Origin of the sequence: Pseudoclavibacter sp. CFCC 13796 (assembly GCF_008831185.1) — a bacterium.
GTDB lineage: Bacteria > Actinomycetota > Actinomycetes > Actinomycetales > Microbacteriaceae > Pseudoclavibacter_A.
Map to the genome: position 1 here is coordinate 1,604,173 of NZ_WBKD01000001.1, position 56,217 is coordinate 1,660,389.

55 protein-coding genes, 1 tRNA gene and 1 other RNA gene (1 of these 57 only partly in view) are annotated in these 56,217 nt (G+C 64.8%); 25 read left to right on the plus strand and 32 right to left on the minus strand.

The features are described 5' to 3' along the window. Window positions 1-159 precede the first annotated feature (159 nt). The gene (locus tag F8O07_RS07205) at window positions 160-861 is read right to left on the minus strand and encodes a glutamine amidotransferase (RefSeq protein WP_192496690.1); all 702 of its coding nucleotides are present in this window, start codon (window positions 859-861) and stop codon (window positions 160-162) included. Window positions 862-885: 24 nt separating this feature from the next. Next, window positions 886-2,103, minus strand: coding sequence for an alpha/beta hydrolase family protein (locus F8O07_RS07210; RefSeq protein WP_158031404.1), 1,218 nt, complete (start codon window positions 2,101-2,103; stop codon window positions 886-888). Between the two features lie 121 nt (window positions 2,104-2,224). Here F8O07_RS07210 and F8O07_RS07215 point away from each other — a divergent pair, with 121 nt between their 5' ends. Further along, entirely contained in the window at window positions 2,225-2,635 is a 411-nt protein-coding gene (locus F8O07_RS07215; RefSeq protein ID WP_158031405.1) for a nuclear transport factor 2 family protein, read from the plus strand. Window positions 2,636-2,656: 21 nt separating this feature from the next. Here F8O07_RS07215 and F8O07_RS07220 read toward each other — a convergent pair whose 3' ends face one another. From F8O07_RS07220 to aceE, 7 genes are all read right to left on the minus strand, one after another. Continuing rightward, entirely contained in the window at window positions 2,657-3,205 is a 549-nt protein-coding gene (locus F8O07_RS07220) for a PadR family transcriptional regulator (RefSeq protein WP_158031406.1), read from the minus strand. Window positions 3,206-3,326: 121 nt separating this feature from the next. After that, window positions 3,327-4,568, minus strand: coding sequence for a beta-ketoacyl-[acyl-carrier-protein] synthase family protein (locus F8O07_RS07225; RefSeq protein WP_158031407.1), 1,242 nt, complete (start codon window positions 4,566-4,568; stop codon window positions 3,327-3,329). Between the two features lie 189 nt (window positions 4,569-4,757). Further along, window positions 4,758-5,006 (minus strand): acyl carrier protein, encoded by a 249-nt coding sequence (locus F8O07_RS07230; RefSeq protein WP_158031408.1) that lies wholly within the window; start codon window positions 5,004-5,006, stop codon window positions 4,758-4,760. Between the two features lie 68 nt (window positions 5,007-5,074). Continuing rightward, window positions 5,075-6,112: a beta-ketoacyl-ACP synthase III gene (locus F8O07_RS07235; protein WP_158031842.1), complete on the minus strand. Its 1,038-nt coding sequence runs from the start codon at window positions 6,110-6,112 to the stop codon at window positions 5,075-5,077. A 50-nt stretch (window positions 6,113-6,162) separates the two neighbouring features. After that, entirely contained in the window at window positions 6,163-7,101 is a 939-nt protein-coding gene (locus tag F8O07_RS07240; RefSeq protein ID WP_158031409.1) for an ACP S-malonyltransferase, read from the minus strand. Window positions 7,102-7,197: 96 nt separating this feature from the next. After that, window positions 7,198-8,460, minus strand: coding sequence for a PucR family transcriptional regulator (locus F8O07_RS07245; protein ID WP_158031410.1), 1,263 nt, complete (start codon window positions 8,458-8,460; stop codon window positions 7,198-7,200). Then, window positions 8,453-11,179, minus strand: a complete 2,727-nt coding sequence (gene aceE, locus F8O07_RS07250; protein ID WP_158031411.1) for a pyruvate dehydrogenase (acetyl-transferring), homodimeric type — start codon at window positions 11,177-11,179, stop codon at window positions 8,453-8,455. The genes F8O07_RS07245 and aceE overlap by 8 nt, the downstream gene beginning before the upstream one ends. A gap of 380 nt (window positions 11,180-11,559) precedes the next feature. Here aceE and F8O07_RS07255 point away from each other — a divergent pair, with 380 nt between their 5' ends. Beyond that, on the plus strand, window positions 11,560-13,302 hold the full coding sequence (locus F8O07_RS07255; RefSeq protein ID WP_158031412.1) for a phosphatase PAP2 family protein: 1,743 nt from the start codon (window positions 11,560-11,562) through the stop codon (window positions 13,300-13,302). A gap of 10 nt (window positions 13,303-13,312) precedes the next feature. On the opposite strand, the gene F8O07_RS07260 is transcribed toward F8O07_RS07255, so the two are convergent. Further along, window positions 13,313-14,920 (minus strand): APC family permease, encoded by a 1,608-nt coding sequence (locus F8O07_RS07260; RefSeq protein WP_225733211.1) that lies wholly within the window; start codon window positions 14,918-14,920, stop codon window positions 13,313-13,315. A 142-nt stretch (window positions 14,921-15,062) separates the two neighbouring features. Between F8O07_RS07260 and F8O07_RS07265 the strand changes: the two genes are divergently transcribed. The 5 genes from F8O07_RS07265 (at window position 15,063) to F8O07_RS07280 (ending at window position 17,172) form a co-directional block, all read left to right on the plus strand. Continuing rightward, window positions 15,063-15,911: a siderophore-interacting protein gene (locus F8O07_RS07265; protein ID WP_225733212.1), complete on the plus strand. Its 849-nt coding sequence runs from the start codon at window positions 15,063-15,065 to the stop codon at window positions 15,909-15,911. Next, window positions 15,911-16,318, plus strand: coding sequence for an ECF transporter S component (locus tag F8O07_RS07270; RefSeq protein WP_225733213.1), 408 nt, complete (start codon window positions 15,911-15,913; stop codon window positions 16,316-16,318). The genes F8O07_RS07265 and F8O07_RS07270 overlap by 1 nt, the downstream gene beginning before the upstream one ends. Continuing rightward, window positions 16,207-16,437, plus strand: coding sequence for a hypothetical protein (locus F8O07_RS10700; RefSeq protein WP_225733263.1), 231 nt, complete (start codon window positions 16,207-16,209; stop codon window positions 16,435-16,437). Before F8O07_RS07270 ends, F8O07_RS10700 begins: the two co-directional genes overlap by 112 nt. Before the next feature lie 10 nt (window positions 16,438-16,447). Then, the gene (locus F8O07_RS07275; protein WP_225733214.1) at window positions 16,448-16,921 is read left to right on the plus strand and encodes a redoxin domain-containing protein; all 474 of its coding nucleotides are present in this window, start codon (window positions 16,448-16,450) and stop codon (window positions 16,919-16,921) included. Window positions 16,922-17,098: 177 nt separating this feature from the next. Beyond that, window positions 17,099-17,172 (plus strand) — tRNA-Val (locus F8O07_RS07280). Window positions 17,173-17,473: 301 nt separating this feature from the next. Here the strand turns inward: F8O07_RS07280 and F8O07_RS10855 are convergent. Together F8O07_RS10855 and F8O07_RS10860 are read right to left on the minus strand one after the other, a co-directional pair. Continuing rightward, on the minus strand, window positions 17,474-17,773 hold the full coding sequence (locus tag F8O07_RS10855) for a zinc ribbon domain-containing protein (protein WP_412973612.1): 300 nt from the start codon (window positions 17,771-17,773) through the stop codon (window positions 17,474-17,476). Beyond that, complete coding sequence (locus F8O07_RS10860; protein WP_412973607.1) at window positions 17,698-17,967, minus strand: recombinase family protein; 270 nt, start codon at window positions 17,965-17,967, stop codon at window positions 17,698-17,700. The genes F8O07_RS10855 and F8O07_RS10860 overlap by 76 nt, the downstream gene beginning before the upstream one ends. A gap of 335 nt (window positions 17,968-18,302) precedes the next feature. Between F8O07_RS10860 and F8O07_RS07290 the strand changes: the two genes are divergently transcribed. From F8O07_RS07290 to F8O07_RS07300, 3 genes are read left to right on the plus strand one after another with little or no spacing between them, the layout of a single operon-like run. Continuing rightward, window positions 18,303-18,905: a TetR/AcrR family transcriptional regulator gene (locus tag F8O07_RS07290; protein WP_158031415.1), complete on the plus strand. Its 603-nt coding sequence runs from the start codon at window positions 18,303-18,305 to the stop codon at window positions 18,903-18,905. Then, on the plus strand, window positions 18,902-19,588 hold the full coding sequence (locus tag F8O07_RS07295; protein WP_158031416.1) for a type 1 glutamine amidotransferase domain-containing protein: 687 nt from the start codon (window positions 18,902-18,904) through the stop codon (window positions 19,586-19,588). The genes F8O07_RS07290 and F8O07_RS07295 overlap by 4 nt, the downstream gene beginning before the upstream one ends. 44 nt (window positions 19,589-19,632) lie before the next feature. Beyond that, window positions 19,633-19,863 carry an NAD(P)H-binding protein gene (locus tag F8O07_RS07300; protein ID WP_225733215.1) on the plus strand — a complete coding sequence of 77 codons (231 nt, stop codon included), beginning with the start codon at window positions 19,633-19,635 and terminating at the stop codon, window positions 19,861-19,863. A gap of 178 nt (window positions 19,864-20,041) precedes the next feature. Here the strand turns inward: F8O07_RS07300 and F8O07_RS10705 are convergent, their stop codons facing one another. After that, window positions 20,042-20,311 (minus strand): recombinase family protein, encoded by a 270-nt coding sequence (locus tag F8O07_RS10705; RefSeq protein ID WP_225733216.1) that lies wholly within the window; start codon window positions 20,309-20,311, stop codon window positions 20,042-20,044. A 369-nt stretch (window positions 20,312-20,680) separates the two neighbouring features. On the opposite strand from F8O07_RS10705, the gene F8O07_RS07310 reads away from it, so the two are divergent. Then, on the plus strand, window positions 20,681-21,796 hold the full coding sequence (locus tag F8O07_RS07310; protein WP_158031417.1) for a hypothetical protein: 1,116 nt from the start codon (window positions 20,681-20,683) through the stop codon (window positions 21,794-21,796). Between the two features lie 7 nt (window positions 21,797-21,803). Here F8O07_RS07310 and F8O07_RS07315 read toward each other — a convergent pair whose 3' ends face one another. Both F8O07_RS07315 and F8O07_RS07320 read right to left on the minus strand, forming a co-directional pair. After that, on the minus strand, window positions 21,804-22,133 hold the full coding sequence (locus F8O07_RS07315) for a helix-turn-helix domain-containing protein (RefSeq protein WP_158031418.1): 330 nt from the start codon (window positions 22,131-22,133) through the stop codon (window positions 21,804-21,806). A gap of 1 nt (window position 22,134) precedes the next feature. Then, the gene (locus tag F8O07_RS07320) at window positions 22,135-22,485 is read right to left on the minus strand and encodes a type II toxin-antitoxin system RelE/ParE family toxin (protein ID WP_158031419.1); all 351 of its coding nucleotides are present in this window, start codon (window positions 22,483-22,485) and stop codon (window positions 22,135-22,137) included. A gap of 432 nt (window positions 22,486-22,917) precedes the next feature. Between F8O07_RS07320 and F8O07_RS07325 the strand changes: the two genes are divergently transcribed. Next, window positions 22,918-23,421: a ClbS/DfsB family four-helix bundle protein gene (locus F8O07_RS07325; RefSeq protein ID WP_158031420.1), complete on the plus strand. Its 504-nt coding sequence runs from the start codon at window positions 22,918-22,920 to the stop codon at window positions 23,419-23,421. Window positions 23,422-23,456: 35 nt separating this feature from the next. On the opposite strand, the gene F8O07_RS10710 is transcribed toward F8O07_RS07325, so the two are convergent. Next, window positions 23,457-24,020: a zinc-binding dehydrogenase gene (locus F8O07_RS10710; RefSeq protein ID WP_225733217.1), complete on the minus strand. Its 564-nt coding sequence runs from the start codon at window positions 24,018-24,020 to the stop codon at window positions 23,457-23,459. Window positions 24,021-24,143: 123 nt separating this feature from the next. On the opposite strand from F8O07_RS10710, the gene F8O07_RS10715 reads away from it, so the two are divergent. After that, window positions 24,144-24,416 (plus strand): winged helix-turn-helix transcriptional regulator, encoded by a 273-nt coding sequence (locus tag F8O07_RS10715; protein WP_225733218.1) that lies wholly within the window; start codon window positions 24,144-24,146, stop codon window positions 24,414-24,416. Window positions 24,417-24,665: 249 nt separating this feature from the next. Beyond that, window positions 24,666-25,034, plus strand: a complete 369-nt coding sequence (locus F8O07_RS07335; protein ID WP_192496692.1) for a nuclear transport factor 2 family protein — start codon at window positions 24,666-24,668, stop codon at window positions 25,032-25,034. 103 nt (window positions 25,035-25,137) lie between these two features. On the opposite strand, the gene F8O07_RS07340 is transcribed toward F8O07_RS07335, so the two are convergent. The 5 genes from F8O07_RS07340 to F8O07_RS07360 form a co-directional block, all read right to left on the minus strand. Beyond that, window positions 25,138-26,877 (minus strand): PH domain-containing protein, encoded by a 1,740-nt coding sequence (locus tag F8O07_RS07340; protein WP_158031422.1) that lies wholly within the window; start codon window positions 26,875-26,877, stop codon window positions 25,138-25,140. After that, window positions 26,874-27,479, minus strand: a complete 606-nt coding sequence (locus F8O07_RS07345; RefSeq protein ID WP_158031423.1) for a PH domain-containing protein — start codon at window positions 27,477-27,479, stop codon at window positions 26,874-26,876. Before F8O07_RS07345 ends, F8O07_RS07340 begins: the two co-directional genes overlap by 4 nt. Before the next feature lie 43 nt (window positions 27,480-27,522). Further along, window positions 27,523-29,013, minus strand: coding sequence for a polysaccharide deacetylase family protein (locus F8O07_RS07350; protein ID WP_158031424.1), 1,491 nt, complete (start codon window positions 29,011-29,013; stop codon window positions 27,523-27,525). A 41-nt stretch (window positions 29,014-29,054) separates the two neighbouring features. Further along, window positions 29,055-30,116 carry a GDP-mannose 4,6-dehydratase gene (locus tag F8O07_RS07355; RefSeq protein WP_158031425.1) on the minus strand — a complete coding sequence of 354 codons (1,062 nt, stop codon included), beginning with the start codon at window positions 30,114-30,116 and terminating at the stop codon, window positions 29,055-29,057. 99 nt (window positions 30,117-30,215) lie between these two features. Next, on the minus strand, window positions 30,216-31,592 hold the full coding sequence (locus F8O07_RS07360) for a nucleotide sugar dehydrogenase (protein WP_225733219.1): 1,377 nt from the start codon (window positions 31,590-31,592) through the stop codon (window positions 30,216-30,218). A 380-nt stretch (window positions 31,593-31,972) separates the two neighbouring features. Here F8O07_RS07360 and F8O07_RS07365 point away from each other — a divergent pair, with 380 nt between their 5' ends. Further along, window positions 31,973-33,301, plus strand: a complete 1,329-nt coding sequence (locus F8O07_RS07365) for a glycosyltransferase family 2 protein (protein WP_158031427.1) — start codon at window positions 31,973-31,975, stop codon at window positions 33,299-33,301. Here the strand turns inward: F8O07_RS07365 and F8O07_RS07370 are convergent. The 7 genes from F8O07_RS07370 to F8O07_RS07400 all read right to left on the minus strand — a co-directional run bounded on the left by F8O07_RS07370 (window position 33,252) and on the right by F8O07_RS07400 (window position 41,976). Next, window positions 33,252-36,197 (minus strand): helix-turn-helix transcriptional regulator, encoded by a 2,946-nt coding sequence (locus F8O07_RS07370; protein ID WP_192496693.1) that lies wholly within the window; start codon window positions 36,195-36,197, stop codon window positions 33,252-33,254. The genes F8O07_RS07365 and F8O07_RS07370 overlap by 50 nt on opposite strands. Before the next feature lie 262 nt (window positions 36,198-36,459). Beyond that, window positions 36,460-36,915 (minus strand): acyl-CoA thioesterase, encoded by a 456-nt coding sequence (locus F8O07_RS07375; protein ID WP_158031429.1) that lies wholly within the window; start codon window positions 36,913-36,915, stop codon window positions 36,460-36,462. Continuing rightward, window positions 36,912-37,670 (minus strand): amino acid ABC transporter ATP-binding protein, encoded by a 759-nt coding sequence (locus F8O07_RS07380; protein WP_158031430.1) that lies wholly within the window; start codon window positions 37,668-37,670, stop codon window positions 36,912-36,914. Before F8O07_RS07380 ends, F8O07_RS07375 begins: the two co-directional genes overlap by 4 nt. Then, window positions 37,667-38,470: an amino acid ABC transporter permease gene (locus F8O07_RS07385; RefSeq protein WP_158031431.1), complete on the minus strand. Its 804-nt coding sequence runs from the start codon at window positions 38,468-38,470 to the stop codon at window positions 37,667-37,669. Before F8O07_RS07385 ends, F8O07_RS07380 begins: the two co-directional genes overlap by 4 nt. Before the next feature lie 104 nt (window positions 38,471-38,574). Then, window positions 38,575-39,354: an ABC transporter substrate-binding protein gene (locus F8O07_RS07390; protein WP_192496694.1), complete on the minus strand. Its 780-nt coding sequence runs from the start codon at window positions 39,352-39,354 to the stop codon at window positions 38,575-38,577. Between the two features lie 155 nt (window positions 39,355-39,509). Continuing rightward, window positions 39,510-40,253: a ParA family protein gene (locus F8O07_RS07395; RefSeq protein WP_158031433.1), complete on the minus strand. Its 744-nt coding sequence runs from the start codon at window positions 40,251-40,253 to the stop codon at window positions 39,510-39,512. Between the two features lie 40 nt (window positions 40,254-40,293). Continuing rightward, entirely contained in the window at window positions 40,294-41,976 is a 1,683-nt protein-coding gene (locus tag F8O07_RS07400) for a glycosyltransferase (RefSeq protein ID WP_192496695.1), read from the minus strand. Window positions 41,977-42,182: 206 nt separating this feature from the next. Here F8O07_RS07400 and F8O07_RS07405 point away from each other — a divergent pair, with 206 nt between their 5' ends. The 5 genes from F8O07_RS07405 to rnpB all read left to right on the plus strand — a co-directional run bounded on the left by F8O07_RS07405 (window position 42,183) and on the right by rnpB (window position 46,053). After that, the gene (locus tag F8O07_RS07405; RefSeq protein ID WP_158031434.1) at window positions 42,183-42,719 is read left to right on the plus strand and encodes an ECF transporter S component; all 537 of its coding nucleotides are present in this window, start codon (window positions 42,183-42,185) and stop codon (window positions 42,717-42,719) included. A 123-nt stretch (window positions 42,720-42,842) separates the two neighbouring features. Next, window positions 42,843-43,754, plus strand: coding sequence for an FKBP-type peptidyl-prolyl cis-trans isomerase (locus tag F8O07_RS07410; protein WP_158031435.1), 912 nt, complete (start codon window positions 42,843-42,845; stop codon window positions 43,752-43,754). Between the two features lie 53 nt (window positions 43,755-43,807). Beyond that, window positions 43,808-44,752, plus strand: coding sequence for a hypothetical protein (locus tag F8O07_RS07415; RefSeq protein WP_158031436.1), 945 nt, complete (start codon window positions 43,808-43,810; stop codon window positions 44,750-44,752). A 46-nt stretch (window positions 44,753-44,798) separates the two neighbouring features. Next, window positions 44,799-45,611: a Nif3-like dinuclear metal center hexameric protein gene (locus F8O07_RS07420; RefSeq protein ID WP_158031437.1), complete on the plus strand. Its 813-nt coding sequence runs from the start codon at window positions 44,799-44,801 to the stop codon at window positions 45,609-45,611. A gap of 58 nt (window positions 45,612-45,669) precedes the next feature. Continuing rightward, window positions 45,670-46,053: RNase P RNA component class A (gene rnpB, locus F8O07_RS07425), an RNA gene on the plus strand. A gap of 55 nt (window positions 46,054-46,108) precedes the next feature. Here the strand turns inward: rnpB and F8O07_RS07430 are convergent. Then, window positions 46,109-46,930 (minus strand): ROK family protein, encoded by an 822-nt coding sequence (locus F8O07_RS07430; RefSeq protein ID WP_158031438.1) that lies wholly within the window; start codon window positions 46,928-46,930, stop codon window positions 46,109-46,111. Between the two features lie 2 nt (window positions 46,931-46,932). Next, window positions 46,933-47,814 (minus strand): type I methionyl aminopeptidase, encoded by an 882-nt coding sequence (map, locus tag F8O07_RS07435; protein ID WP_158031439.1) that lies wholly within the window; start codon window positions 47,812-47,814, stop codon window positions 46,933-46,935. A gap of 53 nt (window positions 47,815-47,867) precedes the next feature. Here map and F8O07_RS07440 point away from each other — a divergent pair, with 53 nt between their 5' ends. From F8O07_RS07440 to F8O07_RS07450, 3 genes are all read left to right on the plus strand, one after another. Further along, entirely contained in the window at window positions 47,868-48,053 is a 186-nt protein-coding gene (locus F8O07_RS07440) for an SPOR domain-containing protein (protein ID WP_158031440.1), read from the plus strand. Window positions 48,054-48,190: 137 nt separating this feature from the next. Continuing rightward, the gene (glnA, locus tag F8O07_RS07445; protein ID WP_158031441.1) at window positions 48,191-49,528 is read left to right on the plus strand and encodes a type I glutamate--ammonia ligase; all 1,338 of its coding nucleotides are present in this window, start codon (window positions 48,191-48,193) and stop codon (window positions 49,526-49,528) included. Window positions 49,529-49,544: 16 nt separating this feature from the next. Next, a complete protein-coding gene (locus F8O07_RS07450) occupies window positions 49,545-52,514 on the plus strand; it encodes a bifunctional [glutamine synthetase] adenylyltransferase/[glutamine synthetase]-adenylyl-L-tyrosine phosphorylase (RefSeq protein WP_158031442.1) in 2,970 nt (989 codons plus the stop codon). Between the two features lie 118 nt (window positions 52,515-52,632). On the opposite strand, the gene glnA (F8O07_RS07455) is transcribed toward F8O07_RS07450, so the two are convergent. Further along, window positions 52,633-54,057, minus strand: a complete 1,425-nt coding sequence (gene glnA, locus F8O07_RS07455; protein WP_158031443.1) for a type I glutamate--ammonia ligase — start codon at window positions 54,055-54,057, stop codon at window positions 52,633-52,635. Between the two features lie 142 nt (window positions 54,058-54,199). Between glnA (F8O07_RS07455) and F8O07_RS07460 the strand changes: the two genes are divergently transcribed. Next, window positions 54,200-54,619: an RDD family protein gene (locus F8O07_RS07460; protein WP_158031444.1), complete on the plus strand. Its 420-nt coding sequence runs from the start codon at window positions 54,200-54,202 to the stop codon at window positions 54,617-54,619. Here the strand turns inward: F8O07_RS07460 and F8O07_RS07465 are convergent. After that, a complete protein-coding gene (locus F8O07_RS07465) occupies window positions 54,610-55,317 on the minus strand; it encodes a DUF4191 domain-containing protein (RefSeq protein WP_158031445.1) in 708 nt (235 codons plus the stop codon). The genes F8O07_RS07460 and F8O07_RS07465 overlap by 10 nt on opposite strands. Window positions 55,318-55,559: 242 nt before the next feature. Between F8O07_RS07465 and F8O07_RS07470 the strand changes: the two genes are divergently transcribed. Further along, window positions 55,560-56,217: the 5' portion of a hypothetical protein gene (locus tag F8O07_RS07470; protein WP_158031446.1), read on the plus strand. Its footprint extends 338 nt past the window's final position; the window shows 658 of its 996 coding nt (coding positions 1-658); its start codon is at window positions 55,560-55,562; the stop codon falls past the right edge of the window.

Sequence of the window (56,217 nt, forward strand, 5' to 3'; positions counted from 1 at the left end):
CCAGACCGACCGCAGGGATTGCCACGATACCGACGACGCCTGTGACCCAGCCCGATGCTGGAGCGCCCAATACGATCAGCAGAATTCCCGTTCCGGTGAGCAGCCCGCCCGCCAAGCACACAAACGCGAGAGTCCGACTTGTAGCGATCGGCGAGCCGTTCATCGGGCCGCACCGTCGAGCCACGTCTCCACGACCGCCCTCGCGGCCGCAGCCAATGCAGGCCCGACTGCCACGGCATCCGCTCGAATCGACCGCGGATCGAACCCCTCGGCAGCGAGCTCATGTGCGTGCCCGATCAGCCAGCGCTCTATCTGCGCGGCATCGGCTTCGAGATGAAACTGCAGAGCGAGCACGTTTCGGCCCACGCTAAAAGCCTGATTCGAGCACGCATGCGAGACAGCCAGATGCTCGGCCCCTGCCGGAATGGCGAACTCGTCGCCGTGCCAGTGCAGCACGGGGATGCCGTCCAGCGGCCGCAGCGCAGAGTCGCGACCCAGCGCCGTGAGTTCGATCGGCGCGTATCCGATCTCTTTGTGCGGCATTGGCGTCACCGACGCCCCAAGAGCGTGAGCGATCAGCTGAGCTCCGAGACAGATGCCGATCAGGGGCTTTCCCGCACGCAGCCGGGCAGATATCGCAGCCTGCTCATCACCGAGAAACGGGTAGACATCGGTGTCGGCGACCCCGATCGGCCCGCCCAGCACGACAACTAAATCCGGTGCCAGCAGGTCGTGAGACGTGATCTCGTCGATGCCCGCATCAACGTATTCGACGTTCCAACCACGTCCACGGAGAACCAGCTCGATGACTCCCAGGTTCTCAAAGGCCACATGTCGAATGGCCACCGCACGTCGCATCATGCCTGCGAGCATAGAACGGTCAGATTAGTATCGCGAATCCCTAGCCGGCATCTGCTCGTCAAGCCAGTCGAACATGCGCTGCGCGGTCAGAGTGCGGGCAAGAGGCTGACAGTGCTGATCGGCGCCCTCGTCGGCGGTGAAGTCGATCAGCGTCGAGACGGCAGGCGCGAGCTCTGCGAGCCGTGCCGACTGCCCCGGCCAGAACTGCTCGCCCTCCGGGCTCGTGATGAGCAGGGGAGTGCGAATCTGCCCGGCGACCTCGGTGAGATCGTACGTCTGAACGGCCCGAATCGTCTCGGCATAGCCAGAGGTACCGTAGGGCCTGGCCCGAAAACGCCAAGTGCGTGCGGTATCAGCCGAGAACCGCATGCCGATCGTCATCTCCTGGTCAAACTTCTCGTCGCGACCGGCCTCGAGCAGCCTCACCAGATGGGCCGGCAGGTGTTTGAGCCACGAGTCGGCCACCGAGACCACCCCGGGATCGACGATCGCCGCAGCGAACCGATGTTCGAAGGCCAACGCGCGAGGCACCCAATAGCCCGCCTGGCTGATGCCGTACACACCGATGCGCTCTGGTTGCACGCCCTGACGCGCCGAGAGCATCTCGTAGACGGGCGTGAGCACATGCTCCCAGTCAGGACGAAACGTGGTTGCGGCGTCGAACAGCATCGACTGCTGCCCGGGCCCGTCGAACATGAGCACGCGGTAGCCGCGTCTGAGAGCCGCTGCGGTGCATGACGCCCAGACGGATGCATGCGAACCGTCGCTGCCGTTCACGGCGACCAGCGTGGCGCCGTTCGAGATGCTGGGCTCCGGCTCGAAGAGCCAGCCGGGCAGCGTGGTGCTCTCGTAGGGAATCTGCAGGTGCGCGACCTGATGCCCACAGCGCGCAACGAACGACTCCCACGCCTGCAGCTGCTTCGCGAAGGTCGGGGCCAGCTGCGAGGTGTCGGCCAGTGCGCTGATCGCGTTCACGGCAACGCCGAAATAGGTTGAAGCACGCAGCCACGCCTCGGCCGCGCTCACAGAGTGCCCGTTCTGATCAGCGTGCCGTGCGATCTGCGAGGCGCGGTCGCCCAAACCATGCCAGGCGAGGAACCATGCCTCATGGTCGGAGGCCTTGACTCCGGTCACAGCCGCCAGTACCTCGCCCACGTCTGCCGCGCGTTCGACGCTTGCGCCGATCACACAGCGAATCTCGTAGTCGCGATCGGAGGCTCTGCTGAAGGCAGGGGATTTCATCGATGTCGTGTGCATGGTCGCCGTCCCAACGCGTCAGGCGTGCACGTCGATGTGCACGGCTCGGTGTCCCAAAGCTGATCTGCTGTTAGCATACGGGCATCCCGTGTCAGAGAGGCAACCGATGACAGCAGATGGTTCACTCACGTCGGTACAGCGCATTCGAGACATGTTCGCCGAAGTCGTAGTCGCGAAGAACGCCGAACTCATCGGGCACTACTACGCCGCCGATTTCGAGCTCTTCTCCAACGGCATGGTGCAGAGCTATGAGTCATTCGTCACAGAGCACCGCAAGGTGTACGCGACCGACGTGCAGTATCAGATCGAATACGACGAGTCGGCATGGTGTGACGCGGCAGACCGTGTCGCCGGGCGCCTCTTGATCACGACGTCCTGTCCTGATGAGCCTGCCACTCGTATCGAGGTGGTGTTCATCGCAGCGATGCGGGCGGGGCTCATCACCCGGCTCTGGGAGACGACCTGGCCGAACTGGTCAGATCTCACAGAGTTCGCGAACTATCGCACTGATGACTGATGACGCAACGACTGCCCGGGTTCAGGCGCGTTTGGGCGGACGACCCCGCCGCGGGCGCTCCTGGTCGATCGGGAACGCCGTCGGCGTGCGTGCCGCCTGCTGAATGACCTGGCGCAGCCAGTTCGTCTCGGCGTTGAGCATGCTGTGATACCCAAGCCAGACCATGCTGGTGATCGGTTCTGGCAAACCTTCAAGCGGGGCGGTCGAGCGCTGCAGACAGGCCTCGAGATGCCGTTCGGCGACGGCTTTGCCGTCGACCGAGGGCAGAGAGAGCGCAAGTGACACCTTGCGAATAGTGTCGAGCGCCGACGCCCCGTCGTCCACCGACTCAAGCCATCGATCGAAGACCTCACGCCCGGCGTCGGTGGGTTCGTAAAGCACCCGGCCGTTCTGGGGTGCGCCGAACTGCTGCACGAGTTTGTCGCGGCCGAGCCGTTCCAGAGTCGAGTAGATCTGGCCGGCATTGACGTCCATGAGACCTGCCGTGCGGCGCAGCAGTTCGCTGCGCAGCTGCGTGCCATAGCAGGGCGACTCAGCAAGGATGCCGAGGATGCCGAAGCGTACGACCATGTCTCCTCCTCATCCAGCAGTCAATGATACCGGGTGAGTGCGGCGTTCCTGCTCAGGCGCAGGGTGTCAGTACACAGACCGGTGACGGCGCAGGGCCGCCCGGTGCTTCTCGCACGCGCGATCAGACGCTGCGTACGCCGACGACGGCGTTGTGCCCGCCGAACCCGAATGAGTTCGAGATCGCGAAGAGCTGGCCCTCGTCAGGCAGCTGATGGGGTGCTCCGGTCGGTGCGAAGAACGGCGTCTCGGGATCCTGCTGGTCGAGGTTGATCAGCGGGGGAGTGACCCGATCCTGCACCGCCTTGACGGTGAAGACCGTCTCGAGCGCACCGGTGCCGCCGAGCAGGTGCCCCGTGTTGCCCTTGGTCGCGGCGACCGGGATGCTGTCGAGCGCATCGCCCAGCACAGCGTGCAGGGCTTTGTACTCGGCGGGGTCGCCGACCGGCGTCGAGGTCGCGTGCAGGTTGATGTGGCTGACGCTCTCGGGCGTCTCGCCCGAGTTCTCCAGAGTCGCCCGCACGGCACGAGCGGCGCCGAGACCCTCAGGGTCGGGTGAAGTGATGTGGTACGAGTCAGCTGTGACTGCACCGCCGGTGATCTCGGCATAGATGTGCGCGCCACGAGCCAGGGCGTGCTCTTCGCTCTCGAGCACGAGCACCGCGGCGCCCTCGCCCATGACGAAGCCGTTGCGTTTCACGTCGAGCGGGCGTGACGCGTGCTGCGGGTCGTCATTGCTCTTGCTCAGCGCGCGCATCGATGCGAACGCGGCGAGCGGCAGCGGGTGGATGGTCGACTCGGTGCCGCCGGCGATGACCACATCGGCGTAGCCCTGCTGAAGATGGTCGTAGGCGTTGACGATCGACTCGACCGACGATGCGCATGCGGAGAGCACGGTGCGAGCGAAGGCCTGCGCCTGGAACTCCAGTGAGATGGCCGCGGCTGAGGCGTTCGCCATCAGCATCGGCACGGTCAGCGGCATGACGCGGCGAGGGCCGCGCTCCCGCAGCGCGTCATAGGAGTCGAAGAGCGTCCACACGCCGCCGATGCCGGTGGCGAAGTCGACGCCCAAACGAGTCGGATCGACCTCGGGCGCGCCGGCATCCTGCCAGGCCTCGCGCGCCGCGACGATCGCAAGCTGTGTCGACGGGTCGTTGCGTTTGACCTCGACAGGGGTGAGCACCTCTGCCGGGCGCACCTTGGCCTGACCGGCGAAGCGCACCGGCAGGTCATACTTCTCGACCCAGGGCTGGTCGATGGTCGAGACTCCGGATTCACCGTTGAGCAGCGCCTGCCAGGTCGAGGCGACGTCTCCGCCGAGCGGATTGGTCGTGCCCATGCCTGTGACGACGATCTTCTTCTTCATGGTCTCTCCGTGTCTCAGATGTCTCTTGGGGGAACGGCGCCGATCGTGTCGGCGCCAATATCTCTGACGGGCGTTTGTGACGCTGCCGTCGGGCGGCGGGCGCGGCGACGCGTCCAGATGTGGATGCGCGTCGCCGGCGCCGCGAGTGGGTGGCCATGCACCTTTGGTGACGGCCGGGGTCAGCCGAGCCTACTTGCTGGCGTTGACGATGAAGGTGACGGCGTCGCCGACGGTCTTCAGGTTCTCGATCTCTTCGTCGGGAATCTTCACGCCGAACTTGTCCTCGGCGTTCACGACGATGGTGGTCAGCGAGATCGAGTCGATGTCGAGGTCGTCGGTGAACGACTTGCCCATCTCGACGTTCTCGGCGGGAACACCGGTCTCCTCGTTGATCAGCTCGGCCAGGCCCTTGAGAACCTCATCCTGAGTGTGTGCCATTTTCTTCTCCTTCTGTGTGTGACGAAAGCCCGGTCGGGCTGCCGCGATGCGAATATCGCCGTTTGAGACTAGGGGAGCGCCACGACCTGTGCGCCGTAGACGAGCCCAGCGCCGAAGCCGATCTCGAGCGCAAGGTCGCCGCTCTTGACCTCGCCGGCATCGATCAGCGCACGAGTCGCGATCGGAATCGAGGCCGCGGAGGTGTTGCCGCTGTGTGCGATGTCGCGCGCGATCACCACGCTCTCGGGCAGCTTCAGCTGTTTGGCGAACTCATCGATGATACGCATGTTCGCCTGGTGGGGAATGAAGACGTCGATGTCATCAGGGGTGAGACCTGCCGCCTCAATGGCCTGCCGTGCGATCTTCGCCATGTCCCAGACCGCCCAGCGGAACACCGTTCGCCCCTCTTGGCGCAGCGTCGGCCAGCGGTTGATCTGTTCGCCGTCATGCTCGCCGAAGCCGGTGGCCTCGCCGTACGCGACGCCGTCGCGGTACTCGAGCAGCGAGTTGGTCATGTGGATGGTCTTCCAATGCGAGCCGTCGGAGCCCCAGACCGTCGGCGAGATGCCTGGAGTCTCGCTGGGGCCGACCACTGCAGCGCCTGCGCCGTCGCCGAGCAGGAACGAGATGGAACGGTCGGTCGGATCGATGACGTCGCTGAGCTTCTCTGCGCCGACGACGAGCACGTTGTGCGCGAGGCCGCTGCGCACCAGCGCGTCAGCCTGGCCGATGCCGTAGCAGTAGCCGGCGCACGCGGCCGAGATGTCGTAGGCGGCGGCCGGCGTCGAGCCGATCTGATCGGCGAGCCAGGCCGCCAGCGACGGGGTCTGATACGGGTGTGTCACCGTGGCGACGATGACGGCGTCAATCTCGGTCGGGTCGATGCCTGCGTGCTCGATGGCCTGCTTCGAAGCGGCAAGCGTGAGATCGCTCAGGGTGACCTGGGCCGAGGCGCGGCGACGGTCGATGATGCCGGTGCGCTGGCGGATCCACTCGTCCGACGACTCGATGGCCTCGACGAGATCGTCGTTCGTGACGACCTGGTCGCCTCGAGCTGCTCCGATGCCGCGGATGCGAGCGTACTTGGCTCCTTCAGCGGTGCGCATGACTGTGCTCAATGCCGTGTTCCTCACTTCGTGTTCTGCGGTTGCGATGATCAGTCGTCGAGGTGGTCGGCGATCAGGTCGGCTGCTGGTGCCAGATCGTCGGGGGTCACGATCGCCTTGCTCGGCAGCCCCCGCAGTTCGCGTTTGGCCAGTCCGACGAGGGTGCCTCCGGGCAGCAGCTCGACCATGGCGGTGACGCCGTGCTCGACGAACGAGGCCTGGTCGGCGTCCCAGTGCACGGGCGAGGCGACCTGGCTGATGAGCAGATCGAGGTAGCGCTGACCGTCAGGCACGACCGTGCCATCGGCGTTGGTCCACAGTGGCCCGGTGGGGTCGCTGGTGCCGAAGGTGTCGCGCAGGCCGAGCAGGTGCTCGCGGGCCGGCTGCATGTAGGTGGTGTGAAAGGCGCCCGCCACCGAGAGCGGAATCACTCGGGTACGAGCCGGGGGCTCCTCGACCAGCTTGGCCACAGCGTCCACCGCGCCAGCGGCGACCAGCTGGGCTGCGCTGTTGAAGTTCGCGGCGGTCAGGCCGAGCGCGTCGAGACGGGCGAGCACCTCGGTGCGGTCGCCGCCGATCACGGCTGCCATGGTGGTCGGCGTCGCCGCCGCGGCCTGTGCCATCGCCTGGCTGCGTTCGCGCACGAAGCGAGCGGCGGTCTCAGCGGTGAACACACCAGCCAGAGCTGCGGCGGTGATCTCGCCGACGGAGTGCCCCGCGTAGCCGAACGGTGCCGAGTCGACTCCACGAGCGGAAAGCTCGGCCGTGAGCGCCTGAGCACTGATCAGACTGGCGGCCACGATGAGCGGCTGTGCGATCGCGGTGTCACGAATCGTGTCGGCGTCAGAGACGGTGCCAGCCTCGACCAGATCGATGCCGGTGGCCGTCGAGAGCTGCTCGGCCAGTTCGCGGAGTTCGGGACGTTCAAGCCACGGCGTCAGAAAGCCGGGCTTCTGTGAGCCCTGTCCAGGGCAGGCGAGAAGAATCATCGTCTCCATCTTTGTCGACACAGACCCCAGTATTGTGTGGAGAATCCGCACGAAATCACTTGGAACCCTTTAGCGGGAACCGATAAACGGCCGCAATCACTCATGCGTGTCGTTAATGGCACCGAGAATCAGTGCCGTCTGCAGAATGAGCGCGTCGCGTGGCTCGGTCGGATCCCAACCGACCACCTCTGCGATGCGACGCAGCCGATAGCGCACCGTGTTGGGGTGCACATAGAGAGCCCGAGCCGTACCCTCGAGCGAACGACCGCTCTCGAGATAGGCGCGCAGCGTGCCGAGCAGGTCGGTGGTCTGCTGCACCAGAGGCAGATAGGCGCGCTGAATCAGCGTGACGCGTGCCAAGGGGTCGCCGGCAAGCGCACGCTCGGGCAGCACGTCGTCGGCGAGCGTGGGCCGCGGTGCCGACTGCCAGCCGGCGACCGCGGTGAAGCCGGCCTGGGCTGCCTGGGCCGAGGTGCTCGCCTCGAGCACCGTTGGAACAGGCGGGCCGATGACGATCGGGCCATCGCTGAAGTGCGACATCAGACCGCTGACGACCCGCTGCACTGAGAAGGCCGCCGAACGTTCCACACCCTCTTCGTGCTCTGATTCAGCGAGCACCAGAACGAGCCGATCTGCCTGCACGCCCACAAGCAGCTCTGCACCGAGCTGACGGGCCTGACGGCGCAGCTGGTCGAGATCGGGAACGCCGTGCACCGAGGCGATCACGGCGTTGACCTCTCCGACGGCCTGCCAGCCGAGTGCGGCCACGCGGCTGGGCAGCTCATCGGCCGACTCACCGTTCAGCACCGAGTCGACCACCAGTGCCTCCAGGCGGTCGTCCCACTGCCCACGCGCCTCGGCCGCCTTCGCATACACATCTGCGGCTGCGAAGGCCACATCGCGCGAGTAGGTGAGAAAGGCGAGTCGCAGCTCGGGGTCGTCCGAGGTGAACTGCTCCTGCACGACCGAGATCACGACCTGCACCAGTTGCAGCGTCTGCTGCAGCGAGACCGACCGAATCAGCTCTCTCGGAGCGTTGCCGAAGATGTCGGCCGCGACCCACGCATCCGTATGAGGATGCGATGCCTCGGCCGACGTCGGCTCGCTCTCGGCGGTGCCGGAGTCGCTCGGGAGGCCGCGATTGGCGAACCAGTTAATGAACGACTGGATGCCAGACTGGGCGACCAGACCGATCGCCGAGCGCCGGGCGGGCGGCAGCGCAGCGTACCAGGGCAGGGTCTCGTCGAGACGCTGCAGCGTGGCCGTCGCCATCTCTCCGCTCACTGAGCGCAGTCGGGTCAGCGTCTGTGAACGATCGCTGGCCCGACTGCCACCGCCCGCGGCGGTGTGATCACTCATGCGCTGATTCAGCCTCGATCTCGGGTGACGGGATGTTCAGCAGGTCGTAGCGAGTGATGGCCTCGGTCGCGGCCTGTCGGCTGACGACGCCCTGTTCGGCGAGCTGCTGCAGCATGCGCACCACGATCGACTCAGCGTCGATCTTGAAGTAGCGGCGGGCTGCGGCGCGGGTGTCGCTGAAGCCGAAGTCGTCGGCGCCCAGCGTGGCGAAGGGCTGGTCGACGAACTGGCGGATCTGATCGGGCACGGCCTTCGTGAAGTCGGTGACCGCGACGATCGGGCCCTTCGCGCCGCGCAGCCTCTCGCTGACGAAGGCGGTCTTCGGCGTCTCTTCGGGGTGCAGGAAGTTATGCTCCTCGGCGGCGACGCCGTCGCGACGCAGCTCGTTCCAGCTGGTCACCGACCAGACGTCGACGTTCACGTTCCAGTCATCGGCCAGGATCTGCTGCGCCTGCAGCGCCCACGGCACGGCGACGCCCGAGGCGAGAATCTGCCCCTGCGCCTCGCCGCGAGGAGCAAGCGCCACGCGGTGGATGCCTTTGACGATGCCCTCGACGTCGACGTCTTCCGGTTCGGCAGGCTGCTGAATCGGCTCGTTGTAGACGGTCAGGTAGTAGATCACGTCGGGGTTCGGATGCGTGCCGCCGTACATGCGGTCGAGGCCGCTCTCGACGATGTGCGCGATCTCGTATGAGTATGCGGGATCGTACGTGATGACTGCGGGGTTGGTCGACGCCAGAATCGGGGAGTGACCGTCAGCATGCTGCAGGCCCTCGCCGGTCAGCGTCGTACGACCGGCTGTCGCCCCCAGCAGGAATCCGCGGGCTCGTGCGTCGGTCGCCGCCCAGAGCACGTCGCCGGTGCGCTGGAAGCCGAACATCGAGTAGAAGAGGTAGACCGGCACCATGATCTCGCCCTGCGTCGAGTACGACGTGCCGAGCGCCGTGAACGCAGAGGCCGCGCCGTCCTCGTTGATCCCGACGTGGTAGATCAGACCCTGCGGGCTCTCTTTGTATGCCAGCAGCAGCTCGCGGTCGACCGAGGTGTAGTGCTGGCCGTGCGGGTTGTAGATCTTCTTCGAGGGGAAGAATGAGTCGAGGCCGAAGGTGCGTGCCTCGTCGGGCACGATCGGCACGAATCGCTTCTCCCAGCCCTTCTGCGCCAGCAGATCTTTGAGCAGACGCACGAAGGCCATCGTGGTGGCGACCTTCTGCTTGCCCGAGCCCTTCTTGACCGAGCCGTAGGCCTTCTTGGGCGGCAGGTCGATGTGGGTCGGGTGGTTCTGGCGATCGGGGATGTAGCCGCCGAGCTCTGCACGACGCTCGCGCATGTACCGAATCTCGGGAGCGTCGTTGCCGGGGTGGTAGTACGGGGGCGCCCAGTGATCTTCGGCCTCGATCTGTGCATCGCTGATCGGAATGCGCATGTGATCGCGGAAGGTCTTCAGGTCGTCGACCGTCAGCTTCTTCATCTGGTGCGTGGCGTTGCGGCCTTCGAACGAGGGGCCGAGGCCGTAGCCCTTGATGGTGTGAGCGAGGATCACTGTGGGCGACCCGGTGTGCTCCATGGCTGACTTGTAGGCCGCATACACCTTGCGGTAGTCGTGACCGCCGCGCTGCAGCGCCCAGACCTGATCGTCGGAGTAGTCCTTGACGAGTTCGAGGGTGCGCGGGTCGCGCCCGAAGAAGTTCTCGCGCACATATGCGCCGTCTTCGGTCTTGTACGTCTGGAAGTCGCCGTCTGGGGTGTCGTTCATGAGCTTGACGAGTGCGCCATCGGTGTCACGCGCAAGCAGTTCGTCCCACTCACGGCTCCAGACGACCTTGATGACGTTCCAGCCCGCACCGCGGAAGAACGACTCGAGCTCCTGGATGATCTTCGTGTTGCCGCGCACCGGCCCGTCGAGTCGCTGCAGGTTGCAGTTGATCACGAAGGTCAGGTTGTCGAGCTGGTCGTTCGCTGCGACCTGGAGCAGACCGCGTGACTGGGGCTCGTCCATCTCACCATCGCCCAGGAACGCCCAGACGTGCTGCTGCGAGGTGTCTTTGATGCCGTGGTTGTGCAGGTATCGATTGGCCTGCGCCTGGTAGATCGCGTTCATCGGGCCGATGCCCATTGAGACGGTCGGGAACTGCCAGTAGTTGTCCATGTGCCGCGGGTGCGGATACGAGGGAAGTCCGCCCGGCACTGAATGCTCCTGACGGAAGCCATCGAGCTCTTCGCTGCTGAGACGCCCCTCGAGGAACGAACGAGCGTAGATGCCAGGAGAGGCGTGACCCTGCATGAAGATCTGGTCACCACCGCCTGGATGATTCGGCCCGCGGAAGAAGTGGTTGAAACCGACCTCGTAGAGCGCTGCCGACGACGCATACGTCGAGATGTGCCCACCGACTTCGATGCCCGGGCGCTGTGCGCGATGCACCAGCACGGCGGCGTTCCAGCGGATCCAGCGACGGTACTTGCGTTCGAGCTCTTCATCACCGGGGAAGGCCGGCTCGTTCTCGGTCGCGATCGTATTGATGTAGTCGGTCGTGGGGATCATCGGCACGTTCAGCTGCAGATCTTTGGACCGCTTGATGAGACTCATCATGATCTCACGCGCGCGACCGCGACCGTGGGCCGATACGAGCTCGTCGAGCGACTGCTGCCATTCGCGCGTCTCGTCCACATCACTGTCGACGTAGTCGGGCTCGTACGGATCCTGGCTGTTTACCGCCATCAGTTCCTCACCTTCGTTTGGTTGTTGACCACAGATCAGTGTAAGGGAAGCGACAAGCATCCCAGTGGCTTCGCCGAGCAACCGAATACGATCTGATCGCTTCGGGGATGCGCGGCTCGCGCCGGCGGGAACGCCACAGCAGGTGCCGGAACGCGTCGAACAGCGCGTCACCACTCCACTGTGGAAAGACCCTCTCAGTGTACGGGGTGAACGTGGCCTCCCTGACACGGTGCCCGACGCCGTGTGAATTCACCTGCTCGCTACCTCCCGGTTGCCGAAGCAGCACCCACGCGACGTAACTTGCTTCGTGTCGCGAGCCCACCTGAATCTCACCTGGACCCGCGCTCAGACACACTCCCGATGAAAGGTTCAATCTGAGCATGCGTTCCTCAACTCGACGCCAACATCCGAAGACCGCCGCGGGCGGCGTCACCCGTGCACTGCTCGCCTTCGGCGCAGCCAGCGCTCTCGTGGTCGGCGGTCTCCCGCAGATCGCCTCGGCCGCCACTGCACACCCGAGCGATGACACGAAGCCCGACCTCGTCGAGAACCTGGCCGGGTTCAGCGAACTCTGGAAGTCATCCGGCGTCAACGATCTGCACGGCGAGGTGCTCAACGCCGATGCACTCAAGCACAACGACGAGATGACCAGCTGGATCAACCAGAACGCTTCTGCCGATCAGCAGTTCCGCGCCCTGCAGAACGCCCAATACGACAACGACGGCAAGAGCTACGACCAGTCGGTGTCAATCGCCGACGGCCTGGGCAAGAGGCTCGGCGCCATCTATGTGCAGGGCCGGCAGCACGGCGAGCTGCCGCTGACCAGCGCGCTGATCAACAGCGAGAACGGCACGACCGGTGCGTACGTCGGAACCGGAGCCGCGAAGACGCACTTCAGCTACCCGCGCCCGTTCCTGTCCGTCGACCCCGCAGCTCAATCCGTGGCCGGAGACGACGCTGAGTGCAGCCCGGCGCTGGTCAACGGGTCGTCGCTCACCGGCATCCGCACCAAGGGCATCGGCCCAATCGACGAGAACGGCAACCTCAAGATCACGCGCGTGCCGGTCGCCACTGACACGACACATCAGTTCTCAGACAACGATGTGGTGCTGAACCCCGGGTACGGTCAGAAAGGCATCTGCACCGGCGGGGCGTTCCCCAGCGGTCACACCACCACCGCATACCAGGCCGGGCTCACGCTCGCGACCCTGTTGCCGGAGCTCGCACCCGAGATGCTCGCTCGCACCTCTGAAGCCGGCAACAACCGCATCGTGCTCGGCGTGCACTACCCGCTCGACATCATGGGCGGCCGCATGAACGGCGAGGCCGCGCTGGCCTCGCGCTGGGCCGACGACGACTTTCGCACCAAGGTGCTCGAGCCCGCTCGTGCCGAACTCGTCGCCTACCTCGAGAAAGGCTGCGGCGCCGCGCTCGACACCTGTATCGAGAACGACACCGCATACAGCAACACGCCGTATGCAGGAAAGCAGATTCCCGGCGGCACCGCTCAGCAGGTCACCGATCGCACCTCGGCCGTGGCCGTCTACAAAGAGCGCATGACCTATGGCTTTGCCAAGGTCGGCAAGAGCGGCCAGGCCGCATCGGTGCCGGCGAAGGCCGAGTCGCTGCTGCGCACGACTTTTCCCGACCTCACCGACGACCAGCGTCGCGCCGTACTGGCTCAGACCGAGATCGAATCGGGCTATCCGCTTGACACGACCGCGACCACGAAAGACGGCGACGCCGACGCATCATGGCAGCGTCTGAACCTCGCGGCGGCCATGTCAGCCAAGGTGCAGGTGAATCTCGACCAGACCGTCAGTGTGCTGAGCACGGGCACCACGGCTGAGGTCGTCAAAGAGGCACCGGTCGTGACACCTCCCGATGACAACGGGAACACCGGCGACACCGGCGACGAGAACCCCGCTCCTGCCAACGACTCGAAGGATCAGCAGCCTGCCGAGCAGGAGCAGAACACCGCGACGAACCAGGCCGCAGGTGAGTCAGGCAGGCTCGCTCGCACCGGCGAGGAGTTCGCTCCGCTCTGGATCGGCGCCGCTCTGCTCGCTTTGGGAGCCACCACCCTGGTACTGCGTCGTCGCGTCAGCGGACACCAGCGCTGACCCAATCAGTTCAGCGACGCGGTGCGCCTTCCGGAGCAGACGCTCTGGCAAGGCGCACCGTTCGTGTGACCTCAGAGAATCCGTTCTCCAACAGCTGCTCTGCAGTGAGACCGTCATGGTTCACACACCGGTGGTGTCGTGCGAAGAGGTACCCAATGGTGTGGGCAGCCAGCAGGACGCCCAGAGTTCCGAGCGTGAGTGATTCCACAGCGAGACGTGAGACGCCCCACTGCTCGCCGAAGTCGTACGGCAGCCCCATCATTTGTTCGAGCACCCCGGGAGCCAACGCCACGAACGAGCCGATGATGATCCAGAAGAGCGTGATGACGGTTGCCACCACAGCACCCCAGCGTCCGCCGGGTACGACGTAGGGGCGCTCGACGTCTGGGAAACGACGACGCAGCCTCAACACCGATGGCAGGATGAGCAGGTAGCTCAGCAGCAGTGTGGTGGTCGCGACTGAGAGCACGACGGAGAACGCAGAGCTCGACGAGCTGGTCGCCACCCACGTCGCCACCAGGGTGAATGCCGTCGAGATGACGCCTGAGAGCATGTTGACCCTCAGCGGTGTGCCCAGCGCCGTGTTAAAACGCCCGAAATACTGCGGAAAGGCACCATCTGCACCAGAGACGGCCTGCACACGGTCTGAGGCGATCATCCACGCGCTGCCCTGCGTGAGCACGATGTACAGCAGTGCGACGGCCGAGAGCCAGAGCAGCACCGGCTGAGCTGGTCCGTACACGCTGAATGCCTCGCCCAGTGCGTCGAGAATGCCCGAATCGCCGCTGAGCGTATCAGCCGGCAGCACAGCCAGAAGCGCCAGAATCGGCAGCAGGTGGCACACGGCCGAGGTCAGCCCAGCCGCACCGATGGCCCTCGGCACATCGCGTTTCGGGTTGCGCATCTCTTCGGCCGCGCCGTTGGCGGCCTCGAAACCCAGCAGAGCGAACAACAGCACCGGGGCGATGGTCAAGAAACCGCCGGCTGTCGGTCGCAGAAGTGACGCATCCATCGGCTGCACACCGTGCTGCAGCGCATAGAGCGCAGCAGTGAGAACCAGCACAGCCAGCAGACCGACCTTCACGATGGCCCCGATGTTGATCAGGATCTTGCCGAATCGAATGCTGATGATCGCGATGCCGATCGCCAGCCAGACGAACGAGAGTTTGAACAGGATGTCGGAGAGGCTGCCGGCGGGCAGCGGCGCGATGTGTGCGTTCCACGTGGCAGCAGCGATGAATGCGAGCGAGCCGCCGAGCCAGATCGGGTTGGTGACCCAGTAGAGCAGTGAGGCGAGCCCGCCGGCATAGCGTCCGAAGGCCAGGCGCACCCAGACATAGGGGCCGCCCTCCTGACGGAATGTGCTGCCAGCCTCGCTGATGAGGAGTCCATAGGGAAACAGAAATGTGACCGCGAGAATGACCACCCATGTGAGTGATTCAAGCCCGCCACCTGTGGCGATCTCGGCAATGGTGTCGATGCCCAGGGTTGCGGCGATCGTGAGCAGCACCATGTCGAGGCGCCCCAGGTGACGACGCAGCCCGTGTGACGGGCCGGTACCGAGCTTCGAATCGACAGTCGTGCGCCGGTCGGTATCGAGTTGAGGCGACGAAGTCACGCAGGGCCTTTCGACAGGAGAGTGGGGATTGCCCTGCGACGACGCCGAGCCGCTACATTGTATCGCCGGGCGCGGACGACCTCCGGGGTTCCGCTTTGCTCAGCAATGTCAGATGATTGCTGCCATGGCCAGATACAGCACGATGAGAAAACCCACTCGGCAGCAGCTGCTGCGTCTCGAAGTCGTTCGCACCGAGCAGATCTCGTCACACTGGATGCGTGTGACGCTCGGCGGCGGGCAGAGCGCGCTCTTCGAGTCGATGGGATTCGACCAATGGTTCCGCCTGTTCATACCGGCCGCTGCGACCGACGATGCGCGTGAGGCGCTCGACCGAGTGCCGGCCAACGCCAACAAGACCATGGGGTACTTCAAGTTCCTCGCGACGATTCCGCAGAGTGTTCGCCCCATCATGCGCAATTACTCGGTGCGGGCGTTTCGCCCCGCAGATTCGACGGCCGGCCGCACCGCCGAGATCGACGTCGACTTCGTGCTGCACGGCTCAGCCGAAGACGGCACCGCAGGCCCCGCCAGCACGTGGGCGCAGAACTGCCAGCCCGGCGACCCCGTCGCACTGATCGACGAGGGCATCGTCTTCAACCCCGAGCAGGGCACCGACCGTGTGCTGCTCGTCAGTGACGAGACCGGGCTGCCAGCGGTCTCAAGCATCTGCGAGTCGCTGCCGGCCGATGCAGTCGGCACCGTCATCGCCGAAGTTCCCGCAGCAGGTGATGCTCTCGACTTCGCGCACCCGGCCGGCGTCGACGTGCGCTGGGTCGTGCGTGAGACATCCGACGACCCACACGTCAAACCGGGCACGCTGGCACTCGCCGCTCTGCGCGAGATCGAGGTGCCAGCGCCGCCCGTGCACGCGTTCATCGTGGGGGAGCAGGCGCTGCCCACCTCGGCGCGCCGCCACCTCGTCGAAGCGGGAGTTCCTAAAGAGCACATCAGCTTCGTCGGCTACTGGCGCATGCCTGCGAAGCAGAAGTGATGAAACGCGTCTCGACGACATACCTGCTCATCTGTGCGGCGATCGGCGTGGCAGGGGCGTTGACCCTGCTTCCGGCGAACTGGGTCTCGACGCTGCTGTTCGCCGCGGCCCCGGTAGCCGGTATGGCGCTGGCCGGCGTCTGGCTGCTGCCTGCGGTCATCGCGCTGCGTCTGGTGCGACGACCCGGTGCCGGAGTGCTCACGGGACTTGTCTCCGGCCCGCCTCTGGCTACGGGTTCGCCAGTGTCGCGACCAACGTCTGGTGGGCCTTCTTTGCCGAGATCGGCTTTCTCGTCTTGGCCTACCGACGTTGGCACACCTGGCAGCACTATCTCGGCGCGGCTCTCGTCGGCGTGCTCTATCCGGTACTCGCGGCCGAGGTCTATCAGCTGTGGGCCCTGCCGCTGAGTCTGCAGATCGCGTTCTTCGCGCTCTGTCTGGCGAGCTGCGTGGCCGGCACCTGGCTCGGCATCAGCGTCGCAGACCGGCTGGCCCGAGCCGGTGTCGCACGAGCGGTGCGGCGCTAGGCTTGGGCGCGTGACTGACGACTGCGCCCCTGAGACACCCGAAGCCCCGCACCTCGCGGCGCTGCCGGATTTCGACCTGCTGAATCAGCACGGGGAGTCGGTGCGGCGGTCTGATCTGCTCGGTGCGCCTGCGTTCGTGGTGTTCTATCCGCATGCGTTCACGCCGGTGTGCGCGGGAGAGCTCGATCAGCTCGCCGATGCGGCGCCGGCCTTGGGCATCCGCATTCTGGCCGTCAGCACCGACCCGCAGCCGACCCTCGCGGCGTGGCATGTGCAGCAGCCGCGGCCGTTCGATCTTTTGGCCGACTACTGGCCGCATGGGGGCTTCGCGCAGGCGTGTGATGCCTTCGACGACGTGACGGGTGCGGCTCGGCGCGTGTCGCTGGCGGTGGATGCTTCAGGCGCTGTTCGCGCGCGCATCGAGACCGCTTCGGGGCAGGCGCGGCCGCTCGGCTGGTATGAGGAATGGGCGCGGCGGTTGTGAGACGAGGTCGAGGGCGGGTTTTGCTCGGGGCACCTGCGCGGATCGCCCGGCACCTGCGCAGATTGCTCGAGATTCGCCGATTTGGAGCGATCCACGGCCACATGGAGCGATCGGCGACGGTGTCTTGAGCGAGTCCGAACCTGATGCACTTCGACTTCGGCTACAGTTGGGTGTCGCGGGCCTATAGCTCAGTTGGTTAGAGCACCTCGTTTACACCGAGGGGGTCGGGGGTTCGAGTCCCTCTGGGCCCACAGTTTCAGGCGTGCTAGAACTCGCGACATGCGTAGGTGTGAGTTCCGCTATGGTGAACGGTTCGGCTAGGCGGATTCTGGTTTCCTCGTCTTGGCTGATCTCGATGCCGTTCGTGAACGCTTGGTTGGAGAGGCGTCGACACTGGTCGTCGGTGCGTGTGAGTGTGTCGAGGTCGATGGCGTCAGCGAAGGGCGCCGCCAGGAACTTGTCGGTCTCGTCCTGTAATCGCTTCCGCGTCGCGACCAGTTTCGCCAGTTCCGTGTTTCGCGCAGCGAGGCGTTCGTCGACCGCGGCCTCGACTCATGCCGCGAGCCCTGCGTGCTGCGCTTCGGTGATCGTGATGCTCCGGTAGCAGTCGGTAATGAGGTGCTCCACAAGCCCAACGGGTATGGCGCGGCGGGTGCAGGTGCTGCGTTTCGAGGCGCGCCCGGAGCAGACGGAGTAGGCGTAGTGGTGGCCTTGCTTGTTGGTGAGGAATTCGAGTTGGAGGTGTGATCCGCATGCGCCGCAGAAGAGGCTGCCTTTCAGGTAGTGGTCGTGGGCGCGCTTGCGCTCCCGCGCAGTCTTGCTGGAGCCCAGCAGGGGTGGACTCGTTGCCAGGTCTCGATGTCGATGAGGGGCTCGTGGTTGCCGGGGTGTTCTGCGCCCCGGCAACGAACGGTGCCGATGTAGTACGGGTTGCGGAGGATCTTGAAGAACGTCGAACGTCCGACCTGGTGCGGGGCCGGTTCCTCTTCGGCACGGTAGTGAGCCCTCTCGCGGTGATCTCCGAGTGCAGGTCGAGGACGACACAATCACCGTTCGCGTACTCCTCGAACACCCACCTGATCAGCGGCGCGCGGAGCGGGTCGAGTTCGACGGTGCGGTGCTCGCGCCCTTGGGCATCGCGTTTGCGAACGTTGAAGTCCCCGATGGGTGCGCGCATCGTTGTGCCGCCGGTGGCGACCTTCTGCCGGAGCCCCTTGCTGACTTCGGTGGCGAGGTCTTTCGACCAGCAGATCGCTTAGCCATGGATATAGCACTTTAGCCTGGTGCCATCGCTGCAACCAGCCGACAGCGGATGCGTCGCGTGGTGTGCGGCTGGCAACCCCGTGCTAATGTAAGCAGTGCTTACTTAGGGAGGGTGTCGATGGAATCGGAGTCGGCCAAGCCGGGCTACCACCACGGTGACCTGCGGGCAGCACTCGTGCTCTCCGCCCTGGAGATACTTGAAAGTGGTGAGGCGTTCTCGTTGCGCGCAGTGGCCCGCCGCGCAGGGGTATCGACAGCCGCCCCGTATCGCCACTTCCCGGATCGGAAAGCGCTAGAGTCCGCGATGGCCGTGCACGGGCTACACGAGTTGATGGGCGACCTCGCCAAGGGTGCACCGCTTCCACGCTCGACCGCCGAGGTGGCTGAACTCGCGGTCGGTTATGTCCGTTTCGCGCTGCGTAGACCGGCCTTGTTCCGGCTCATGTTCGGGCAACCCTGCGATGACCAGGACGACGAGCGGGTGCAAGCTGCGGGTACACTGCACGACTATCTCGAAGCAGTGATGGCTACGGTCTTTCCACAGTCAGACCCGGTTACTCTCGCTGCTGCCGGGTGGTCGCTGGCCCACGGGCTCGCGTTCCTGCACCTTGACGGCAAGCTCAATGCCGTCGACCAAGGCGTGGTCGATGAGCGTGTGCGCTCGATTTTCACCACTGTGTTCCCGCCCATCACCTCATCCAGAATTGAGAACCCTTCATGAGTACACGCATCCTGCTCGTGGTCACCAACGTCGACCACTACGACGCCGACCCCTCGCACCCGACCGGGCTGTGGCTGTCGGAGTTGACCCACGCCTACGACATCTTTGCTGAGCGTGGCTTTGAACAGACGATTGTGAGTCCCGCAGGCGGGAAGTCCCCGTTGGAACCGCGGTCGCTGAAGTTCCCCAATTGCGATAAGTCCGCCAAAGCCTGGCATGACGACCCGGCACGGATGGCGCTTCTGGAGGAGACGGCCAGCCCCGAGCAGATCGACTCGGCCGACTACGACGCGATCTACTTCACCGGCGGACACGCAGTGATGTTCGATTTTCCCGACAGCGAGGGCCTGCAACGGATCACCCGCGAGATCTTCGAACGCGGTGGAGTCGTCGGGGCGGTCTGCCACGGCTACTGCGGACTGCTCGACACCACACTCTCCGATGGCAGTTACCTCGTCGCCGGCCGCAACATCACCGGGTTCTCCTGGCGCGAAGAGGTCCTTGCCCGTGTCGACAAGCTCGTGCCCTACAACGTCGAAGAGTACATGAAGGAGCGCGGGGCGAACTATTCGAAGGCGCTGCTGCCGTTCGCCTCCAACGCCGTCGTTGACGGCAGGCTCGTCACCGGGCAGAACCCTGGCTCGGCCAAGGAGACCGCCACCAAGGTCGCCGCACTCCTCTGAGCTACCCGCGGGACCGCTCACCAGAATCGAACCGGAAGGACATCATGCAGACCGTACTGGGCGCAGGCGGCCAGATCGCCGAAGAACTCACCCGCGAACTCCATCGTAACCACACCCACGACATCCGTCTGGTCAGCCGGAACCCGCGCGAGGTGAATGACAGCGATCAGCTCGTCTCCGCCGATCTCATGGACGCCAAGGCCACCAAAGCGGCGGTGGCGGGAAGCGACACCGTCTACCTCACGGTGGGCCTGCCGATGGACTCTGGGCTGTGAGAGTAGAACTCGGCGATCGACGACATGATCCTGTGCAACAACATGCCCGACGGGGTCTCGTCTATGCTCTTCGTCTCGGACACCAACGTGACGCCTGCTTCGATGAGGGCTCGTTAGATCTCGACATCATTGAAGCAGTTGCGGGCGAGCCGGTCGACCTTGTGGACGTTGCAGTAGTTCACCCGATGGGCTTTGCGTAGTCGAGCATCCGTTTCAAGTCGGGTCGGTCGGCCGAGCGGGCGGATTCCCTAGCGTCAACAAACTCCGCCACGATGCTTCCGCCGAGCATGTCGGCTTTGCACTGATTGACCTCCCGCTGCGCCGGGATCGAGAAGCCTTCATCCCGACCGCTCTTCGACGCTTGCTCTTTGATCGAGACGCGTTGGTAGGTCATGACTGTCAATGCGGATGGTATCTCAGCCTCGGGTGCTGGCACTAGAAGAATCATCGTCATTCCTTTCTTCGACCTGAACGCTGCGAGTGCGGGTCGGCTGGCTGTGATCGTCTCGCGCGGTCCTCGTGCGCTGCTGGGCTAGTTCGTCCGCATGAAGCTCATCGGCCAGATGCAAGACGAGCGCGACGAGACTCTTCATGTCAGGTTCTTCCCGCGGACGTGGCGTCGCGGTGACAAAGCCAGACGCCGCCCTGTGCGGTAGCTCTCGCCGATCGGCAAGAGGCGTGACCGCTCAAAAATAGGTGTGCGCGGCGGTGCTCAAGCAGCCGGGAGTACCTCACACAAGAGCGGCTAGGGAGCGACAGAGGCAGGGGCGTGGCCGTCGTCTGAAAGATGTGTGGTGTTCTCGGTAGTTTCGAGGATATGGAACTTCACGAGAAGCTGTCACTGGCGATTGCTGCGAGCGACCTCCGCTATGTGGCGGGGAGCATCCTCGGTGCAGAGAACCATCCTCGTACCTGGCCATTCGCCCAATGGGGCGCGATGGTCGCGTATGAGACGGCAAAGACTCTCAGCGATGTGCATGCGTGTCGACTGGAACTGGGCTGGGAGCTCGAGATTGCGACTGCAGCACGACATGGGGGCAAGTTCTTCGACGTGCGGCGTGCAAGTCAACTAGATGACGTGGTCGCTGACTTCCACGCGCTGGGTATTGCTACACATGCTGCGTTCTATCCCGATGACAGGCGAGGTCGGCTGTTCGACTTTCTTCGTGACGACTTTGCGGTGCTGGCCGATGGGCCCGAATTGGTTCTTACGAACGTCACTGGACACTTCATGGTCGGGCTGCCGCCGGACCGTGTCGTACAGGTGGATTCTTGGGGCCCTCATGTTCACGATCTCGCGATGGGTATCGGCCAACTGACAACCGCGCTTGTCGGTGAGGGTCGCTACGAGCTTCGGACTCACGGAAACAAGGATTCTGAATCGCTGACCTGGTGGGACGGGAAGATCGCGAAGGTTGTCCCTGCCATCTTCGGAGGACAACTGGAGCCGGATCTTGCGATGGCCGTCGTCAGCATCCTGTCGACTGTTCAGGCCTCTCGTCTCTGGGCGCACGCAGAGTGTTGTGGGTCGTGTGATGCGGCCTCGCTGAAACATCGTTTTGTCGTACTTCACCATGCGGCCCGGTCACTCCAGCAGCTGGCTGCTCGCCCCGAGATTCTCCAACCTCTTGCTTCAAAGCATGTTCATGCGCTCACGGACTCTGCGGACTTGCGGACCATCGTTGACGCGCCATTCCGTCGGCTGCGAAACGGTTGGCTTCACCTTGGGCTCGGTGACATCGCCGCGACCCTACCAACGGAGGTCAACATTCTGACGCCCGTGCAGGCATACACGCAGATGGACCTACTCCCTTTCACTGAACTGGTCGATCGAGGTCTGGATCAGATCGCGACGGGGATCGGGGCATGGCTCGCAGAGCCTGGAGACAAAGGCTTGCGGCTATTTGATTGCTTACATCGGCCGCCAGGCTGAGCAGGAGTTATGTGCGAGGCGACAGAAGGAGCTTCCGGCTGCCGAATGTAGCCGTGACTTCGACGGTGCCGCCGAGGGCTTCGACGTATGACTTGAGGGTCGCAAGCCCGGAACGATCGAGATCGCCGGACTCCAGGGCCGAGATCGTGGGCTGGGTCAGTTCCATGCGTTCGGCGAGTTCCTTCTGCGTCATTCCCTGCTCTTCGCGGATCTCACGCAGCCGGTAGGCGCGCTCCTCGGCCTCCATGCGTGCGACGTGGTCGGCAACGGCCTGCTCGTCGACGGGACGCTTGGCACGCACGTCACTCCACGCTGCGGTCTTCGTCTTGGTGCTCATCTCACTCCTCCTCTGTCAGCCACTCATCGAATCTGTCGTCGGCTATCGGGATGTTCTGGTCGTACCACTGCTTCCACCTGCCCGCTTTGTCTCCGGCGATGAGCAGGATGGCCCTGCGTTTCGGATCGAAGGCGAACAGAATCCTGATCTCACTGCGCCCTGCCGATCCAGGTCGCAGTTCTTTCATGTTGTGATGCCGGGAACCCTTGATCCGATCTGCCGTGGGCCTCCCGAGCGTCGGTCCTTCGGACTCCAGACGGGTGATCGCGGCGGCGACCAGGTTGTAGGTCTCGTCATCCAGCCCCAGGACCCACGACTCCACGTCGTTCCAGAGCCGCACCTCCCAAGACATGCCCTCAGTATAGATCGGACTCGATATCGACTCAAGCAAATGTTGGTGAGCTCAGTTGCGGCGGTTCACGAGCCATCCTCGACGGTCGCCGTCCGCGTCTTCTCCCACACTGTCATCCGGCTCACCTCGAACCGCCTCACGATCGACAAGACGCTCTCGCCGCTATCGCGAGCCGTGTGAATGGCGTCTATCTGGTGAAGCGTAGGGGGGAGTTCACCTCCGTCGCGTTGGTTCTGTGACTTCATTGAGAAGCGCCGAAGTGCCCACGTTCTCGGCCCCACCAGCACACAATCTCGTTTGATACCATGAGGCTTCCGCAGGACTCGACCTGTTTCAGCGCATGGGATTCGAGTCCCTCTGGGCCCACAGATGCAGCGGCGCAAACAGCACCAGAGTCAGCCTGAGATCCAGCGTCGAAGCGATAGGAGTGGAATGCCTGTTCCCGCGACCAAAGCCGAACTCCTTGCCGCGATCGACAAGACGTTCGCTCAGCTCGAGCGAGATCTCGATCGGGTGCCACTCGACGCGGTGCGAGAACCAGTACTCGACGGACACGTCAAGAACACACGCATGAGCCCGGCCGATCTGGTCGCCTATCTCATTGGGTGGAATCAGCAGGTGCTCACATGGCACCGGCGCAGAGCCGCGGGTCTTCCTGACGAATTCCCAGCGCCTGGCATCAAGTGGAACGAGCTGGGACTGCTGGCTCAGCGCTACTACGCAGCTCACGCAGATGACTCATGGGAACAGCTGCGCACGCAACTGCGCTTCGCGAAAAGTGCCATCACCGAGCTGATCGACGGCTACTCTGACGCCGATCTCTACTGCCGCCCCTGGTATGGCAAGTGGACCATGGGGCGAATGATCTCATTCAACACGTCATCACCGTATGCCAACGCGCGCGGCCGCATCCGTGCCTGGCTCCGCACGCTCTGAGCTTTCCGGCCATCGGCGCGCCCGGTCAGTACCCCTCAGCCATTGGCCTCGTCGCCCCACCCGCTGACGACCACCTTGCCCATCACATGGCCGGTCTCGACGATCTCGTGCGCCTCGCACAGCGTGGATGCCGAAATGGGGGAGAGCCTGACCGCTGCTGTCGTCGTGATGAGGCCGCTATCGACCAAGTCGGCGACCTGCTCGAGGATGCGATGCTGCTGAATCATGTCGGGGGTGCGGTGCATGGCACGGGTGAACATGAATTCCCAATGCCAGGCGATGCTCCTGCTCTTGAGCGGGGAAACGTCACGAGGGCCATCGTCGACCGCCACGACGTGGCCGAAGGGTCGCACGATCTGCGCATAGGTATCGATCTGGCCGTGTGAATGCGCAGTGAACAGCCAGTCGGCGCCCTCGGGCACAATTGCGGTGACCTGCTCGATCAGGTTCTGATGATGGTTCACGACGTGCTCGGCACCGAGTTCGCGCACCCACATCGCACGGTCGGCGTCTGAAGCCGTTGCGATCACTTCGACATGGGGCAGCAGCGCCTCGGCCAGCTGCACCATGATCGAGCCGACACCGCCTGTCGCACCCACGATCAGCAGCGACCCCTGTGAATCCGCGGTCAGTCCGAAGTGGTCGAAAAGCGTCTCCCATGCGGTGAGGGCAGTGAGTGCGAACGCAACGACGTCTATGCGGCTATGTGCCCCTGCCGAGACATGCTCGATCTGCTCGCGAACAAGTGGAGCGCGTTGGCGATCGGCGCACTCGAAGACGGCGCGCTGCGCAACGGCGAGCTCAGACGTCGTCTCGAGGGCATCAGCCCGAAGGTGCTCTCGCAGACGCTCAAGCGGCTCGAAGCGCACGGCCTCGTCACGCGCACGGTCTATGCCGAGGTTCCCGCCCGCGTCGAGTATGCGCTGACCGAGCTCGGGCAGAGCGCGTCGGCGCCGTTGAGACACCTGCGCGACTGGGTCGAGGGCAACGCCTGATCGGCCCGGTCGTCGCCGGGCTCGGCGCAGCCCGTTTCGTCCGGCCAGCCTTGTCGGCGGAGATGAGCAGACTGGCCCTGCGCTTCGGGGCGGAGGCGAACAGAATTCAGATCTCGCTGCGTCCCGAGGCACCAAAAGGCAGCCACGAACAGACCCTTGACCGCGTCTGAGCGCGAAACTACGATGAGCGCCGGTAGTTGCGGTGCCCGGAATTGCAGGTCGCCCGCATGTGCCAGAGAGAGGCCTATTATGAGCGGCAACTCGCCGACGGATGTCTTGGATCGGTATTTCTCTCTGTCGAACACCGCTGGCCAGCACCCGCAGGACTTCGAGGAGCTCGTCGGCCTTTTCGCATCTGATGCGACCCTCGTCTCAGGGCGCGGGGAGTCGGCAACCGGGGCCGAGGCGATCCGCAGTTTCTTTCACACGTTCTTCGCGCGGAACACCGAGCTTCACCACGTCTGGAACTCGCGGTCGACGGATGCGACGAGAGTGGTCGTCGAGTGGGCTGTCGCTCGACGTCACGCCGACGGCCAGGTGTTCGCCATCACCGGCACGGATACCGCGACCGTCGACGCGAACGGCAGGATCACCTCGTTGCAGGTTGCTGCCAAGTAGCCGCCATGGCGGCTGCGGTGTCCACACAGTGGGGAAGTCGCCCTGTCGGAAGATCCCCTGTGCGGTCACGGCTCCCTGCGAAGAGGCGCAGGAAGCGCGACTGTCAGCGGCTCAGCGCTTCGTCGCCGGCTGCTGCACGCAGGATCTCGGCAGCCTGACGTTCGCTGCAGTCACGCACACGGTACGTGTGCTCTCCAGCCGCGGTGCTCAGAATCACCGTCGCAACTCCGGCACGTCGCTGCAGCCAGGACTGATCGACGGCGACGCCGCAGACACCTCGCAGCTGCAGCAGGTGCACCTTGCGCAGCACAAACCCCTGGCGCACACAGATCGTCGGTCTCACGACGGTTCCCACAGATGCTCCGCGATCGTCAACGCCGATCAGCCGGTGTCCGAGCTGGCGGTAGTCTCCGAACGCAACGCCGACGTGCAGCACCGCGAGAGTAGCAGGCGCCCAGAGCAGACTTGCCGACCACCCCAGACCGAAGACGAACGCTGCACAGACCGCCGCGAGAACGAGGTCCCAAAGCCAGAGCCGGATCAGCCGCCGCCGCAGCGCAACGAGGGGGTGCTGATTCAGCCATCCTCTGCGAAACAGCTGGGCATCGGTCGGCATGCTGCCACCCGGCAGCTCCGCGACGAGGTCGCCGTTGCGTCCGCCGTCGCAGTCACCCAGCAGAATCTCGGCGAGGGTGTGCGCCTCGGTACGACCGACCGTCGGCAGCAGCCGCGCGTCGTTCGAGGCTGGCCCGCCGCCTGTGCCGCTCGACGTGCCGAGCCCGCCGAGACCGGTCGTGATGGGCACCAGCTGTACGCCCCGCACCAGCCGCATCACGATCGAATCGCTCATTGTGATGCCGCGGATACGTCGCGCGTCGACGGCCGAGGTCTTCGTCGTCAGCAGACCGCGACGCGAGACGAACCGGTGACCGCTGCGCACCAGGGTGAAGCCCCACCAGTTCACGAAGAAGAGTGTGATCGCGCCAAGACTCATCAGCACGAGCACGGCGACCACGAGCGGTGCCGCGAGCGCGAGCCCGACGAACGCACGCTGCGCAGACGTGTACAGGCCCTCGATCTGCTCACCGCTCAGCAGGTTGAAATTCTCGACGAGCTGCCAGAAGGCACCGAACAGAATCAGCGGGATCGTCAGCGTGCGCACCGTGAAGATCTCGTAGAACGCCCAGCGCCCGCGCAGCGCGACGATCGGGGTCTCGATGTCGTCGCGCGCCGTGTTCGAGTCACCGCGCTCGTCGACGCTCCGCTGCAGTGTCGAAGGATGCCCCGGCTCTGAGCCAGACGTCTCCGGCCTGCCGGTGGCATCCGGCCACCCGCCGGCGGGCACGATCTGCGCATCCTGCGGAGCACGCTGGCGCAGCAGCAGGCCTCGGAGCCTCTCGGCATGATGCTGGTCGACGGCGTCGAGTTTGATCCGCTGATCGGCCTTGGCCTCACCCGTCGCGATGTTCACCACCGAGACCCGCAGCAGCCGGTGCAGCAGCCGCGACTCGATCTCGACCGTGCGGATGCGCTCGAGCGGCACCCGATGTCGCGTTCGCGAGAGCAGCCCCGACGTGACCTCGAATTCACGCTCGGTGAAGCGATACCGGAACGTCGCATACCGAACGAGATAGCTCACCGGCTGCAGCAGCAGGCCGACCATCAGCGCCACGAATGCGAAGGGAAAGCCATCACCTGCGTTCTTCAGCACGATCGCCGCGACCGCGACCGGTACGCCGCGCAGCAGCAGATTGACGACCCCGACCAGAGCCGTGCGGGGGTTCAGCCGATGCCACTCCGGTTCGGCGCGTCCTGTCGTCGGATGCTCACTCTCGCCGCTCATGTCGCGTCGCCGAGCGTCGACTGGGTCGCTTCGGTCAGCGACTGCACCAGGCTGTCGGCATCCTGCTCATCGAGCCCGACGATGGTCACGTCGGCACTCGCACTGGCCGTCGTCACCTTGACCGATGCCAGACGGAACATGCGCTGCACCGGTCCGCGTTTGGCCTCGACCGTCTGAATCCGGGAGAACGGAGCGACCTGCCAGTGCTGTGTGACCCAGCCGGATCGGGCATAGACCGCTTGGTCGGTCAGATCCCAGCGGTGCACCCGATAGCGGATGCTCGGTGCGAGAAAGATCTCGACGAGTGCTGAGACGATCGTGACGGCGGCCAGGATCAGCGACCAGATGCGCACGGGCTCCCAGAGCAGCGCCGCCACGACGAGCACAGCGAGGATGACGCTGTTCGTGATGAGTGCGTTGAGCCGCCACATGGACTTGGCTCGCGGACACACCGGATGACTCAGCGCGCGAGGGTGCAGCCCGAGCACCGGTGACGCCGAGTCAGAGACGGTCAACCGGGCAGCTGCGTCGCCAGGCCCCGAAGAGTGCCGGTCGCCTCCGTCTGACGGGGGATCGGGCCGGGGCGCTTCGGGGGAGGTCATGCGACAACAGTCTCAGCCGAGCCGGCCTTCTGGCAAATCACCGTCATTGCACGGTGATCTGACGCACCTCGTTCCAGCCGGTCTGCTGCAGGGCGATGCCCACCGCGAGCGCTGTCGTGCCTGCGGGCAGGTCGGGGGTCTTCCAGGTGTGTTCGGACCATTCCTCGCCCAGCGGGGTGAAGCGGCCAGCGCTGAAGTACGTCCATCTGCCGGTCTCGTCCCGGACGAATGCCACCGGCTGACTCTGCGCCCCACCACCTCGCGCAGTGTAGGTGATCTCTCTGCTCTGCCCGCCTTCGGCTGCGAGCGAGCATTCGCCGAGGTCCATGATGGGCAGCCACTTCGCCTCGCCGGGCCCTTTCGCCGTCAGCTCGAGGCGCAGCGCCTCCTGTCCTTCGTGGCCTGTCTTCGAGGTGATGGTGAAGTTCGCGGTGTTGTCGCCGTAGGCGAAACCGTTCCAGCAGATGGGCGCTCCCTGGGCATTCTGATGTGTGAAATCACTGACTCTGTGCCCGGGGTCGGAGCTCCGTCTCGGAGTGAACGCCGCATGTTGCGCGTTCGGATCGCCTGCCGAGCCGGTTGAGAGGTAGGCGCTCGGCACCGGAGCCGTTGGGTCGCCGTTGATCACTTCGCCAACCGTCCTGATTGCGACGCGCCCTGCGACGACCTGTTCGACGAGCCAGTCGGCCAGCCGTTCCAGCTCCTGCTCAGTGACCATGATCTCCGGGCAGGTGGTCGCCTCTCGCTCGCAGATGCCGTGAAACGTGAGCTGTGTCCAACCTGCCCCCACGCCGACAGCGGTTTCGACATCCTTCTGATAGGCCTCGATGCCTGATCGTCTATCGAACATGTTGGGTGCGAGCGTCACCATCGGGTTCTCAGGCCGCAGCGACTCGACGATCTTGGCCTCCGGCGAAATCGTCTCTCCGGCCAGGCGCATCGACTCGCCCGAACCGACCGCACCGCCGAGACCGCGCCCCGAGGCATAGCCGCAGTCGCGCACTGCGCGCTGAACCTCATCGTTGTGCGCCGCATACGGGTAGGCGAAGCTCTGCGCCGGCAGCCCCCACTGACGCAGATTCTCGCGATCCTGGCAGATCTGACGGCGTGCCTCGTTCTGCGTCACTGTCGGCAGATTGAGGTGGTGCACGGTGTGCCCGCCGATCTCGCTGCCGAGATCGGCGAGACCGTGCAGCTGGTCGCGGGTGAGAAAGCCGGGGGCACCGGTCTGCCCGGTCGTGACGTAGTACGTCGCGACCAGACCGCGCTTGGCCAGGATGTTCGCAGCCAGCACCTGATCCTGTGTGCCATCGTCGAAGGTCAGGCTCACGATCGCAGGAGCATCGTTCGTCAGCCGCTGCACTCCTGCCTCCTGAAGCGTGAGCAGAGGAACGTCGGTCGCGTGCGGGCTCAGACCGTCTTCGGCGATCGCCGCGACCGCATCGCTCGATGCGCTGACGCCGTCGGTGGGAGGCATCGCCACGACGCCCACGCCCAAAGCCACGCTGCCGAAGAGCGTGGCGGCTGCCGTCACCGCCAATCGACGGCGCGGCCCGGCTCGCACCCCTGCGCGGTTCACGACGCCGAGCCCTCGGCGGCCAGCGTGCGGTGCGTCACTTCGGCGGTCGCCCCGGCCCCTTCGGGCGTGCTGCCCAGACCGCCGGCCCGGTCGGTCTGATCACGCAGCATCGCCTGGGCGACCAGCTCGATGATGCGACGCACCGAAGTCTTCGGAACGAAGCCGACCAGTTCGTTGGCAGCTGTGTTGTCGGGCACCCGGCGCCGCATGTCTTCATAGCCCTCGCCGTAGGCCTGATCGTAGGGGATGTGCTCGATGATGCTGCGGCTGCCGGTCACGTCGATGATCTGTTCGGCGAGCGCCTTGATCGAGATCTCCTGCGCACCGCCGAGATTGAAGGCTCTGCCTGCTGAGTCAGGATGCTCCTCGACCGCCACGAGCGCAGGCACCACGTCGCCGACGTATGAGAAGCATCGTGTCTGCTCGCCGTCGCCGTAGACGGTGAGCGGCTCGTCGTTGAGAGCCTGACGCACAAGTCTGGGCACGACCATTCCATAGCGGCCGGTCTGTCGCGGCCCAACTGTGTTGAACAGCCGCACAATCGACACCTGCAGGTCGTGCTTGCGCCAATACGCGTGTGCGAAGGCCTCGTCGATGCCCTTCGCTGCGGCATACGTCCAGCGGCTCAACAGAGGAGACCCCAGAATGCGATCCGAGTTCTCATGCAGCCTGTCTGCGGTGTTCTTGCCGTAGATCTCGCTGGTCGAGGCCAGCAGCACACGGGTCTCGTGCCGGTTTGCCGACGCGAGCACGTTCTCTGTGCCGTGCAAGTTGGTGCGCAGGCTGCCCAGGGGGTCGTCCAGAATTACGTGCACGCCGACGGCGGCCGCCAGATGAAAGACACGGTCGGCCTGTGCGATGAGACTCTCCACGAGCTCGGTGTCGCGTACGTCGCCTTCGACGAAGCCGAGCCTGGGGTCGCGGCTGAGCTGACGGAGGTTGGCGAGTCGTCCCGTACTGAGGTTGTCCAGCACGGTGACGTCGTCTCCCTGACTGATCAGGTACTCGGCCAAGTGACTGCCGATGAAGCCGGCGCCGCCGGTGATGAGAGTGTGCATGTGTGTTCCTTCGTCTTCGTGCGGCGGCGTCGGTGCCGCTGATGGTGAATCGTGGCCATCGGGGGGTGCCGGGTCAGGCTGCGTGAGGGCGGCCCGCGTTCAGAGCACGCTGCGGTGCGCGATGTCGGTCGCACCGTAGGTCGTATCGAGCACCGGGGTCTTCGGCGTGATCCACGAGAGGTCGATGTCGCGATGCAGCGTGTGCAGCACGACGATGTCTGGCTCGTTGGCACCGGGGTTCGGCACAGAGGTGAGGGTGTGGCCATCGGGCAGCGTCACTGATGGGAAGAGCGGATCGTAGTAGCGCGAGAGCGCGCCCGCACTCCAGAACCGCTGCAGAATCTCGATGGCGGGCGATTCCCGAGCATCCGCGACATTCGGCTTGTAGGCGACTCCGACGACCAACACACGCGCTCCGCTCAGCGGAATGCCGTTCTCGGCGAGCAGGTCTTTCGCCCGATCGACGACGCGACCCGGGCGGTGGCTGATCTCGTGCATCGCCTGGGTGATCATCGGAGCGGCGACGCGCTGACGCCGCAGCTGCCAGAGCAGGTAGTGCGGGTCGCAGGGGATGCAGTGCCCACCGACCCCGGGGCCGGGCGTGAACTTCATGAAGCCGTAGGGCTTGGTGGCCGCCGCATCGATCACCGCGCTGACGTCGAGGTCGAGCTCGCGGCAGATGTCGGCGAACTCATTGGCCAGCGCGATGTTCACCGCGCGAAAGGTGTTCTCGAGCAGCTTCGTCATCTCGGCATGGCCTGGCGACGACACGACGTGCGTCTGCTCGACCGCCGAGCCGAGCAGGTCGACCGCGCGTGCTGCGCAGGCGGGGCTGACGCCGCCGATGACGCGAGGAACGGCCTCGTGGCCGAACTGCACGTTGCCTGGGTCGATGCGCTCCGGGCTGAACACCACGTGGACGTCTTCGCCCGGATTCATGCCTCGGTCTCGCAGCGGCTGGACGACCAGTTCCTCGGTGCACCCGACATAGGTCGTCGAAGTCAGCACGATGAGCTGCCCCGTGACAGCGTTGGTCACGGCTGTCATGCACGCGCTGTGCAGAATGCTGAGCTGGGGGCTCAGATCATCGCTGACCGGGGTCGGCACGCAGATGATCACCGCAGCCGCACGCCGCAGCGCCGACAGGTCGGTGGTCAGCAGCAGCCCGTCGCTGTCGCGGTGTGATTCCAGCAGCACTCGATCGCTCGGAATCAGATCGACGTCGCCACGTCGAATCGCCGCAACGCGCTGCTCCGATACGTCGATGCCTGCGATGCGATGACCGGCCGCACGGTAGGCGAGAGCCGTCGGCAGACCGACGTAGCCGAGACCCAGAATCGCGACGTCGTAGTCGAAATCGGTGAAGGTCGTTGCTGTGGTCGCGCCTGAGCGGTCTTCGGTGACGGTTCCGAGCGCGCTGAGCGCCAGCCGCGCACGCTGTTCGCTGAGCTGTTGTCTGGTCGATGTGAGTTCCACGGTGTCCACTCTCCGGTTGGGGGCGCTCCGCCGGAGATATGATCCCCGCCCTTCACGCACCATTGCGTCACTGTTGCTCTCTGAGCGTGCCTTTCGGCGTTGCAGCCGGGCAACCGATGCGGCAGCCTTCTTCGGTCGCTCTGCGGAGACGTCTGCCGGCGCCTGCGGAAGGCCTGTACCGCGCCTGCGGATCGGGCCGCGGGATCTGCGGATGCAATGCGCGCATGCGCCTCTGCCGGATGCGGGACCGCATAACCGCTGCGGCGACAGTGCGGAGACGAAGGACCCATCGGCGAGCCGATGTCCGTAGCGTGAGAGGCATCGCGCCGAAGACGACGGAGTCTGTACCGAGGGCACAGTGCGCAGGAGGGGAGTCGATCATGGCTTGGGGTCTGATCGTGTTCATGCTGGCGATCGTGGGAGTCACCACGATGATTTGGGGGGTCATCGGTGTCATTCGCTGGCTGACGGAGCACGGCGAACGACGACGACAGCGTCTGGGGTCGACCCTTCCTCGGTGGTCGAACAGCGACATCGCCGTTCTGATGGCCGCACATAACGAGGAGTCGGTGCTCGAGGCGTCACTGCGACGCGCTCTGACCCAGTTCTCACCCGAGCAGATCCATGTGGTCTCAGACGGATCGACCGACCGAACTGCAGACATCGCGCGTCGGCTCGGTGTGCAGGTGCTCGAGCTGAACCCGAATCGTGGCAAGGCCGGTGCGCTGAGCGCCGCCATCGCGCACTTTCACCTCACCGACCGGTATGAGTTCGTCCTGCTGCTCGACGCTGACACACATTTGGCCGACGACTACGCGATCACTGCCCTTCGCCTCACCGAGGACAACGACGTGGCCGCAGTCGCCGGACGAGCGCGCACCCTGCATCCAGAAGCCGCCGGATCGCTGTTGGGACGTCTGCTGGTCTGGTACCGCGAACGGGTTTACACCGTCGTGCAGTATCTGCATAAGTACGGCCAGGCTGCTCCGTGGATCAACGCGGTCTACATCGTGCCGGGATTCGCCAGTCTCTATCGCTCACGGGCTCTTCGTCAGATCGACATCGATGCGCCCGGGCTGGTGATCGAGGACTACAACATGACCTTCGAGGTGCACGCTCGCAGTCTCGGCCGCGTGGCCTTCCACCCGCATGCCGCAATCGCCTACACACAGGATCCTGACACGCTGGTCGACTACACGAGACAGCTCAGTCGGTGGACTCTCGGATTTTGGCAGACGCTGCTGCGGCATCGGCCGCGGCCCAGTCTGTTCTGGGCGACTGTGCTGGTGCACGCACTCGAGCTGGTGCTCAGTTCGCTGATCATGCTGCTCTGGCTGCCCATGTTCGTCGTCTCGGTCACGTGCGCCGCAGCCGTCTGGCTCGGTCTCGACGGAAACGGCTGGGGTGCCTCAGTCGTCGGCCAGTTTCCGCCGCTGCTGCTGCTCGCCGGGCTCTGGCTTCCCGATCTGCTGGTCACGCTGGTGAGCAGTGTGCTCGGCCGCCGCTGGGGCATGTTGCTGTTCGCTCCGTTCTATCCGTTCATGCGCATCTACGACGCGAGCCGCTGTCTGCGATCGCTGCTTCGCGCGCTCAGTCGCAGGCGGTCCAGCGGCAGCTGGATCAGCCCGGATCGTCGGCCCGAGGTCGCCGGCCCTTCAGTCACACCGAGGAGCCGTCGTGACCCGACGGCTGTTCGCTCAGAAGTGTGAGCAGCTCGCGGCGCGAACGCACGCCCAGCGTGCGGTAGATCGCCGTGAGTCGAAGCTCGACGCTGCGCACCGACAGAAAGAGGCGTTGAGCGATGTCCTTCGTGCGCAGCCCGGCTCGCACGTACTCCACGATCCGGCGTTGTTCGTCATCCAGCCTCGAGAGCCCGACAGAGGACGTCTCGCGCTGTCTGATCAGGAACCCCTCGGTCTCGGGCTCTGCCTCACGGATCAGCCGAGCGCTGGCGAGCACGTCCCGTGCCACCGTTTTCTCGTCGGTGACGACCCCTGCCTGTTCGAACGCGGTGACCGCGTATTCGATCGCCTGATGTCCGGCGTTCGCGTCGCCGATCATGAAGAGCCAGCGCGCGTAGCCCACAGCTGTCGTCGCACACTCCAGCTGTCCGACGGCCTTGTGCCGTGGGGCCAAGGCGATCTGCCACTGCTCTCCCACAGTGGGGGCGACCGGGCAGATGCCGCTGACGTCGACGCCGAGCGCTTCGAGATCTGCGACGGCATGGTCAATCGTCAGCGACGTCCATCGCTGCGGTGAGCGCGCTTCTGCGATGACGAGCTCCGACAGGGCATCCTGCGCGGCCGCGGTTCTGCCACATTGAAGAGCCGCTTCGATCACGTCGCCGTGCAGGCGCATCACGCTCGGCAGCGCGATCTCAGACGTCGATGCGCGTGCGCTCTGCAGCAGACGAAGGGCCCGCCGAGGATCATGAGCAAGCAGCAGCTTGCCCAACAGCGCCTGAATCCGCGCGAGCTGCACCGAGCTGCCGGGCGCTGGTGCCGGGTCGATCGTCTCGTTGAGCAGACGTCTGGCACGAGCCGAGTCTCCCAGCGACAATGCCACCCACGCTGCGGCCCATGTGTGCTGCAGGCTGCGCAGTCGAGAGGTCGCATGTCTCTCGAGCCGTTGGAACGTCGATCGCATGGCCGAGAGGCAGCCTGCCGCGACTTCGATCTCGACCAGCAGGTAGAGCGTCGATTCGACGTGCAGACGCAGGCCGTCTGCGGTCTCGAGAGCCAGAGCGCAGGTCTCCCGCGCCTGCTGCCAGCGTTCCGCCAGGCGATGCCCCTGAGCCTGCAGCAGCAGCTCCAGGACGCTGAGCGTACGTCGTCGGCTGAGGCGTGGCCGCGCACGGTCGGCAGCAGTCTGTGTGGTCGTCTGCTTCCCGACCTGGTTCGTCTGGCGTGCAGACGTCGTCGAAGAGACGGATGCGGCAGACAAAGTCCTCCCAGTCGTCCGGTGCAACGACGCCGGTGCTTCGGGGGATGCTGCGGGCACTCCTGACGTCGTTGCCGGCTCGCCCGCTGCCGCAGCTTCTTGCAGCGTCAGCTGCGCAATGAGCGACCGAGCGCGCTGCAGAATACGTGCTGCGACGGTGTCGGTCTGGGGGAGCTGATCGGCAAGCTGCACCAGCTGCCGCGCGTCGCGTACGTGACAGAGCAGAAGTGACCGTGCAGTGAGCTCGGCGAGCATGTTCAGTGTCGCAGCTGGCGCGAGTTCGCCGTAGAGATGCACAGTCGCATAGACGTTCGAGAGATCGATGCGTCCGTCTTCCAACAGTTCGAGCTTGAGATCGAGATGGGCTCTCGTGACCGAAGTCTGCGGATCGGCCAGCGTCGTCGGGACCATGCGCAGATATCGGCGCGCGAGCGCGGCGAAGCCTCGTGCGCCCAAGAGCCGCAGTGCCTTCAGCCAGTCGTCCACGAGCGAATCGTCAGTGTGCACGAGATCGGCCACATGCTCCATGACCTCGAGCACTTGGACGACCTGCACCTCGGCTGCAGGCCCGTCGACCACCGCTGCCAGAGCTCCGGGAAGGCTGGCGATCAGGCGATGTGACACAGAAATGGAGTCAGCGGCCTCTTCCGAGCTGCGCAGCAGGAACCAGAGATGCAGCAACTCCGGACCGTCAGCCGTCGCCGCTGCCAGACGCTGCAGCATTTCCTGACGCTCATCCGCGGTCAGACCCCAGTACGTCTCGGCGCGCAGCCGCTGACTCACGAGCGACACGACGTCGCCGGCGATCGAGACCACCCGCTTCGAGATGAGCTCCTGAACCGCAGGCCATCCTCCTGGCTGCAGAGCGCTGATCAGTGCGACCGGCAGATAGCGCGAGCAGCTCAGCAGGCGAACGACGTCGCAAGGCGCAATGCCGGTCTCGGAGACAGGGGAGGAAAGCGCGCTGTCTGAGGAAACATCACAGGGCGGCTGCCGTTCGGGGCTCTCAGCGAAGAAGCGCTCGATCCTCGCCAGCGACCTGGTGCCCTGCAGCTGTGCACTGTCGACCTGTTCGAAGAGTCGAAGCATGGAGTCGGCATCGCCGTCGCTGAGATGCCCGACGATCTGCACGACGGCCGGATCCGCTCGAACCCCGTGTCTGCGCGCCAGGAGCAGCTGCTCCCGCGATGTCAGCGGTTCCAGTCGCAGCCGATGCACTCCTGCCAACGCAGGCGGAACATCCCCATTCGTCGAGACTGCCACCAGACGAACCGAGCCGTCGCAGGCGCGAGCCGCCTCGGCCATCAGATCGAGCACATCGGCATTCAGCGATCTGAGATCGTCGACGGCCAGAATGGTGGTACGCCCGTCGGCCGCCCGCCGCAGCGCATCGGCCATGCTCCGGCCGAGCTCGGCAGCGGTCAGGCCGCTCACTGGCGTATCGGCCGCGATTCGAGCAGCGACGCTTGCCGCAGACTCCGCAGCACCGATCGAACGAACGTGCACGAGACGCTGATCGTCGGGCAGAGCATCGAGTACCAGCGAGAGAATCAGCTGTCCTCGTGCAGTGTCTCCGTCTGCGTCGAGCACCACACCATGCGCGCCGACGGCGTTCGTCCCCGATGCAGACCGCGGAATCGACGTCGCCTGCAGTGATGCCAGCACGGAATCGACGTCGCATGGTGTGAAGAGTGTGTTCGGCGTTCTCACGCAGCCCCCAGTCGCTGTCAGGACGTACAGCGCGAGCCTGCGGCTCTGCAGGTATTGCGGTACGTCTGGATACAGCCCCTTGATGACTATCTTGCGCGATGACCGCAGGTATGTCCATTCGCGCATCCGACGGCTGCACCACGTCACGTGTGCGACAGGTGAGCTCACCGTTGCTCGTGCGGGCTCCGGTGCGCACAGACACCGTCGGCGAGGCACGTCAGCGGCGCAGCCGAACCTGCTCTCCGAGCAGACTTGCGAGCACCTGTCGCTCGCCTCCAGTGAGACGACGAGGGTGACCCGTCTCTGGGTTCATGAACACCAGCCCGTTCAGCCCGACGGCTGCGATGGGGGATTCTGCCTGCTGCCTGATCTGATAGCTCAGCTCGCAGTCGGCTGCGCCGATGTGGCTTACCCACATATCGATGCGCACCGGTTCGAGCTCAAGGCGCAGCGGCAGCCGATACTCGATGCGCTGACCGGTCAGAAAGATGGGGCTGCGGCCGAGATTCTCGCCGTCGAGACGAGGCAGCGTCTCGTCGTCGCACTCCGCCTGGGCGAAGAACAGCACACGCGCCTGCTCGACCAGAGCGAGCACGGCGACGTTGTTGATGTGCCCATAGGCATCGGCATCGCTCCAGCGCAGCGGCACACTCAGGTGCAGGCGACGACTCATGACTGGTCGAGACTCACCTCGGTCGGGTGCAGCACTCGTTCAAGGAACTGGCGTGTGCGGGGGTGCTGTGGCGCGGTGATGACCTGCTCGGCAGGTCCGTGCTCGACGATCACGCCGTCGTCCATGAACGCGACGACGTCGGCGACGTCACGCGCGAAGGCCATCTCGTGGGTTACGACGAGCATGGTCATGCCGGCACCTGCGAGCTCCCGCATGACGGCGAGCACGTCGCCGACAAGCTCGGGGTCGAGTGCACTGGTCGGCTCGTCGAAGAGCATCAGCTTCGGGTTCATGCTCAGTGCGCGGGCGATTGCCACGCGCTGCTGCTGCCCTCCGGAGAGCTGAGCGGGCAGAGCGTCGCCTCGATCGGCCAGGCCGACCTTCGCGAGGTTCTCGAGAGCGATACGCTCCGCCTCGGCCTTCGACCGCCCGAGTACCTTCACCTGAGAGATCATGCAGTTCCTCAGCACCGTGAGGTGAGGAAACAGATTGAACTGCTGAAACACCAGACCGATTCCCTGGCGCACCCGATCGATGTCGACGTCAGGATCGGTGATCGTGTCTCCGTCCACCTCGATCACACCCTCGTCGGGTGTCTCGAGCATGTTGACGCAGCGCAGCACGGTCGACTTGCCCGAGCCCGAGGGGCCGATCAGGCAGACGACCTGACCCGGCTCGACCGTCAGATCGATGCCTTTGAGCACCTGGTTGTCACCGAACGACTTCGTGATGCCGTGAATGCTGATCGCGCTCATTTCGCCGCCTTCGTCTTGAAGCTCTTTCTCGTCGTCTGCAGCTCGAATCGGCGGGCCAGCCAGCTGAGCGGCAGCGTGATGATGAGATAGCAGGCGCCGGCGATGACCAGCGGAGTCAGGCCAGCGTCCGGGGCCGTCAGCGCTTGTCGGCCGAACTTGCTGAGTTCGTACTGTCCCAGAGAGAGGCCAAGCAGGTAGACGAGCGAGGTGTCTTTCGTGAGCAGGATCAGCTCATTGGTCAGCGGGGGCAGCACCATGCGGAACGCCTGCGGAAACACGATCGAGATCATCGCACGCGACTGTGACATGCCCAGCGACCTGGCGGCCTCGAGCTGGCCCGGAGGAACGGCCTGCAGGCCGGCGCGGAACGTCTCGGCGATGTACGCCGCCGAGACCATGCCCAGCGAGAGCATGACGGTCACATAGATGTTCAGATTGATCGAGAATGCACTCGGAATGCCGTAGCCGAAGGCGATGAAGACCAGCAGGGCCGGCAGACCGCGGAACAGCTCGATGTAGACCGACGCGAACCAGCGATACGGCGCGACCGATGACATCCTCATGAGGGCGAGCACCGCACCACCCAGCACGCCGAACCAGAACGAGATGAGCGTATAGATCAGCGTGTTCAGCAGCGCGACGCTGATGACTTGGGGAAACTGCGCCGCAGCCACCGCGGGGTTGAAGAACGTGCTGAGGAACTTCGGCCAGTCAGTGACGACCGCCAGCACGACGACCACCACCACCAGCACAGCGTACTGAATGCCGCGCGAGATCCGCGCTCGTTTTGCGGGAGACATACCTTGCCTGTCGCTCTCTTTCAGCGTCTGATCACGCTGATATCGTTACGTGGCCGAGATGGGTGTGCGACACATCATCGTGTCGCACACCCATCGGGCACAGATCAGGCAGTCGCCTTCACACCGTACTTGTCGAAGATCGACTGCAGCGTTCCGTCGCTCTGAATGCGCTTGAGCGTCTTGTTCACCGAGTCGAGCAGCTCGCTGTTGCCCTTGCGCACGGCGATGCCATACGACTCACCGGTCGGAATGGTGGCGACCATCTGCAGGTTGTCGAAGTTCTTCAAGTGCTCGCTGGCCGGCGCCACCTGATCGATGAGCACATCGAGCGACCCGTTGCTGACCTGTGTCGCCGCCAGCGTGGCGTCTTCGAACCCCTGCGGCTGCAGACCCTTGCCGGTCACATACTCCTGACCCGTTGTGGCATCCTGCACGGCAATGGTGTGCGTGCCGTCGAGCGCCTGATCTGCCGAGGTCACCGAGCTTCCCTTCGGCACGACGACGGCAAGGTCGTCGTGGAAGTAGGGCTCAGAGAAGTCCATCTTGGTCTTGCGCTCGTCGTTGATCGTGATGGCACTGATCGCGATGTCACACTTCTTGTTGTCGAGATCCTGCCCGGACTGCAGACCTTCGAAGGCGGTGTTCACCTGTTTGAGGTCGACGCCGAGGTCTTTCGCGATCTCCGACGAGATGTCGGCGTCGATGCCGACGATCTTGTCGCCCTCCGGGCGCTCGAAAGGCGGGTACTGCGCCTCGGAGCAGGCAGTGAGCGACGCGCTGTCGATGAGTTTGGAGTCGCCTGCAGTGCTGGTGCATCCGCTCAGGGCGAGACCGCCGACTGCGGCCAGTGCGACTGCGGCGACGAACTTCGAACGTGTTCTCATGGGCTTATGCCTCATCTCTTCGGCTGCGCACACCTTCGTGCGCGCAGAGTGACGGGCAGAGTCGTGCACGAGTACGCGCAGACTCCGCAAAACTGACTCTTCATCGTAACCAACAGGATGTTTCGATCTCGTATCATCCGCGGAGTGCCACGGGTTCAGTGCTGAGAAACGATGCCTTCGACCGCCGCCCAGAGGTCGCTGTAGGCCTTTGCTGCGGGGGAGTGCGGCGCGAACGTCGCGACAGGTGCACGGCGCAGTCCCATCTGTTCAACGATCGACGTCGACGGCACCACCACCGGCACGATGCGCGGGTCGAGACCGGGGAGCTCTTCGATGGCGGTGGCCTGTGCTTTGCGCCGGCGATCGGCCATCGAGAAGAATCCGAGGATCGGCGTCCGTGCGTCCTGCATCTGCACCAGGTCGGCGACCTGATCGAACGCACGCAACGACAGCGCCGCAGGAACTAGGGGAACAACGATCGCATCCGCCGCATCGATCACGTTACGGGCGACCAGCGAGGCCCCTGGCGGAGAGTCGAGAATGACGGTGTCGTAGCTCTCGCTCAGGCGTTTGAGCACTCGATGCACCCTGCTGGTCGACTTCTTCGCGTCTTCCAGATGCAGGTCGAGGTCGCGATACGATTCGTCTGCGGGCAGCACGTCCAACTGTGGATAGTCGGTCTGCCGGATGCTCTTGGCGACGTCTCCGTCTCCGCGGATGAGCCGGTCGACGCCGCCTTTGACCTTCGGTTTGACCGAGAGCAGATACGTCGTGGCGCCCTGGGGGTCGAGATCCCAGAGCAGCACGCGTCCCTGCTGGCTGGCGAGCCATGCGAGGTTGACCGCAGTGGTCGTCTTGCCCACGCCGCCTTTGGTGCTGTACACCGCAATCGTCTTCATGCGGCACATCTTAGTGTCGTGAAGTGAACGAGAACCTCTGTCAGGCGGCGCGCGCGGTGATCTTCGAGATGTCGATCGACTGCGTCTGCGGCGCGGCATGCGTCGCCATGGATGCGTGGGTCGCCTTCTCGGTCACATCGAACGATTCGCGGTAATGCCCCAACAGCAGCTGTGTCTGCGAAGTGAGCGCCGACAGCGAGTTGAAGACGATGCCGGTCACCGGCATCAGCACCCACTGCAGAATCATCCCGAACGAACGCATGCGGCCGTACCGAGCAGGCCGCTTCGGCAGCATGTTGAAGCCCAGCCACATCATCAGCAGAATGCCCAGCAGGGCGACCTGCTGCACGGTTCCGACGATGAACGGGAGCTTGAGCACCAAGGTGTCCATGAATTCGGCACGCATGCTCATGACGAAGGGAATCCACGCGCCGAACGCGATCAGGGGAGCGATGCAGGCGAGGCTGACATGGCTGTCGAGCAGCTGAACGAACCGAACCATGTCTTTGAGCAGCGGAGTGCCGGCGGTGCGCCCGAAGACGCGCACGCCAACATAGGGAACGTCAGAGGCACCGTACGACCAACGCTTCAGCTGCTTGAACTGCGCCTTGATGGTGCGGCCATACGTCTCTGTCAGCACGGCGTCCTGATAGATCGGCACGTGAATGCTGATGACCTTGTAGTCGCCGTTGAAGTGGAAGTAGCTGCGCCAGTACTGGTGGCCGTCCTCGACGATCGTTCGCGTGCTCCAAAAGTCCATCTCGACGAGAGCGTCGAGGGGCTGTGAGTGCGAGGCGAAGTTGCGCAGAGAGAGCGGACGCATCGAGCTGATCAGGTTCCAGAACGTGTTGCCGTTGGCGATGACGCGACTCGGCGCAGGAGCATCCCAGATGTTGCCCAAGAACAGCGAGATCGGCTGGAACGACATCCGTTTGCGCTCGGGATGCACGATGTACTCGTAGCTTACGTAGTCGAAGTACGAGGGGAACGGCACGTTGTCGCAGTCCAGAGTGGTCACGACGACGTCGGAGTACTCGAGCCCGCTCTCATCGACGATCTGCTGCAGGCGGCGACCCGCGAACGTGATGTTCGCGCCTTTGCCAGCCATTTCACCAGGCAGCAGCTCGGCGGGGTGGCGCACCAGTTCGAAGTGACCGAACCGATCGCCGAATTCGCGCTGCACGCGCTTCGCGGTGAGCTCCATGCCTTGGCCGCCTCGCTCTTCGTACGCGAAGAGCACGATGAGACGGTCGTTGTCATACGTGGTGTCTGCCAGCGCCTGGAACGTGGGTGCGATGACCTCATAAGGCTCGTTGTAGGCCGCCACGATGACGGCGTTGCGCAGCTGCGAGGGCTTGGGGAAGAGCCCGGGATTGGCAGCCGCTGCAGCGAGGTTGCGCTGGTGACGACGCAGCTGGAAGGCACCGCGCGGCTCGTCGATGACTGCGGCCTCGGGCCGCTCGAGCAGTGCGAGGCGCTGCGCCCAGTCCACGTCTTCGGCCGATTCCATGCGGGCGTTGCCGATCATCATCTCGGTACCCGAACGCACGGCTTTGAACAGCATCATGAGCACGATGACGAGCAGGCCACACGCTGCGACGACGGGGCTGAAGAACGAGATGACCACCAAACCGAGCAGGGTGCCATAGCTCAACAGTGCAGGAAGCATCTCGAGAAAGCGGTACCCGCGGGTCCGCTCTCCGGCTGGAAGCTCGTTGTCCATGACGTGTCATCCTCTCGACGCGCCTCTGAATTGAGGCACTAACCATACTGGTGTGACTCTTGACGCCGCTCAACGCGGTTTGGTAACGAAACCGCATCGATCGTGTCCGCGGTTCTGACCGCGTTGTCGAACTGCACGTCAGCGGCTCCGGACAGCAGGCAGGATTCCCCGGTCAAATCGGCGCTGCAGAGACTAGAATCACCCCTATGCCACGCCTCAACACCAGAATCCTGCTCAGCTGCGCGGCCATCGGCGTCGTCACCGGGCTGCTCTTCATGGTGACAGGGGGGCTCCACATCATCGTCATCACGATTGCCCCTTGGGCATACGGCGCTCTCATCGGGATGTACTTTCTGCCCGGGGCGATCGCACAGGGCACATACCGGCTACCGCTGGTCGGGCTCATCACGATCGTGCTGGCCGGCCTCCTCACCGCGATCTCGCCCATTCAGTCTCTGGGATGGGCGGTCTTTGCCTACCTCGTCATGATCGGCGTGCTGCAGGAGCTGCCCTGGGCGGTGACCGGGTACAGACGACGCACCCGCACCGGAGCCGTCATCGGCTCGCTTGTCTCCGGAGCTCTGCTGGGACTGCTCTTCGCACTGGTGTTCCAGGGCAAGACCGGGTCGGTCTGGCTCGATGTCGCCCAGGCTGCCCTGACAGTCGTCTCGGTGCTGCTGTTCACCCTGTTGGGATGGGTGATCGCGAAGGCGCTGCACCGCGCCGGCGTCGGTCGGGCCTGAGATCGGCGGAGTACAGGCGTGTACCGTCTCGCGAGTCTTCGACGCCACACCCGACTCTGCACACCAGAGCCCTGTCATACTGTTGGGGTGCGGCCGAATCCGGCTGCGGGAAAGGATCACTCTGTGAAGAAGCTGTTCGCCACCGCCGCTGCGGTCGCTCTCATGATCGGGCTCGCGGGCTGCTCCGTCCAGAACGACAGCGTGGCACATGCCGTCACGGTCAGCGGCGACTTCGGCTCAGTGCCTGAGGTCACGTTCGACACTCCGCTGAAGGCCGACGACGTGCAGAAGAACGTCGTGATCACCGGTGACGGAGACAAGATCTCCAAAGACGACTTCGTGTCTGTGCGCTTTGCGCTCTACAACGGCTCTGACGGCAAGCAGTACACGAACGATTCCAGCTGGCAGCAGACTATGTCGCTCGACTTCTCACAGTATGATCCCGCACTCGGTGCTGCGCTCGATGGCGTGCCGCTGAAATCGCGCGTTGTGATCACGGCGAATGCGGCGAAGCTCTTCGGCAGCGATGCGCTCAACGGCAGCAGCATGGATCCGGCTCAGCCGCTGGTCGCCGTGTTCGATCTGGTCGAGAAGACCGTCACCGATGACCAACCGACTCGTGACGACTTCGGTGACGCCGACTTCCCCGCGGTGACCTTCGACGACAAAGGCGTTCCCACCGTTGCCGCCGCACAGGGCGACCCGCCGTCAGAGACGAAGATCAAGGTGCTGACGCCGGGGTCAGGCGCAACGGTCTCAGCGAATGATGCGGTGACGGTGCATTACGAAGGCGTGAAGTGGCGCGACGGCCAGCACTTCGACGGCAACTTCGGCTCAGACCCGGCACAGTTCAACGTGAGCGGTGTGGTCAAAGGCTTTCAGAAGGCACTCGTCGGGCAGCAGGTCGGATCAACCGTTCTGGCCGTTGTGCCTCCTGCGGAGGCATACGGAAATGCCGCGGGCAACGCTCTGCAGCATGAGGCGCTGATCTTCGTCGTCAAGATCGAGTCGACGGCTCCCGCCACCGCACAGTGACTCGCACACAGAGGTCCTCCCAGCCGATCACCGCGGGAGCAGCGGCGCCGCCCATGACGACGAACCCCTCGCGTCGCGGCATCGACGTCCGTCTCATCGCGGCTCTGTGCGTCATGCTCTGCACGGCGCTGATCGTCTCAGGCTGCTCGAGCGCCGTCTCCGAAGGCTCGGCGTCCCAGTCGGTGCAGGTCGCCGCAGACTTCGGCTCGGAGCCCGAGGTGCACTTCGACGCTCCGCTGACCGTCGACGGCCTGCAGCGCTCCGTGGTCAGCGCCGGTGACGGGCCCAAGATCACTGATGACACCACCATCTCGGTGAAGGCGAAGATCACCGACGCCGGTGACGGCACAGCGATCAGCGCCGCCGGCTCCTGGCCCCGTGCGTTCACGACGACCGTCAGAGATGCCGAGCCCGGGGTGGCGGAGTCAGTCGTCGGGCTGCACAGCGGCAGTCGCATCGTGGTGACGGGAAAGGCCCGCAGCTTCTATGGCGACGAGCGTCTCGCCGCCACAGGCCTCGATGCCGACCGCGGGCTTGTCGCCGTGCTCGATGTCGACGCTCCGCCGACCGAAGATCGCCGGACACAGCAGAGTCTCGCCGACGACGACTTTCCTCAGGCGACGTTTCAGTCCGGCCGCCCCATCGAGGTGTCCCCAGGCAGCGGCCGTCCGCCACAGACGACGCAGGTCAAGGTGCTCACGCCCGGCACCGGGGCACCGGTCGCCGACAACGACCAGCTGGTCTTTCGCGCGTACACCACCACTTGGGGCCTCGGAGACGTCGTCGGTGACGACTTCGCTTCCGGTGCCTCCTCACGTGCGCTCTCGGCTCTGCCGAAGGGGCTTCATGAGGCGCTGACAGACCAGCCGGTCGGCACGACCCTGATGGCGGTCGTGCCTCCCACTGAGGGCATCCCTGATCAGCTGCCCGAGGCGCTCAGACATGAGACGCTGGTCTTCGTCGTCACGATCGACGGCACCTCCCTCGCCACCAGTTAGCCCGTCCAGCCCTGAAACACCCATCTCGCGCCGTCAGGAGACGCCCATGACCACATCGCTGCAGCAGATCGTCGATGTCGCCGAGAGGCTCTGGCCGCCCTCGTTGGCCGAGGCGTGGGACAACCCCGGACTCGCTGTGGGCGATCGCACGGCGACGGTCACACACGTGCACCTCGCGCTCGACGCCACAGCTGAGACGCTCGCCGAGGCCCGACGATCTGGCGCGCAGATGCTCTTCACACATCACCCCTCGCTCTTTCGCCCGGTGCGCACGCTCGATGCCGCATCCGCCGCCGGCGGTCTGCTCTTCGCAGCCGCTCGCGACGGCATCGCCCTCTTCAGCGCGCACACGAACGCCGACAGCGCGTCTGGCGGTGTGAACGCAGTGCTCGCCGATCTCATCGGTCTGCGAGAGCAACGCCCGCTCGTGCCAGCCGACGACGCGAATGGGGATGCTGGGCTAGGGCGCTTGGGGCGGCTGCCGGCGGGTACAACTTTGGGAGAATTCGCCTCTGACATCGCTCGCGTGCTGCCGTCGACGGCCTCGCAGGTGCGAGTCTCGGGTGACTTCGAACGTGAGGTCAGCACCGTGTCGCTGTGCAGCGGGGCAGGCGACTCGCTGCTGCTGCTGCCGCAGGTGCAGGCCACCGATGTCTATGTGACTGCCGATCTGCGTCACCACGTGACCCTCGACGCGCGTGCCGCAGGCCTGCCCGCTGTCGTGAATCTCTCACACTGGGCCAGCGAATGGGTGTGGCTACCGGTCGCAGCCAGACAGCTTGCGGAGCGCCTGCCGCAGGTGCGTTTCACCGTCAGCGACCTGCGCACCGATCCCTGGGACTTCACGATCGCCCAGTGACCCGTTTCGATGCGGATGCAGAGTTCGGGGCGTCAGGGGAGTAGACTCTTTCGCTGGACGGGATGCTCATGCGATCGCGTGCCAGAGAGATCTGGTCCGAGGAACGTCCGGGCTCCACAGGGCACGATGGTGGGTAACGCCCACCCGGGGCAACCCGAGAGCAAGTGCAGCAGAGAGCAGACCGCCAGCGGCGACCTCGGTCGCAGCTGGTAAGGGTGAAACGGTGGTGTAAGAGACCACCAGTGGGCATGGTGACATGCCCAGCTGGGTAAACCTCATCGGGAGCAAGACCAAGCATGGAGGTGGGCGGCCCGCCTGTACCTCCGGGTAGGTTGCTGGAGCGTGTCAGCAATGGCACGCCGAGAGAGATGATCGCACCCGGTCACGGCACCTCGTGTGTTGCGGCCGGCGACAGAACCCGGCGTATCGAGCATCCCGTCCACACCTCGAATGCACCGGCACAGCATGAGGCCGCCGCATCGCCGGCAGCCCTGCCGTCAGCCAGTGGCGACCACGGCGAACTCCGCAGCCCCGATGATGCCTGCGTTCTGGTTGTACCGGGCGATGTGCACCGGCGTCTGGACGTCGAGATGCGGCAGAAAGAGCTCCGGCGCGCTCGAGATGCCGCCGCCGATGACGAACAGCCTCGGGGAGAACAGCCGTTCCAACGCCTGGTAGTACCGGCTCAGTCGCGCGCCCCATTCGGCGAAGCTGATTCCGTCACGCTCGCGGGCCACCGGCGAGGCCACCCGTTCATAGTCGGGTTCTCCGTCGATCTCGAGATGCCCCAGCTCGGTGTTCGGAATCAGCAGACCGTCTTGGATCAGTGCCGACCCGATGCCTGTGCCGAGCGTGGTCACGATCGTGAGACCGCGTTGGCCGCGGGCGGCGCCGCTGTGGGCCTCAGCCCATCCGGCGGCGTCAGCGTCGTTGACGATCGCGACCGGCACGCCGAACGCGCGGCTGAAGTGGGCCGCTGCGTCGTGACCGATCCACTGCGTCGAGACGTTGGCCGCCGACAGTGTGATGCCGTCGACGACGACAGAGGGCAGCGCGACGCCGATGGGCATCTCGATGTTCCATCCGCCAGCCGCCGCATCACGAGCGGCGACTCCCTCGAGGCCGAAAGTGCCGAGCACCGCCGGCTGCTCCAGCAGAGCGGCGACCAACTGCTGGGCGGCGCTCACCACCTGTTCCGGCGTGGCCTGCTCCGGCGTCTCGACGGTCAGCCGGTCGCTGAGCAGTTCTCCTGTGGTCGTGTCGACGATGGCGGCCTTGATTCCGGTGCCGCCGACGTCGATTCCGATCGCCTGCGCCACGATCAGCTGTTCTCGACCAGCGAGCCGGTCAGGATCTCGGCGCCGTCGGCGTGGATGACGATGGTGTGCTCGAACTGCGCGGTCAGCGACTTGTCGGCGGTGACGACCGTCCAGCCGTCTTTCCACGTCGTCCAGCGCGGGCTGCCGATGGTGAGCATGGGCTCGACGGTGAAGACCATGTTCTCTTCTATGACGTCGGTGAAACGCTCTGGATCGTCGTAGTGGGGGATGATCAGTCCCGAATGAAACTGCCGCCCCACCCCATGGCCGGTGTACTCGCGGACACTGCTGTAGCCGAAGCGCTTGGCGTACTTCTCAATGGTGCGGCCGATCACGGAGACCTGCCGGCCGGGCTTCGCCGCCCGAATGCCGCGAAGCGTGGCCTCAAGCGTGCGGTCGACCAGGTCACGGGCCTCCTGGCTCACCTCACCAACGAAGAAAGTGCGGTTCGTGTCGCCGTGCATGCCGTTCTTGAAAGCGGTCACGTCGACGTTCACGATGTCGCCCTCTTCGAGCACGGTGTCGTCGGGGATGCCATGGCAGATCACCTCGTTGACCGAGGTGCACAGGCTCTTCTGAAACCCGCTGTACCCGAGCGTCGAGGGGTAGGCCCCGTGCGACACCATGTACTCATGCCCGACCCGGTCGATGTGATCGGTGGTGATTCCCGGACGGATCTCGGCGGCGATCGCGTCGAGGGCGCCAGCGGCGATTCGGCTCGACTCGCGGATGCGCTCGATCTCTTCGTCGTTGTAGGTGTCGCCGAAGCCAGTCTCATCGAAGTCTTTGACGTCGACGTAGAACGGGCGTTCGATGTCGGCCGGAACGGTGAGACGAGGAGTATGGAGGCCAGGGATCATATGGCCTTGTGCATCTTTAGGCATGAGGCGATTGTACGCTGAGCAGTGACAGCACCGCAGAAATCACGGAGGAACCCATGAGCGAACAGAAGAACTTCTGGTACAACACGCGCACCGGCCAGGTCGAAGAGGGCCCGCAGTCGCTGGGCACCGACCGCATCGGGCCGTTCGCCACGCGGGACGAAGCCGCCCGCGCGCTCGAGATCGTGGCGGCACGCGCCAAGCAGTGGAACGACGAGGACGCAGCCGACGCCCAAGACTGACCCGGCATCCGTCGGCGGATGCCGTCGCCCTGTTCGCTTGTCGCGTCGCGGCCGATCTCATGCGGCTCGATGGCCTAGAGTTGTCGTGTCACTGCCGCCGCTGCGCGCACCCGGTGTCATCGTGTGAAAGGGTCCCCATGAACAAGCAGATCGACTTCGTGCTCCGCACCATCGAAGATCGCGGAGTCCGTTTCGTCCGGCTCTGGTTCACCGATGTCGTGGGCTCGCTCAAATCGGTCGCGGTCTCGCCGGCCGAGATCGAGGGAGCTTTCGAAGAGGGCATCGGATTCGACGGGTCGGCCATTCAGGGCTTCTCGCGTGTCTCAGAGTCCGACATGCTGGCGTTCCCAGATCCGACCACGTTCCAGCTGCTGCCATGGCGCGGCCAGATCGATCCCACGGCGCGTATGTTCTGCGACATCACGACGCCAGACGGGCAGCCCGCCGCCTCCGACTCTCGCAATGTGCTGCGTCGCACCCTCGCACACGCGGCAGAGAAGGGGTTCTCGTTCTACGTGCACCCTGAGATCGAGTTCTACCTGCTCGAACGCGATTCGGTCGACAACTGGCCGCTGCGTCCCGCCGACCACGCCGGGTACTTCGACAACGAGCCGGGCGGCACCGCGAACGACTTCCGACGCCAGGCAGTCAGCGTGCTGGAAGAACTCGGCATCTCGGTCGAGTACTCGCACCACGAGGTCGGTCCGGGCCAGAACGAGATCGACCTGCGCTACGCTGATGCGCTCACCATGGCCGACAACATCCAGACCTTCCGCACCGTAGTCAAAGAGGTCGGCATCGAGCAGGGTGTGCATGCCACGTTCATGCCCAAGCCCTTCCCGAATCAGCCCGGATCTGGCATGCACACGCACTTCTCGCTCTTCGAGAGCGACAACAACGCCTTCTACGACCCCAGCGGGCAGTACGAGCTCTCGCACACCGCCCACCAGTTCATGGCCGGCATTCTGCGGCACGCGGCCGAGATCACCGCGGTCACGAACCAGTTCGTCAACTCGTACAAGCGACTCTGGGGCGAAGACGAGGCGCCGAGCTCCATCGCCTGGGGCCACAACAACCGGTCGGCGCTGCTGCGCGTTCCGCTCTACAAGCCCGGCAAAGGTCAGAGCACCCGCATCGAGTACCGTGCGATCGATTCGGCGGCGAACCCATACCTGGCCTACTCGTTGCTGCTCGCCGCCGGCCTCAAAGGCATCGAAGAAGACTATGAGCTGCCCGCCGAGGCCGAAGACAACGTGTGGGAGCTCACCCGCACCGAACGTCGTGCCCTGGGCATCAAGGATCTGCCCGGCAGCCTCGAGCAGGCGCTGCAGCTCATGGAAGAGAGCGAGCTCGTCGCTGAGACGCTGGGGGAGCAGGTGTTCAACTACGTGCTGCTCAACAAGCGCAAGGAGTGGCGCGACTACCGTGCGCAGGTCACCGACTACGAGCTGTCGCACAATCTGAACAGACTCTGATCTCGAACGGCCGCTGATGAGTCACGCCCCGACGCTGACACGTCTCGAACTCGCCCGCGTCGGGTTCGCCGAGCCGAGCAGGGCGTTCGATCTGCTGCATGAGCAGCAGACGGCGCTGTCAGACGTCGTCTGCCGACGTCTGACAGCGTTCTCGACGGCCGCAGACCCAGATACGGCCCTCACCGAGTTCATCGGCATCGCCGAGCGTCACCCGGCGGTGCTCGACGTCGACGAAGCGGCGTTCACCCGACTGCTGCGTCTGATCGGCGGATCTCTCGGGCTCAGCGAGTTTCTGCTGCGTGACCCTGCCGAGCTGCACTGGTTCCTGACCCATGACGAGTCGCCGCTGACCCGTGACGAGTACCGTGAGAGCCTTGCCGAAGCCGTCGCTGCCGCTCGATACGAGACGGCGACCGGGGCATGTGCGACCCCGGCATCCGCTGCACACAGCGTCTCGGCTGCCGCACTCGCCCTGCGCACCCGGTACCGACGACACATCGCGCAGCTGGCGCACTGGGATTTCGCCACACCAGACCCCCGCGACGTCGTCGCACGAGTGAGCGTCGCCCTGGCCGATCTCGCCGATGCTGCGATGGATGCCGCCCTGCAGCTCGCCCGTGAGGAGTGCCGTTCGCAGCTGGGAGACCGCGTCGACCACGTGCGCATCGCGGTGATCGCGATGGGCAAGACCGGCGCACGCGAGCTGAACTATCTCAGCGACGTCGACGTCATCTACGTCGCCGAGCCGGTGGACGACGCCGACCCGACCCGAGCTCTGGTGAGCGCCACGCGCATCGTGCAGTCGATGATGCGAATCATCTCGGCGGGCGGCGTCGAACCCGGCCTGTGGGAGGTCGATGCGAATCTTCGTCCCGAGGGCAAAGACGGTGCGCTCGTGCGCACAGTGGCGTCGCATCTGGCCTACTACGAACGGTGGGCGAAGGGCTGGGAGTTCCAGGCGCTGCTCAAGGCACGCGCCATGGCGGGAGACGTCGAGCTCGGTCGCGAGTACATCGACTCGATTCGCCCGATGGTGTGGCGATCGGCTCGGCAGGAGAACTTCGTCGAGTCGGTGCAGGCGATGCGCGAACGGGTGAGCGACCACATCCCGCCCGAGCAGGTGGCCAGACAGATCAAGCTCGGCCCAGGCGGGCTGCGTGACGTCGAGTTCACCGTACAGCTGCTGCAGCTGGTGCACGGACAGCACGACGAACGAGTACGGGCTCGCGGCACGCTGGAGGCGCTGCGCCAGCTCGCCGACAACGGCTACATCGGACGACGCGAGGCCGAGGACTTCGCCCAGGACTACCGCACCCTTCGGGTGTTCGAGCATCGCCTGCAGGTGCGACGCATGCGGCGTACCCATCTCATGCCGACCGATCCCGAAGAGCTCCGCATTCTGGCCCGCTCCAGCAGGCTCGCCGCAGATGCCGACGAACTGCTGACCGTGTGGACCGAGGTGAAGCGCTCGGTGCGCGATCTGCACACCCGCATCTTCTACAGCCCGCTGCTCGCGGCGGTCGCCCGCATCCCCGGTGCCGACTTCCAGCTCACCGAACAGCATGCTCGCGAGCGTCTCAGCGCGATCGGCTATCGCGATCCCGCAGGCGCGCTCGATCGCATCACCGCGCTGACGACAGGAGTGAGTCGGCGCGCCGAGATCCAGCGCCATCTGCTGCCGCTCATGCTCGAGCTGTTCGCCGAGGGCACTGATCCGGATTTCGGGCTGTTGGCCTTCACCCGGGTCAGCGAGTCGATCGGAGAGGCCTATTGGTATCTGCGGATGCTGCGGGACTCTCCGGTGGCCGCCCGCCGGTTCGCTGTAGCCCTGTCTCGTTCGCGCTTCATCGGCGACGCGCTCGCCAGTCAGCCCGAGGCTGCCAAGTGGTTCGACGACGACGACGGAGTGCAGCCGCGCACCTTCGAAGTGATGCGACACGAGATGCTCGCGATCGTCGCTCGGCACCCGAAGGCCGACGACCGAGTGGTCGCGCTGCTGCAGCAGGTGCGTCGCCGCGAAGTGCTGCGGCTGGCCATCTGGAGCGTCGTTCACGAGGTGCCGGCCGAGACCATATCACCGGCCCTCTCCGACATCTACCGGGCGCTGCTGACGGCACTGCTCGAGTGGCTCGATGCCGAAGAGCGGTTCGGCGTGCGCCTGGCGGTCATCGGGCTCGGGCGCTTCGGCGGGGCCGAGATCGGGTTCTCGTCCGATCTCGACGTCATGTATGTGTATGAGGCCGTGCACGAGCGCCCCAACATCCGTGCTGCGGCGCAGGCGCTCGGCAAGGCCGTGCAGGATTTTCGCATGCCGGTCGAACTCGACCTGGATCTTCGGCCGGAGGGGCGCAAAGGCGCCATCGCCCGCACGCCAGAAGGGCTCGCAGCCTACTATGAGCGCTGGGCAGAGCCGTGGGAGCGTCACGCACTGCTGCGGGCGGCCCCGGTCGCCGGCGACCCCGAGCTGCTCGACCGAAGCTTCGCCTCGATCAACGCCGTACGGTGGGAGAGACCCCTCACTCGCGATGACGAGCGCCAGATCAAACGGCTCAAAGCGCGCATGGAATCCGAACGGCTGCCGCGAGGCGTCGACTCGTCACGCCATGTGAAACTGGGTCGAGGTTCTCTCACCGACGTGGAATGGATCGTGCAGCTGTATCAGCTGCGCCTTGCCGCACACGACACGACCGTGCGCACGACGCACACCCTCGCTGCGCTCTCGGCGCTCGAGACCGCCGAGGCGATCTCTCAAAGCGATGCCGAGACCCTGCGCCACGCGTGGCTGCTCGCCTCGCGGGTACGCGACGCCAACATCCTCGCGACGGGCACGGCCAGCGATGTGCTCGCCGAACCGGGCAGCGCCCTAGAGCCCACCGCTCGCGTGCTCGGCTACGCGAGTGGGCAGAGCGCTCGCCTCGACAACGACTATCTGCGTGCGACCCGGCGCTCCCGACGCGTGTTCGAACGGCTGTTCTACGGCGAGTGACCGCTGCAGGTCGCGAGGCACGAAGACGCCGCCGAGAAATGCGGAACGCCGCTGCCTGATCGGCGCCCGGTCGGGCGACACGATCAGGCAGCGGCGTAGCCGTCTGCGAGTTCAGCGATCAGCAGCCGTAGTACAGCTCGAACTCGTAGGGGTGCGGGCGCTGAGCGAGCGGCTTGAGCTCGGTCTCGCGCTTCATCTCGATCCAGGAGCTCAACACCTCGTCGGTGAACACGTCGCCAGCACGCAGGAAGTCACTGTCGGCTTCGAGTGCGTCGAGCACACGGTCGAGCGATCCGGGCACCTGCGGGATGCCCTTGGCCTCCTCGGGAGGCAGCTCGTAGAGATCCTTGTCGACCGGCTCGTGCGGCTCGATCTTGTTCTTGATGCCGTCGAGGCCGGCCATGAGCTGAGCGGCGAAGGCGAAGTACGGGTTGCCCGAGGCATCAGGCGCACGGAACTCGAGGCGCTTCGCCTTCGGGTTGGTGCCGGTGATCGGGATTCGCACGGCCGCCGAACGGTTGCCGGCACTGTACACCAGGTTGACCGGAGCCTCGAAGCCCGGAACGAGGCGGTGGTACGAGTTCACCGTGGGGTTCGTGAATGCCAGCAGCGCCGGAGCGTGCTTCAGGATGCCGCCGATGTACCAGCGTGCGACATCGGAGAGTCCGGCGTAGCCGGTCTCGTCGTAGAACAGCGGTTTGCCGGCGTTCCACAGCGACTGGTGGGTGTGCATGCCCGAGCCGTTGTCGTTGAAGAGCGGCTTCGGCATGAAGGTCGCCGTCTTGCCGTTGCGGTGGGCCACGTTCTTGACGATGTACTTGAACTTGAGCAGGTCGTCGGCTGCGTTGGTGAGCGTGCTGAAGCGGTAGTTGATCTCACACTGGCCGGCGGTGCCCACCTCGTGATGGCTGCGCTCGACCTGCAGGCCGGCGGCGATCAGTTCGGTCACGATCTCGTCGCGAACATCGACCAGTTTGTCGACGGGAGTGACGGGGAAGTAGCCGCCCTTGTACGGGGTCTTGTTGCCGAGGTTGCCGCCCTCTTCTTCGCGGCCGCTGTTCCACGCAGCCTCGTTGGAGTCGACTTCGTAGAAGCTGCGCCCTGACGAGATCTCGTAGCGCACCGAGTCGAAGATGAAGAACTCGGCCTCGCTGGCGAAGATCGCGGTGTCGGCGATGCCGGTCGAAGCGAGGTATTCCTCGGCCTTCTTCGCCGTCTGGCGGGGATCCTTCGAATAGATCTCGCCGTTGCGCGGGTTGAAGATGTCATGGTTGAAGATCAGCGTCTTCTCTTTGCGGAAGGGATCCAGGTATGCCGTGGTGACATCGGGGATCAGCTGCATGTCGGATTCGTCGATGCTCGCGAAGCCACGGATCGAGCTGCCGTCGAAGAGCTGACCGTCGACGAAGTAGTCTTCGTCGACGAACTCGGCAGGCAGATTGAAATGCTGCTGCACTCCGGGCAGATCAGTGAAACGAACGTCGATGAACTTGACGCCTTCGTCTCTGATGTACTTGAGAGCTTCTGAAGAATCTTTGAACATACCTGCGACTCCATGTGCTTTAAGGAAACCCCGGGTGTTCTCCGGAGTGATGAGTTTCAGCGTATGAAACGCTGATTACTCAACGGTATCCCGAATATTTCGCGCATGTTACGAGGCGCGCTCGGTTGGCTAGAATCGTGGGATGCAGAAGAACTCCCCGAATCCGTCGTCAGAATCGATCGATCCCTCATCGGCGGTGCCCAGCGACGCGTTGGCCGGTCTGCCAAGACGACTGCTCGGCCTCGGGCTCGACTGGGGGATCGCCACTCTGATCTCTTGGGCCTTCGCTCATGGCAACGGAATGGTCACAATGGCAGTCTGGGTCGTCATGCAGCTGACCCTCGTGTCGACCTTGGGTATGGGATTCGGGCATCTCGTCTTCGGCATGCGCGTGGTCAACGTCGCCAACGCCGGTCGCCCCGGAGCCCTCCAGGTGCTCATTCGCACCGTGCTGCTCGCCCTCTTCGTGCCAGGGCTGGTGTGGGGCAAAGACGGCCGCCCGGCGCACGATCGTGCAGCCGGAACGGCCGTCGTCTTAGCTGGCAGAACGGCTCAGCGCTGACCCTTGTGGCTCGGGCGCACCTTGTTCGGGTCCATGCCCTTCGGCACGCCGTATCCGTGCTCGAGCGAAGTGAGTCGGTTCGCGACGGCAGCCACCTCGGCACGGGTGAGCCTCGGCTTGAACTTCGCCAGCCGACGATTGATCTGGCGCAGTCGGACAGTGCCGTCTGAGCCGTCTCCGACGACGATGCGGTTGACGTCGATGTTCGGGACGACTCGACGAATCTTGACCTGCTCGTCATTCAGCAGGCGCTGCACGCGAGTGGCGTCTCCCTCGCCGATGAGCACGATGCCCGGGCGACCGATCGCACGATACACGGCATCCTGCGTGCGCGGGTTCACCGCGACGGGCAGCTCGGAGCCCTGCCAGGAGCGCTTCAGCGTCGAGCGCAGCACGGCGCCGACCGCACCGGGCTTGCCCTCGATCTGGGTGTAGGCGACGGCTTCAGCCCGACGCCCGAGCACGATCAGCGCGACCAGGATGCCGGTGAGCAGGCCCAGCAGAATCCAGGCGATCAGTCCGAAGATGTTGTCCCGGCTGATCAGCACGGCGATGACGATGCCCACGGCCAGTGGGCCGAGGAACGCCAGCAGCAGCCAGCCGATCGTGCTTTTGTCGGCTTTCACCGTCATGGTGAGCACCTGCCAGAGCTGCTTCAGGCGCCCTGGTGATTTCGTGGAGGACTTGGTCTTGGACATGCTTTCTAGAATACCGAGAATCGGGGGATGCCGTGGGCACTCCGCAGATTGCCATCACGCAATACCGCGAATCCGGTCTCTGCACAGCCCGACGTCGTCGTCATCTGGATGCACATGCCCACGCGGAAGGTGCCGCGGGAACTGCGATCGGTGTGAAGTGGGGGCATGCCATTCGTCACAGTTCCTGCGCACCGCTCGTCCTCTGCCTGGTGGCGCTCCGAGTCTGCCTTGGGCAGGTCACGATGAACGTGGCGCACGCCCCGGAGATCATGGTTGCCCCCGGTTCGGCGCAGCATCAGGTCTATGGGTTTCTGCGTCATCCTCATCTGCGCAGCGCTGAGGCGGTGAGCACGCACGGCACACCTGTGGCGAGAGACCGGCACCCACTGATAAAGCCTGATCGCGCCGAAGGAGTCCTGCTCCTGCTCTCATCGACTGTTGGGACGCTGAACGAAGTCCTGACGAGACGGCCGCTGCAGTCCGCACATCTGTTCCACATCGCTCTCGCAGTGCTCAGCGCCCTGCACTATCTGGCTCAGAACGGCTGGAGGTGTGCATCACTCGACGCCGACGATCTCGCAATCGACTCGGTCGGGCGCATTCGGCTGGACGCTCGCGACGCGCTGAGACCTGCAGGCTTCCGGCAGTTCGATTCGTCTGATCTCGCCCTGGTCAGAGCGCTCCTGACGCATCTTGCCGCGAGCTGTTCCGAGCGGCCCGACGCTCACGAGGCGGATGGCGAGCTGCAGCAGCTCTTCGACATGATCGAACTCGGCGTCCCGCTGCGTGAGGCCTTTCTGCGCAGCCGATGCCTCTCTCAGGCTCGACTGCTGCCGGTCGGTCGCACCGTCGAGGCTGCCGAGCTTCGCGTTCGACAGTCTCATCGCTCGAAGCCCGGAA

Coding starts and splice junctions, on each gene's coding strand:
- F8O07_RS07205 (WP_192496690.1), bottom strand. CDS start 861: ATGATGCGACGTGCGGTGGCCATTCGACATGTGGCCTTTGAGAACCTG.
- F8O07_RS07210 (WP_158031404.1), bottom strand. CDS start 2,103: ATGAAATCCCCTGCCTTCAGCAGAGCCTCCGATCGCGACTACGAGATT.
- F8O07_RS07215 (WP_158031405.1), top strand. CDS start 2,225: ATGACAGCAGATGGTTCACTCACGTCGGTACAGCGCATTCGAGACATG.
- F8O07_RS07220 (WP_158031406.1), bottom strand. CDS start 3,205: ATGGTCGTACGCTTCGGCATCCTCGGCATCCTTGCTGAGTCGCCCTGC.
- F8O07_RS07225 (WP_158031407.1), bottom strand. CDS start 4,568: ATGAAGAAGAAGATCGTCGTCACAGGCATGGGCACGACCAATCCGCTC.
- F8O07_RS07230 (WP_158031408.1), bottom strand. CDS start 5,006: ATGGCACACACTCAGGATGAGGTTCTCAAGGGCCTGGCCGAGCTGATC.
- F8O07_RS07235 (WP_158031842.1), bottom strand. CDS start 6,112: ATGCGCACCGCTGAAGGAGCCAAGTACGCTCGCATCCGCGGCATCGGA.
- F8O07_RS07240 (WP_158031409.1), bottom strand. CDS start 7,101: ATGATTCTTCTCGCCTGCCCTGGACAGGGCTCACAGAAGCCCGGCTTT.
- F8O07_RS07245 (WP_158031410.1), bottom strand. CDS start 8,460: ATGAGTGATCACACCGCCGCGGGCGGTGGCAGTCGGGCCAGCGATCGT.
- aceE (WP_158031411.1), bottom strand. CDS start 11,179: ATGGCGGTAAACAGCCAGGATCCGTACGAGCCCGACTACGTCGACAGT.
- F8O07_RS07255 (WP_158031412.1), top strand. CDS start 11,560: ATGCGTTCCTCAACTCGACGCCAACATCCGAAGACCGCCGCGGGCGGC.
- F8O07_RS07265 (WP_225733212.1), top strand. CDS start 15,063: ATGAGAAAACCCACTCGGCAGCAGCTGCTGCGTCTCGAAGTCGTTCGC.
- F8O07_RS07270 (WP_225733213.1), top strand. CDS start 15,911: ATGAAACGCGTCTCGACGACATACCTGCTCATCTGTGCGGCGATCGGC.
- F8O07_RS07290 (WP_158031415.1), top strand. CDS start 18,303: ATGGAATCGGAGTCGGCCAAGCCGGGCTACCACCACGGTGACCTGCGG.
- F8O07_RS07295 (WP_158031416.1), top strand. CDS start 18,902: ATGAGTACACGCATCCTGCTCGTGGTCACCAACGTCGACCACTACGAC.
- F8O07_RS07300 (WP_225733215.1), top strand. CDS start 19,633: ATGCAGACCGTACTGGGCGCAGGCGGCCAGATCGCCGAAGAACTCACC.
- F8O07_RS10705 (WP_225733216.1), bottom strand. CDS start 20,311: ATGATTCTTCTAGTGCCAGCACCCGAGGCTGAGATACCATCCGCATTG.
- F8O07_RS07310 (WP_158031417.1), top strand. CDS start 20,681: ATGGAACTTCACGAGAAGCTGTCACTGGCGATTGCTGCGAGCGACCTC.
- F8O07_RS07315 (WP_158031418.1), bottom strand. CDS start 22,133: ATGAGCACCAAGACGAAGACCGCAGCGTGGAGTGACGTGCGTGCCAAG.
- F8O07_RS07320 (WP_158031419.1), bottom strand. CDS start 22,485: ATGTCTTGGGAGGTGCGGCTCTGGAACGACGTGGAGTCGTGGGTCCTG.
- F8O07_RS07325 (WP_158031420.1), top strand. CDS start 22,918: ATGCCTGTTCCCGCGACCAAAGCCGAACTCCTTGCCGCGATCGACAAG.
- F8O07_RS10715 (WP_225733218.1), top strand. CDS start 24,144: ATGCTCGATCTGCTCGCGAACAAGTGGAGCGCGTTGGCGATCGGCGCA.
- F8O07_RS07335 (WP_192496692.1), top strand. CDS start 24,666: ATGAGCGGCAACTCGCCGACGGATGTCTTGGATCGGTATTTCTCTCTG.
- F8O07_RS07340 (WP_158031422.1), bottom strand. CDS start 26,877: ATGAGCGGCGAGAGTGAGCATCCGACGACAGGACGCGCCGAACCGGAG.
- F8O07_RS07345 (WP_158031423.1), bottom strand. CDS start 27,479: ATGACCTCCCCCGAAGCGCCCCGGCCCGATCCCCCGTCAGACGGAGGC.
- F8O07_RS07355 (WP_158031425.1), bottom strand. CDS start 30,116: ATGCACACTCTCATCACCGGCGGCGCCGGCTTCATCGGCAGTCACTTG.
- F8O07_RS07365 (WP_158031427.1), top strand. CDS start 31,973: ATGGCTTGGGGTCTGATCGTGTTCATGCTGGCGATCGTGGGAGTCACC.
- F8O07_RS07375 (WP_158031429.1), bottom strand. CDS start 36,915: ATGAGTCGTCGCCTGCACCTGAGTGTGCCGCTGCGCTGGAGCGATGCC.
- F8O07_RS07380 (WP_158031430.1), bottom strand. CDS start 37,670: ATGAGCGCGATCAGCATTCACGGCATCACGAAGTCGTTCGGTGACAAC.
- F8O07_RS07385 (WP_158031431.1), bottom strand. CDS start 38,470: ATGTCTCCCGCAAAACGAGCGCGGATCTCGCGCGGCATTCAGTACGCT.
- F8O07_RS07390 (WP_192496694.1), bottom strand. CDS start 39,354: ATGAGAACACGTTCGAAGTTCGTCGCCGCAGTCGCACTGGCCGCAGTC.
- F8O07_RS07395 (WP_158031433.1), bottom strand. CDS start 40,253: ATGAAGACGATTGCGGTGTACAGCACCAAAGGCGGCGTGGGCAAGACG.
- F8O07_RS07400 (WP_192496695.1), bottom strand. CDS start 41,976: ATGGACAACGAGCTTCCAGCCGGAGAGCGGACCCGCGGGTACCGCTTT.
- F8O07_RS07405 (WP_158031434.1), top strand. CDS start 42,183: ATGCCACGCCTCAACACCAGAATCCTGCTCAGCTGCGCGGCCATCGGC.
- F8O07_RS07415 (WP_158031436.1), top strand. CDS start 43,808: ATGACGACGAACCCCTCGCGTCGCGGCATCGACGTCCGTCTCATCGCG.
- F8O07_RS07420 (WP_158031437.1), top strand. CDS start 44,799: ATGACCACATCGCTGCAGCAGATCGTCGATGTCGCCGAGAGGCTCTGG.
- map (WP_158031439.1), bottom strand. CDS start 47,814: ATGCCTAAAGATGCACAAGGCCATATGATCCCTGGCCTCCATACTCCT.
- F8O07_RS07440 (WP_158031440.1), top strand. CDS start 47,868: ATGAGCGAACAGAAGAACTTCTGGTACAACACGCGCACCGGCCAGGTC.
- glnA (WP_158031441.1), top strand. CDS start 48,191: ATGAACAAGCAGATCGACTTCGTGCTCCGCACCATCGAAGATCGCGGA.
- F8O07_RS07450 (WP_158031442.1), top strand. CDS start 49,545: ATGAGTCACGCCCCGACGCTGACACGTCTCGAACTCGCCCGCGTCGGG.
- glnA (WP_158031443.1), bottom strand. CDS start 54,057: ATGTTCAAAGATTCTTCAGAAGCTCTCAAGTACATCAGAGACGAAGGC.
- F8O07_RS07460 (WP_158031444.1), top strand. CDS start 54,200: ATGCAGAAGAACTCCCCGAATCCGTCGTCAGAATCGATCGATCCCTCA.
- F8O07_RS07465 (WP_158031445.1), bottom strand. CDS start 55,317: ATGTCCAAGACCAAGTCCTCCACGAAATCACCAGGGCGCCTGAAGCAG.